52 protein-coding genes and 2 tRNA genes (2 of these 54 cut by a window edge) are annotated in these 55295 nt (G+C 69.6%); 32 read left to right on the plus strand and 22 right to left on the minus strand.

The window, feature by feature from the left end:
• The 3 genes from ACQEVG_RS27425 to ACQEVG_RS27435 all read left to right on the plus strand — a co-directional run.
• Positions 1-797, plus strand: partial view of a calcium-binding protein gene (locus tag ACQEVG_RS27425; protein ID WP_432988575.1) — the 3' portion only. The gene continues 301 nt to the left of window position 1, outside the view; the window shows 797 of its 1098 coding nt (coding positions 302-1098); the start codon falls outside the window, past its left edge; the stop codon is at positions 795-797.
• A gap of 46 nt (positions 798-843) precedes the next feature.
• On the plus strand, positions 844-1005 hold the full coding sequence (locus ACQEVG_RS27430; RefSeq protein ID WP_432988577.1) for a hypothetical protein: 162 nt from the start codon (positions 844-846) through the stop codon (positions 1003-1005).
• A gap of 258 nt (positions 1006-1263) precedes the next feature.
• Positions 1264-1392 (plus strand): hypothetical protein, encoded by a 129-nt coding sequence (locus tag ACQEVG_RS27435; RefSeq protein WP_326652808.1) that lies wholly within the window; start codon positions 1264-1266, stop codon positions 1390-1392.
• A gap of 22 nt (positions 1393-1414) precedes the next feature.
• Here ACQEVG_RS27435 and ACQEVG_RS27440 read toward each other — a convergent pair whose 3' ends face one another.
• Positions 1415-3001 (minus strand): purple acid phosphatase family protein, encoded by a 1587-nt coding sequence (locus ACQEVG_RS27440; RefSeq protein ID WP_432988580.1) that lies wholly within the window; start codon positions 2999-3001, stop codon positions 1415-1417.
• Between the two features lie 322 nt (positions 3002-3323).
• On the opposite strand from ACQEVG_RS27440, the gene ACQEVG_RS27445 reads away from it, so the two are divergent.
• From ACQEVG_RS27445 to ACQEVG_RS27495, 11 genes are all read left to right on the plus strand, one after another.
• Entirely contained in the window at positions 3324-4367 is a 1044-nt protein-coding gene (locus ACQEVG_RS27445; RefSeq protein ID WP_432988582.1) for a 3-isopropylmalate dehydrogenase, read from the plus strand.
• A 231-nt stretch (positions 4368-4598) separates the two neighbouring features.
• Entirely contained in the window at positions 4599-5687 is a 1089-nt protein-coding gene (locus ACQEVG_RS27450; RefSeq protein ID WP_432988584.1) for a branched-chain amino acid aminotransferase, read from the plus strand.
• 308 nt (positions 5688-5995) lie between these two features.
• Positions 5996-6682, plus strand: coding sequence for an urease subunit gamma (ureA, locus tag ACQEVG_RS27455; RefSeq protein WP_432988586.1), 687 nt, complete (start codon positions 5996-5998; stop codon positions 6680-6682).
• Positions 6679-7089: a hypothetical protein gene (locus ACQEVG_RS27460; protein ID WP_432988588.1), complete on the plus strand. Its 411-nt coding sequence runs from the start codon at positions 6679-6681 to the stop codon at positions 7087-7089. Before ureA ends, ACQEVG_RS27460 begins: the two co-directional genes overlap by 4 nt.
• Positions 7086-8777: an urease subunit alpha gene (locus tag ACQEVG_RS27465; protein WP_432988590.1), complete on the plus strand. Its 1692-nt coding sequence runs from the start codon at positions 7086-7088 to the stop codon at positions 8775-8777. The genes ACQEVG_RS27460 and ACQEVG_RS27465 overlap by 4 nt, the downstream gene beginning before the upstream one ends.
• A 10-nt stretch (positions 8778-8787) precedes the next feature.
• The gene (locus ACQEVG_RS27470) at positions 8788-9807 is read left to right on the plus strand and encodes an agmatine deiminase family protein (protein ID WP_432988592.1); all 1020 of its coding nucleotides are present in this window, start codon (positions 8788-8790) and stop codon (positions 9805-9807) included.
• Positions 9808-9905: 98 nt separating this feature from the next.
• Positions 9906-10508 (plus strand): TetR/AcrR family transcriptional regulator, encoded by a 603-nt coding sequence (locus tag ACQEVG_RS27475; RefSeq protein ID WP_432988594.1) that lies wholly within the window; start codon positions 9906-9908, stop codon positions 10506-10508.
• An 80-nt stretch (positions 10509-10588) separates the two neighbouring features.
• Complete coding sequence (locus ACQEVG_RS27480) at positions 10589-11911, plus strand: MFS transporter (protein ID WP_432988596.1); 1323 nt, start codon at positions 10589-10591, stop codon at positions 11909-11911.
• Positions 11912-12406: 495 nt separating this feature from the next.
• Positions 12407-14005 (plus strand): citramalate synthase, encoded by a 1599-nt coding sequence (gene cimA / locus ACQEVG_RS27485; RefSeq protein ID WP_432988598.1) that lies wholly within the window; start codon positions 12407-12409, stop codon positions 14003-14005.
• 224 nt (positions 14006-14229) lie between these two features.
• Positions 14230-15558 (plus strand): hypothetical protein, encoded by a 1329-nt coding sequence (locus tag ACQEVG_RS27490; RefSeq protein WP_432988600.1) that lies wholly within the window; start codon positions 14230-14232, stop codon positions 15556-15558.
• A gap of 69 nt (positions 15559-15627) precedes the next feature.
• Positions 15628-16548 carry an oxidoreductase gene (locus ACQEVG_RS27495; protein WP_432988602.1) on the plus strand — a complete coding sequence of 307 codons (921 nt, stop codon included), beginning with the start codon at positions 15628-15630 and terminating at the stop codon, positions 16546-16548.
• A 7-nt stretch (positions 16549-16555) separates the two neighbouring features.
• Here ACQEVG_RS27495 and ACQEVG_RS27500 read toward each other — a convergent pair whose 3' ends face one another.
• From ACQEVG_RS27500 to ACQEVG_RS27510, 3 genes are all read right to left on the minus strand, one after another.
• The gene (locus tag ACQEVG_RS27500) at positions 16556-16777 is read right to left on the minus strand and encodes a DUF397 domain-containing protein (protein WP_432988604.1); all 222 of its coding nucleotides are present in this window, start codon (positions 16775-16777) and stop codon (positions 16556-16558) included.
• Positions 16774-17595, minus strand: a complete 822-nt coding sequence (locus ACQEVG_RS27505) for a helix-turn-helix domain-containing protein (RefSeq protein WP_432988606.1) — start codon at positions 17593-17595, stop codon at positions 16774-16776. The genes ACQEVG_RS27500 and ACQEVG_RS27505 overlap by 4 nt, the downstream gene beginning before the upstream one ends.
• A 144-nt stretch (positions 17596-17739) precedes the next feature.
• Positions 17740-18363: a YceI family protein gene (locus tag ACQEVG_RS27510; RefSeq protein WP_432988608.1), complete on the minus strand. Its 624-nt coding sequence runs from the start codon at positions 18361-18363 to the stop codon at positions 17740-17742.
• Positions 18364-18591: 228 nt separating this feature from the next.
• Here ACQEVG_RS27510 and ACQEVG_RS27515 point away from each other — a divergent pair, with 228 nt between their 5' ends.
• Complete coding sequence (locus tag ACQEVG_RS27515) at positions 18592-19104, plus strand: hypothetical protein (RefSeq protein WP_432988610.1); 513 nt, start codon at positions 18592-18594, stop codon at positions 19102-19104.
• A 90-nt stretch (positions 19105-19194) separates the two neighbouring features.
• Here the strand turns inward: ACQEVG_RS27515 and ACQEVG_RS27520 are convergent, their stop codons facing one another.
• On the minus strand, positions 19195-20406 hold the full coding sequence (locus tag ACQEVG_RS27520) for a glycoside hydrolase family 64 protein (protein WP_432992938.1): 1212 nt from the start codon (positions 20404-20406) through the stop codon (positions 19195-19197).
• Between the two features lie 310 nt (positions 20407-20716).
• On the opposite strand from ACQEVG_RS27520, the gene ACQEVG_RS27525 reads away from it, so the two are divergent.
• The 3 genes from ACQEVG_RS27525 to ACQEVG_RS27535 all read left to right on the plus strand — a co-directional run bounded on the left by ACQEVG_RS27525 (position 20717) and on the right by ACQEVG_RS27535 (position 24995).
• Positions 20717-22996, plus strand: a complete 2280-nt coding sequence (locus ACQEVG_RS27525; protein WP_432992941.1) for a polysaccharide lyase 8 family protein — start codon at positions 20717-20719, stop codon at positions 22994-22996.
• Between the two features lie 154 nt (positions 22997-23150).
• The gene (locus ACQEVG_RS27530) at positions 23151-24758 is read left to right on the plus strand and encodes an acyl-CoA carboxylase subunit beta (protein ID WP_432988612.1); all 1608 of its coding nucleotides are present in this window, start codon (positions 23151-23153) and stop codon (positions 24756-24758) included.
• A 27-nt stretch (positions 24759-24785) separates the two neighbouring features.
• Complete coding sequence (locus tag ACQEVG_RS27535) at positions 24786-24995, plus strand: acyl-CoA carboxylase subunit epsilon (RefSeq protein WP_432988614.1); 210 nt, start codon at positions 24786-24788, stop codon at positions 24993-24995.
• Between the two features lie 120 nt (positions 24996-25115).
• On the opposite strand, the gene ACQEVG_RS27540 is transcribed toward ACQEVG_RS27535, so the two are convergent.
• Positions 25116-25757: a ScbR family autoregulator-binding transcription factor gene (locus ACQEVG_RS27540; protein ID WP_432988616.1), complete on the minus strand. Its 642-nt coding sequence runs from the start codon at positions 25755-25757 to the stop codon at positions 25116-25118.
• An 8-nt stretch (positions 25758-25765) separates the two neighbouring features.
• Positions 25766-26569, minus strand: coding sequence for an AfsR/SARP family transcriptional regulator (locus ACQEVG_RS27545; RefSeq protein ID WP_432988618.1), 804 nt, complete (start codon positions 26567-26569; stop codon positions 25766-25768).
• 212 nt (positions 26570-26781) lie between these two features.
• On the opposite strand from ACQEVG_RS27545, the gene ACQEVG_RS27550 reads away from it, so the two are divergent.
• From ACQEVG_RS27550 to ACQEVG_RS27575, 6 genes are all read left to right on the plus strand, one after another.
• A complete protein-coding gene (locus ACQEVG_RS27550; protein WP_432988620.1) occupies positions 26782-27648 on the plus strand; it encodes an alpha/beta fold hydrolase in 867 nt (288 codons plus the stop codon).
• Entirely contained in the window at positions 27645-28925 is a 1281-nt protein-coding gene (locus tag ACQEVG_RS27555; protein ID WP_432988622.1) for an NAD(P)/FAD-dependent oxidoreductase, read from the plus strand. The genes ACQEVG_RS27550 and ACQEVG_RS27555 overlap by 4 nt, the downstream gene beginning before the upstream one ends.
• A gap of 52 nt (positions 28926-28977) precedes the next feature.
• The gene (locus ACQEVG_RS27560; RefSeq protein ID WP_432988624.1) at positions 28978-29259 is read left to right on the plus strand and encodes an acyl carrier protein; all 282 of its coding nucleotides are present in this window, start codon (positions 28978-28980) and stop codon (positions 29257-29259) included.
• Positions 29252-30475, plus strand: a complete 1224-nt coding sequence (locus tag ACQEVG_RS27565; RefSeq protein ID WP_432988626.1) for a beta-ketoacyl-[acyl-carrier-protein] synthase family protein — start codon at positions 29252-29254, stop codon at positions 30473-30475. The genes ACQEVG_RS27560 and ACQEVG_RS27565 overlap by 8 nt, the downstream gene beginning before the upstream one ends.
• Positions 30472-31635 carry a beta-ketoacyl synthase N-terminal-like domain-containing protein gene (locus ACQEVG_RS27570; RefSeq protein WP_432988628.1) on the plus strand — a complete coding sequence of 388 codons (1164 nt, stop codon included), beginning with the start codon at positions 30472-30474 and terminating at the stop codon, positions 31633-31635. Before ACQEVG_RS27565 ends, ACQEVG_RS27570 begins: the two co-directional genes overlap by 4 nt.
• Positions 31636-31715: 80 nt before the next feature.
• Positions 31716-32309, plus strand: a complete 594-nt coding sequence (locus ACQEVG_RS27575; protein ID WP_432988630.1) for an RNA polymerase sigma factor — start codon at positions 31716-31718, stop codon at positions 32307-32309.
• A gap of 108 nt (positions 32310-32417) precedes the next feature.
• Here ACQEVG_RS27575 and fabG read toward each other — a convergent pair whose 3' ends face one another.
• The 6 genes from fabG to ACQEVG_RS27605 form a co-directional block, all read right to left on the minus strand.
• Positions 32418-33164, minus strand: a complete 747-nt coding sequence (gene fabG / locus ACQEVG_RS27580) for a 3-oxoacyl-ACP reductase FabG (RefSeq protein WP_432988632.1) — start codon at positions 33162-33164, stop codon at positions 32418-32420.
• 23 nt (positions 33165-33187) lie between these two features.
• Entirely contained in the window at positions 33188-33634 is a 447-nt protein-coding gene (locus tag ACQEVG_RS27585; protein ID WP_432988634.1) for an ester cyclase, read from the minus strand.
• Positions 33631-35100, minus strand: coding sequence for a UbiD family decarboxylase (locus ACQEVG_RS27590; protein ID WP_432988636.1), 1470 nt, complete (start codon positions 35098-35100; stop codon positions 33631-33633). The genes ACQEVG_RS27585 and ACQEVG_RS27590 overlap by 4 nt, the downstream gene beginning before the upstream one ends.
• A complete protein-coding gene (locus ACQEVG_RS27595) occupies positions 35097-35762 on the minus strand; it encodes a UbiX family flavin prenyltransferase (protein WP_432988638.1) in 666 nt (221 codons plus the stop codon). The genes ACQEVG_RS27590 and ACQEVG_RS27595 overlap by 4 nt, the downstream gene beginning before the upstream one ends.
• 28 nt (positions 35763-35790) lie before the next feature.
• Entirely contained in the window at positions 35791-36828 is a 1038-nt protein-coding gene (locus tag ACQEVG_RS27600; protein ID WP_432988640.1) for a ketoacyl-ACP synthase III family protein, read from the minus strand.
• Between the two features lie 149 nt (positions 36829-36977).
• On the minus strand, positions 36978-38420 hold the full coding sequence (locus ACQEVG_RS27605) for an MFS transporter (RefSeq protein ID WP_432988642.1): 1443 nt from the start codon (positions 38418-38420) through the stop codon (positions 36978-36980).
• A 128-nt stretch (positions 38421-38548) separates the two neighbouring features.
• Here ACQEVG_RS27605 and ACQEVG_RS27610 point away from each other — a divergent pair, with 128 nt between their 5' ends.
• Entirely contained in the window at positions 38549-39097 is a 549-nt protein-coding gene (locus ACQEVG_RS27610; RefSeq protein WP_432988644.1) for a TetR/AcrR family transcriptional regulator, read from the plus strand.
• 54 nt (positions 39098-39151) lie between these two features.
• Here ACQEVG_RS27610 and ACQEVG_RS27615 read toward each other — a convergent pair whose 3' ends face one another.
• Positions 39152-39577: a nuclear transport factor 2 family protein gene (locus ACQEVG_RS27615; RefSeq protein WP_432988646.1), complete on the minus strand. Its 426-nt coding sequence runs from the start codon at positions 39575-39577 to the stop codon at positions 39152-39154.
• A gap of 189 nt (positions 39578-39766) precedes the next feature.
• On the opposite strand from ACQEVG_RS27615, the gene ACQEVG_RS27620 reads away from it, so the two are divergent.
• Positions 39767-40798, plus strand: a complete 1032-nt coding sequence (locus ACQEVG_RS27620; protein ID WP_432988648.1) for a ketoacyl-ACP synthase III family protein — start codon at positions 39767-39769, stop codon at positions 40796-40798.
• A 113-nt stretch (positions 40799-40911) separates the two neighbouring features.
• Here ACQEVG_RS27620 and ACQEVG_RS27625 read toward each other — a convergent pair whose 3' ends face one another.
• The 8 genes from ACQEVG_RS27625 to ACQEVG_RS27660 form a co-directional block, all read right to left on the minus strand.
• Positions 40912-41493: a GTP-binding protein gene (locus ACQEVG_RS27625; RefSeq protein WP_050791473.1), complete on the minus strand. Its 582-nt coding sequence runs from the start codon at positions 41491-41493 to the stop codon at positions 40912-40914.
• A complete protein-coding gene (locus ACQEVG_RS27630) occupies positions 41474-42034 on the minus strand; it encodes a DUF742 domain-containing protein (protein WP_432988650.1) in 561 nt (186 codons plus the stop codon). Before ACQEVG_RS27630 ends, ACQEVG_RS27625 begins: the two co-directional genes overlap by 20 nt.
• A 96-nt stretch (positions 42035-42130) precedes the next feature.
• Positions 42131-42544 carry a roadblock/LC7 domain-containing protein gene (locus ACQEVG_RS27635; RefSeq protein WP_005311461.1) on the minus strand — a complete coding sequence of 138 codons (414 nt, stop codon included), beginning with the start codon at positions 42542-42544 and terminating at the stop codon, positions 42131-42133.
• Positions 42545-42554: 10 nt separating this feature from the next.
• Complete coding sequence (locus ACQEVG_RS27640; protein WP_432988652.1) at positions 42555-45812, minus strand: nitrate- and nitrite sensing domain-containing protein; 3258 nt, start codon at positions 45810-45812, stop codon at positions 42555-42557.
• A 336-nt stretch (positions 45813-46148) separates the two neighbouring features.
• Positions 46149-46730 carry a GTP-binding protein gene (locus ACQEVG_RS27645; RefSeq protein WP_404723857.1) on the minus strand — a complete coding sequence of 194 codons (582 nt, stop codon included), beginning with the start codon at positions 46728-46730 and terminating at the stop codon, positions 46149-46151.
• The gene (locus ACQEVG_RS27650) at positions 46711-47118 is read right to left on the minus strand and encodes a DUF742 domain-containing protein (protein ID WP_360877586.1); all 408 of its coding nucleotides are present in this window, start codon (positions 47116-47118) and stop codon (positions 46711-46713) included. The genes ACQEVG_RS27645 and ACQEVG_RS27650 overlap by 20 nt, the downstream gene beginning before the upstream one ends.
• 124 nt (positions 47119-47242) lie before the next feature.
• Positions 47243-47656: a roadblock/LC7 domain-containing protein gene (locus ACQEVG_RS27655; protein WP_142214992.1), complete on the minus strand. Its 414-nt coding sequence runs from the start codon at positions 47654-47656 to the stop codon at positions 47243-47245.
• Positions 47657-47665: 9 nt separating this feature from the next.
• Positions 47666-51160, minus strand: a complete 3495-nt coding sequence (locus ACQEVG_RS27660; RefSeq protein WP_432988655.1) for a nitrate- and nitrite sensing domain-containing protein — start codon at positions 51158-51160, stop codon at positions 47666-47668.
• Positions 51161-51739: 579 nt separating this feature from the next.
• Between ACQEVG_RS27660 and ACQEVG_RS27665 the strand changes: the two genes are divergently transcribed.
• The 6 genes from ACQEVG_RS27665 to ACQEVG_RS27690 form a co-directional block, all read left to right on the plus strand.
• Positions 51740-51925, plus strand: coding sequence for a hypothetical protein (locus ACQEVG_RS27665; protein ID WP_432988657.1), 186 nt, complete (start codon positions 51740-51742; stop codon positions 51923-51925).
• A gap of 89 nt (positions 51926-52014) precedes the next feature.
• Entirely contained in the window at positions 52015-52791 is a 777-nt protein-coding gene (locus tag ACQEVG_RS27670; RefSeq protein ID WP_432988659.1) for a fumarylacetoacetate hydrolase family protein, read from the plus strand.
• On the plus strand, positions 52784-54259 hold the full coding sequence (gltX, locus tag ACQEVG_RS27675; protein WP_432988661.1) for a glutamate--tRNA ligase: 1476 nt from the start codon (positions 52784-52786) through the stop codon (positions 54257-54259). The genes ACQEVG_RS27670 and gltX overlap by 8 nt, the downstream gene beginning before the upstream one ends.
• Positions 54260-54354: 95 nt before the next feature.
• A complete protein-coding gene (locus ACQEVG_RS27680; RefSeq protein ID WP_432988663.1) occupies positions 54355-55074 on the plus strand; it encodes an HAD family hydrolase in 720 nt (239 codons plus the stop codon).
• 87 nt (positions 55075-55161) lie between these two features.
• A tRNA-Gln gene (locus tag ACQEVG_RS27685) sits at positions 55162-55233 on the plus strand.
• A gap of 24 nt (positions 55234-55257) precedes the next feature.
• A tRNA-Glu gene (locus tag ACQEVG_RS27690) sits at positions 55258-55295 on the plus strand (it continues 35 nt past the right edge of the window).

Below are 55295 nucleotides of genomic sequence, written 5' to 3' on the forward strand. Positions count from 1 at the left end.
GCGACGACGGGGTGATCGGCGACGGCTACAGCTACACCGGAGACGCGACCGGAGCCACGGGGAAGGACCGTCTCATCGGCGGAGCCGGCAGCGACAGTCTGGTGGGCGACAACTACGCCGTGCAGGGCACGGCCGACGGGGCGGCCGCCGACGCGCTGTACGGCGGGCCCGGGGACGACGGCCTGGTCGGCGACAGCAGAGGCGACTACGCCTCCGGCGGTGCGGGGGACCGTCTCGAAGGCGGCGACGGAAACGACGGTCTCTACGGAGACGCGCTCGGCTTCTACGACGCCTCGGGAGCCGGCGACGACGTACTGCTGGAAGGCCCCGGGGAACTCGGCGATGCGACGGGGGACAGCACCGCCATCGTCGGCAATGCGAGCGGGAGCGGCGGTGACGACGTCATCGACCTCGGCCAGGACGGCGGAACGGTCGCGGTCGGCGACCACAACGCCTCCGGGGGCACGGCGATCGGCTCCGGCAACGACCGGATCGTGGGGGGCAGCGGGGGCGAGTTCCTCATCGTCGGCGACAGCGCGCTGGGAAATGCCACCGGAGCGACCGCCGGGAACGACCTGATCTTCGGGCGCGGCGGGAACGACATCCTGTTCGGTGACAACGTCGACCAGAACTCGCAGACCGTCGGCGCCGCGGGCGGGACCGACGCGATCGACGGCGGAACCGGCGACGACATCCTCAGGGGCGGCCCCATGGGAGATTTCCTCAACGGCAATGCCGATACGGACGACTGTGACGGCGAAGCGGGCGCGGACCTGGAGATCAACTGCGAGGTCTGACCGCCCGAGCCGGCCCGCCATTGCGACGCCTGTCAAGATCGGGTGAATGCCGATCAGGAAGAGCTGCTTGCGCCGGGCCGCGGGCAGCTCTTCCGGGCTGCGCATCGCGGCGTTCCGCAGCGCCACCCTCCATCTGCTGCCACCCGCGCCGGACCGCCCCACGCGCTCCGTCGGCCATGTCACCACCCTGAGCCGGCCCGCACCGTAGCCGTCCGGGCACTGATCCGCGAGCTCAGAGCCCCCTCCCGGAGACATTGAGGTGATCGCTGTCTCAGATAGTAGGAAGTCCGAGTAACTGTGGAGACAGAAGCGCGTACCTGTCCTAGCTTTGTAGAAGCCGAACGTCTCGCTCGATCCAGCGAATGGCGGCCGTGAGCCAGTGCACCATCGCAGGCAACCCCTGCGGCACCGCTCCCCGCCCCTCCGGCGCCTTCGAAATCTCTGTGATCTCAAGGAGTCGATCACCATGCCCGCTGAGACCGCCCGCCGCGTCCGCCACTCCTCCCGTACGAGCGAGTCCGACCGCAAGAACGCCGCCGCCGCCCTGCAGCGAGCCCTCGACCGCAGGGACAACGGCGGCTCGACCGGCCACTAGACCTTCAGGACCTACGGGATCTTCAGGACCGCTTCACCTCGAAGTAGTCGATGCGCTGCCCGCTTTCGGCGAGCGCGGAGACCTTCAGTTTCGGCGCCGTACCGGACTCCGCCTCCACCGCGAGGAAGGAGAAGCCGGGGTAACGCACCCGTGACCACTCCACGGCGTCCGGGTCGGGCAGCCGCAGCTTGGTCCAGTGGAAGGTCACGATGGTGTCGTGGTCATGGACATTGCCCTCGTAGCTGTCCTTGACCCCCGGCCCGAAGCTGTAGAGATCCTTGCCCGCGCCGCCGGCCGTGACATACACGATGCCGTCCCGCGTCGGGTCGGTGGACGCCCCGATCGGCACCGGCTTGCCGACCTCGCCGCCCTTGATCGCGTCCGTCCGCTCGTAGACGTGGTTGTGGCCGTTGATCACCAGATCGACCTGGTGCTTGGTGAACAGCGGCAGCCAGGCGTCGCGCACCCCGCCGTCCGAGGCGTGGGTCGCCGTCGAGTACATGCAGTGGTGGAAGAAGACCACCACGAAGTCGATGCCGGGCTGCGCCCGCAGCTCGCCGAGCCGCTTGTCCAGCCAGGCGGTCTGCTTTCCGTCCGTGTAGCCCTTGTTGGCGGGGATCTCGTACGAGACGTCATTGGCGTCCAGCGCCACCACGCCGACATTGCCGTACGTGAACGAGTAGACGCCCGGGGCGTTCTTGGCGTCCGGTCCGTTCTCGGGCAGCGACCAGCGGGCCGACTGGCCGCCGTAGCCGTTCGGCGAGTACCACGCCTCCATGTCGTGATTGCCCGTGGTCACCATCCACGGCACCCGCGACGCCACGCTCTCCGTCTGCGCCAGGAACTGGTCCCACACCCGCGCGTCGTAGGTGTCCGAGTCCTTGCCCTGCCCGCTGCTGTCCGCGTAGCAGATGTCGCCCGCGTGCAGATGGAAGGCCGGGTTCTGACCCAGGATCAACTGATCGTTGGCGAGGGCGTGATAGCTCACGCCCTGGTCTCCGAATGCGGTAAAGACAAAGGTCTCGGGCTTGGCGGGAGCCGTACGGAACGAGCCGACCGTGCACATCCGCTCCGGCGACGCCGGGTCGAAGCCGTCGTGGCCGACCCCGTAGTAGTACGTCGTCCCCGGCTTCAGCCCGTCCAGACCCACATGCAGGTAGTACTGGTCGACCGCGGGCTTCCTGGCCAGCGAGGGCGTGTGCAGATCGCGCACCTCGGCGTCGATCTTCCGGCTCAGCTCCCAGGGTTTCACTCCCACACGCAGATACGGCTTCTTCACCGCGAAGGGCACCTGCCAGGAGATCCGCATCTGCGTCTTCGGGTCGGCTCCGAAGGCGAGATGCCGCCCGAACGGCGCGACCAGCGAGCCGTCGACGACCGCGGTTGCCGGGGCGGTGGCGAGCTCGGTGGAGGCCGCACTCGCGGCGGACGCGCGCCCGACCAACAGCCCACCGCCACCCGCGACTCCGGCCGCGAGCCCACCGGCCAGCGCGCCGCGCCGGGACAGTTTGGGGCGGGCGTGCTTGGCGCGCAGATATTCGTGCTGCTCGGGCATGCTCATGCGGCGGGCGAGTTGTTCGGGGATGCCGAGGTGGGGGGTTTCAGCCATGAGGGTGAACTTGCCAGTAACTTCCAACTGCCCGCAGGATTTTGGGTGAACGAAGTTCAAACTTCCCCCGCGCGGGGATTACTTGCTCACCCTGGCGACCGGTCGCCGCCCCTGGGGTTCCGCCTCGGACCCTCCCCCTACGCCCTGCGGGCGTGGGGGACCCCCACGCCTCAATCGCCGGCGAGGCCGGTTTGCGGGGGCTCCGCCCCCGTACCCCCGCTCCTCAATCGCCGGAGGGGCTTGATTCGGGGGAAACACCCGAGCCTCGTCCAGATGATGGACGCGGCGTGTCATGGGGTGGGACGCGGCGTAGAGTGCCGACATGTCTCGCAGCATCAATCTCGCAGTGATCCCCGGTGACGGCATCGGCCAGGAGGTCGTGGCCCAGGGCCTCAAAGTCCTCTCCGCCGTCCTCCCTCAGGACGTGAAGCTGGAGACCAAGGAGTACGACCTCGGCGCCCAGCGCTGGCACCGCACCGGAGAGACCCTTCCCGACGCGGAGCTCGGCTCCCTCAAGAACCACGACGCCATCCTGCTCGGCGCGATCGGCGACCCGTCCGTGCCGTCCGGCGTGCTGGAGCGCGGGCTGCTGCTCAAGCTCCGCTTCGCCTTCGACCACTACGTCAACCTGCGTCCGTCGAAGCTGTTCGCCAACACCGCGACCCCGCTGGCCGGCCGCCCCGACATCGACTTCGTCGTCGTCCGCGAGGGCACCGAGGGCCCGTACACCGGCAATGGCGGCTCGCTCCGTACGGGTACGGAGCACGAGATCGCCACCGAGGTCAGTGTCAACACCGCGTACGGCGTCGAACGGGTTGTCCGCGACGCGTACGAGCGGGCCAACTCCCGCCCGCGCAAGAAGCTGACGCTGGTCCACAAGAACAACGTCCTCGTCTACGCCGGTCATATGTGGAAGAACATCTTCGACCGCGTCGGCCAGGAGTACCCCGAGGTCACCACCGACTATCTGCACGTCGACGCCGCGACGATCTTCTTCGTCACCCAGCCCGAGCGCTTCGACGTCATCGTCACCGACAACCTTTTCGGTGACATCCTCACCGACCTCGCCGCTGCCGTGACCGGCGGCATCGGCCTGGCCGCGTCCGGAAACATCAATCCTTCGGGCGCGTTCCCGTCGATGTTCGAGCCCGTCCACGGCTCGGCGCCCGACATTGCGGGCACCGGCAAGGCGGACCCGACGGCCACGATCCTCTCCGTCGCCCTCCTGCTGCGCCACCTCGGCTACGAGGCCGAGGCCGCGCGCATCGAGGAGGCCGTCTCCGCCGATCTCGCGGACCGCGACAGTTCCACGGTCCGTACGACGGACGAAATCGGCGACGCGCTCGCGGTACGAGTAGCCGGCTGACCCGTCGGATGTGACACAGCCGCCGGGTCGCATCCGCACCCGGCGGCTTCTCTTGTGCGGCCTTCGGGTGCCACCATCATCCCTGGACCGCATTCACCCCGTTTCTAGCACGGTGCCACGCGAGCGATAATCGGACGTGGGCCGCGGCATGCGGGAAAGCTCGGACGTCCTAGCACCAGTAGCGGCGTGAGCGCGGTCCGTCACAAACAACCGGTGAAGGACATTGCACTCATGACGACGCCCACGATCGAGCTCAAGCCCTCCTCACACCCGCTGTCCGACGCGGAGCGTGAGGCGATCCTGGCCAACCCCGGATTCGGCCGCCACTTCACCGATCACATGGTGACGATCAAGTGGACGGAGGGGCGTGGCTGGCACGACGCACAGCTCGTCCCGTACGCGCCGTTGTCGATCGACCCGGCCAATATGACCCTGCACTACGCGCAGGAGATCTTCGAGGGCCTGAAGGCCTACCGTCGCCCCGACGGCTCGATCACCTCCTTCCGCCCCGAGGCCAACGCCGAGCGCTTCCAGCGGTCCGCCCGCCGGCTCGCCATGCCGGAGCTGCCGGTCGAGACGTTCATCGCGGCCTGTGACGCGCTGGTCCAGCAGGACAACGCGTGGGTGCCTCCGCACGGCGGCGAGGAGTCGCTCTACCTGCGCCCGTTCATGATCGCGACCGAGGTCGGTCTGGGCGTACGGCCCGCCAACGAGTACCTCTTCATCGTCATCGCCTCGCCCGCGGGCGCCTACTTCCCCGGTGGCGTCAAGCCGGTCTCGATCTGGCTGTCCGAGGACCGGGTGCGCGCCGTCCCCGGCGGCATGGGCGACGCCAAGACCGGCGGCAACTACGCCGCGTCCCTGCTCGCCCAGGCCGAGGCCGCCGCGCGGGGCTGCGACCAGGTCGCCTACCTCGACGCCGTGGAGCACAAGTGGGTCGAGGAACTGGGCGGGATGAACCTGTACTTCGTGTACGAGGACAAGATCGTCACGCCCGTGCTCACCGGCTCGCTGCTCGCCGGCATCACCCGTGACTCGCTCCTCAAGCTCGCCAGGGACCTCGGCTACAAGGCCGAAGAGGCCCGGATCTCCATCGACCAGTGGCGGGACGACACCGAGAACGGCACGCTCAAAGAGGTCTTCGCCTGCGGTACGGCCGCGGTCATCACCCCGGTCGGCCTGGTCAAGTCCGCGGGCGGCGACTGGAAGCAGTCCGGTGGTGAGCCGGGCGAGGTCACGATGAAGCTGCGCAAGGCGCTGCTGGACATCCAGACGGGCAAGGCGGAGGACATCCACGGCTGGACCCACCAGCTGGGCTGACCTGCCGACAGTAAACGGGCCCGCCCCCTGCACGGCAGGGGGCGGGCCCGGCTGTTGGCGGAGCGGTCAGGAAACGGCCACTTCGGCCCCGGGCTCGCGCTCCGGCACCCGGGCAGGCCCCAGCCCCAGCAGCAGACAGCTCGCGCCGCCCACCAGGCCCGACCGTACGGAACCTATCGGCATTGGCCGCCCTGACGCCCGACTGTTTGAGTGCCGCTCAATGCGATTCAAGCCGTGCTCAGCTGTCAATGCTTCCGTGAAGCGAAACTCGTGGTTAGAGTGTCGTTCGAAACGGGAGGTGTGGTGACGTGCGACTGACCCCGACCGAGCGCGACCGGCTGCTGCTCTTCGGCGCGGCCGAACTGGCGCGGGCGCGCCGGGCCCGCGGGCTGCGGCTCAATGTCCCGGAGGCGACCGCGCTCATCGCGGACACCGTCTGCGAGGCGGCCCGCGACGGGCGCCGGCTCGCCGAGGCGATCGAGGCGGCGCGGAGTGTGCTCGGCCCCGACGACGTCCTGCCCGGCGTGGCGGACGTGGTCACCGAGGTGCATGTGGAGGCCGTCTTCGACGACGGCTCACGGCTCGCTGTCGTCTCCGACCCGATCGGGGGCGGCCTGGCGGATCGGGCGCCCGGCGCGGTCGTGCCCGGGCCCGCGCACCCGGAGCCGGAGCCGGAGCCCGCAGTGCGGCTGACGGTACGCAACACCGCGACCGTGCCGGTCGGCGTCACCTCGCACTTCCACTTCTTCGAGGCGAACCCGCGCCTCGACTTCGACAGGTCCGCGGCGTACGGCATGCGTCTGTGCGTCCCGGCGGGCTCCTCGGTCCGCTTCGACCCCGGCGGCGAGTCGGAGGTGGGCCTGCTGCCCATGGGCGGCGACCGGATCGCGATCGGCTTCGCGGGCCTGGTCGACGGCCCGCTGGACGCGCCGGGAGCGAAGGAGGAGGCCCTGCGCCGCGCGGCGGCCTGCGGCTATCTGGGAGCGGCCCGGTGAGCGCCGCCCCCCTCGGCCCGGTCAGCGTGGAGGCCGCGGCGTCCCGCCCGGTGACCGCTGGGCCGCGTGGCCCGATGACCGGCGCTTCCGGCATGACCCCGGCGCCCGGCGCCCCCGGCGTGCCCCCGATGACCGGCGCCCCCGGCGTGACCCCTGCGACCGGCGCCCCCGGCATGACCTCGGCGGCCGGCGTTCGCGGTCTGACGGCCGCCGTGCCCGGAGGCGGCTCCGCCCTCGGCCCGGTGAGCACCGCTCCCGGCGTGACAGCAGCCGTGCCCGCAGGCGGCTTCGCACTGGGTCCGGTGAGCACCGCTCCCGGAGTGCTGGCCGCCGCCCGCGACCACACCACCGCCGCAGCAGGGCGACCCGCGCCCGACTCGCACTACCGACTGGAGGTCCGCCGATGACCGGCATCGATCCGTACGAGTACGCATCCGTGCACGGCCCGCGCGCGGGCGACCGCGTCGTCCTCGGCGACAGTGGGCTCGTCGTCCGCGTCGAGTCCGACTCCCAGAAGCCCGGCGACGAATTCCTCGCCGGCTTCGGAAAGACCGCCCGCGACGGACTCCACCTCAAGGCATCGGCCGTCCGTGAGACGTGCGACGTCGTCATCAGCAACGTCCTCGTCATCGACGCCGTTCAGGGCATTCGCAAGGTGTCCATCGGTATTCGCGAGGGCCGGATCTCCGGCATCGGCCGAGCGGGGAACCCGGACACCCTCGACGGCGTGGACGTCGTCGTCGGCACCGGCACGTCCATCGTCTCCGGCGAGGGCCTCGTCGCCACCGCCGGTGCCGTCGACACCCATGTGCATCTGCTGTCGCCGCGGATCATGGAAGCCTCCCTCGCGTCCGGCGTCACCACCATCATCGGTCAGGAGTTCGGCCCCGTCTGGGGCGTCGGCGTCAACTCGCCATGGGCCCTCAGGCGCGCCTTCAACGCCTTCGACGCGTGGCCCGTCAACATCGGCTTCCTCGCCCGCGGTTCGTCCTCCCACGACGCGCCGCTGGTCGAGGCGCTCGCCGAGGGCGGGGCCTCGGGCTTCAAGGTCCATGAGGACATGGGCGCGCACACCCGCGCCCTCGACACCGCGCTGCGGGTCGCCGAGGAGCACGACGTGCAGGTCGCGCTGCACAGCGACGGCCTCAACGAATGTCTCTCGGTCGAGGACACCCTCAGGGTCCTGGACGGCAGGACCATCCACGCCTTCCACATCGAGGGCTGCGGCGGCGGACACGTACCGAACGTGCTGAAGATGGCGGGCGTGCCGAACGTCATCGGCTCCTCCACCAACCCGACCCTGCCCTTCGGCCGGGACGCGGTCGCCGAGCACTACGGAATGATCGTTTCCGTACACGACCTCAAGACCGACCTGCCCGGCGACGCCGCGATGGCGCGCGACCGGATCAGGGCCGGGACGATGGGCGCGGAGGACGTACTGCACGACCTCGGCGCGATCGGTATCACCTCGTCGGACGCGCAGGGCATGGGGCGCGCGGGCGAGACCGTACGCCGCACCTTCGCCATGGCGGGAAAGATGAAGGCCGAGCTGGGCCCGATGGAGGGTGACGGCGCGCACGACGACAATGCGCGCGTGCTGCGCTACACGGCGAAGCTGACCATCAACCCGGCGATCGCGCACGGTCTCGCGCACGAGATCGGCTCGATCGAGGTGGGCAAGCTCGCGGACATCGTGCTGTGGCAGCCGCAGTACTTCGGGGCGAAGCCGCAGCTCGTCCTCAAGTCGGGCTTCCCCGCCTACGGTGTCGTGGGCGACCCGAACGCCGCGACCGACACCTGTGAACCGCTCGTCCTCGGGCCGCAGTTCGGTGCCTACGGCGCCACGCCGGCGGACATCTCGGTCGCCTTCGTGGCCAGGGCCGCCACCGATCTCGGCTCGGACCTGATGCCGACGCGCCGCAGAAGGGTCGCCGTGCGCGGCACCCGTGGTATCGGACCGGCCGATCTGCGCCTCAACTCCCGGATCGGCGACGTCGGTGTCGACGGCCGTACCGGCCTGGTCACCCTCGACGGCGATCCGCTGCGCTCGGAGCCCGCCGATTCGATCTCCCTCAACCGCCTCTACTTCCTGTAAAGGATCTCCGATGACCTTCCGCATGCCGCCCGAGTGGGCCCCGCACGAGCGCACCTGGATGGCCTGGCCGAGCCCCAACATCACCTTCGCCGGCGACGACCTCGCCGAGTCCCGGCGGGCATGGGCGTCGGTCGCCCAGGCCGTACGCCGCTTCGAGCCGGTCACCATGGTCGTCGGCCGGGGTCAGGCGGAGGACGCCCGCGCCCTGCTCGGCCCGGACATCGACGTCGTCGAGCGCGAGCTGAACGACGCCTGGATGCGCGACATCGGCCCGACGTTCGTCACCCACGGAGAGCAACTTGCGGCGGTGGACTGGGTGTTCAACGGCTGGGGCGCGCAGGAGTGGGCCAGCTGGGAGCACGACGCGAAGATCGCCCGCCATGTGTCCGAGCTGGCCGGAGTGAAGGTCCACTCCTCACCCCTGGTGAACGAGGGCGGCGGCATCCATGTCGACGGCGAGGGCACGGTGCTGCTCACCGAGACGGTGCAGCTGGGCCCGGAGCGCAACCCGGGCTGGTCGAAGGAGGAGGTCGAGGCCGAGATTCACGCCCGGCTCGGCACCACCAGGGCGATCTGGCTGAAGCGCGGTCTGACCGCGGACTATCCGCCGCACGGCTTCGGCACCCTGGGCCATGTCGACATCGTGGCCGCCTTCGCGGGCCCGGGCGTCATAGTCGCCCACACCCAGCCGGACCCGGCCCACCCCGACCACGAGCTCTGCCAGGAGAACGTGGAGTTCCTCAGGGCCCAGAAGGACGCGAAGGGCCGCCGCATCGAGGTCGTCGAGGTCGCCGCGCCCACGGTGGTGCGGGAGGAGGACGGCGGCTGGGTCGACTACTCGTACATCAACCACTACGTCTGCAACGGCGGCGTGGTCCTGTGCGCCTTCGACGACCCGCGCGACGAGATCGCGGCGGGCATCTTCCGCCGCCTGTACCCGGGCCGGACGGTGACGCTGGTCGACGCGAGGACGATCTTCGCCGCCGGTGGCGGCATCCACTGCATCACACAACAGCAGCCGAAGGTTTGAGACTCAGGGGCGGCCCAGTGGTCAGGGCCGATCAGGTAGAACAGACAGGTGCACGAAGTGTCCCCCGATCAGGCGGTCGTCGCCGAGGAGATCGCCGCATGACCCCCGCCCAGCGCCGTCGCAATGTCGCGCCGCCCCGTGAGTCCGTCCTCGCCGCCGCCATGGCCACCATCGCCGAACGGGGCCTCGACGGACTCACCATGGCCGGGCTCGGGCGCGAGGTCGGGATGAGCAGTGGTCATCTCCTCTACTACTTCCGCACCAAGGACGAGCTCCTGCTCCAGACCCTGGAGTGGAGCGAGGGGCGCCTCGGCGCGGAGCGTAGTGCGCTGCTCTCCCAGCAGGCCCCGGCACGCGAACGGCTCGACGCCTACGTCGATCTGTACATCCCCGACGGACCACGCGATCCCCACTGGGCCCTCTGGCTCGAGGTCTGGAACCGCTCGCAGAACGCCGACGACGAGGCCCGCGCCCGCCAGGCCGCCATCGAGCGGGCCTGGCACCGGGACCTCGTGGCCCTCATCGCGGAGGGCATCTCCCGCGGGGAGTTCCGTTCCGTCGACGCGGACCGCTTCGCCGCCCGGCTGCGCGCCCTGCTCGACGGGTTCAGCGTGCACGTCGCGGTCGGACTCCCCGGCACCGGACGGCCCCAAGTCCTCGCCCACGTGCGGGAATTCATTGCGGAAGCCCTGCTTCCCTGAACGCAACGCACGCAAGTACTCCCGATCGTTGTCTTCTGCGCCCTTGCCCGTCCAAGATCATTCCGGCACGGTCTCGGATCATGGGACGAGAGCACTGGAAGAAGATCTGGGTCGGCTCGGCCGGCAACATGGTGGAGTGGTTCGACTGGTTCGTGTACGCCAGTTTCGCCACGTACTTCGCAGGCGCGTTCTTCCCCGACGGGGACGACACCGCCAAGCTCATGAACACCGCCGGCATCTTCGCCGTCGGCTTCTTCATGCGCCCGGTCGGCGGCTGGCTGCTCGGCCGGGTCGGTGACCGCAAGGGCCGCAAAGCCGCGCTGACCCTCACCGTCAGTCTGATGTCCGCCTCCGCCGTCCTCATCGCGATCGCGCCGACCTACGGGGTCGCCGGCTACGGCGGAGCCGCCGTCCTGCTGATCGCCCGGCTGCTCCAGGGCCTGTCGGTCGGCGGCGAGTACGCGGCCAGCGCGACGTACCTCACCGAGGCCTCCGCGCCCGAGCGCCGGGGCTTCGCCTCCAGCTTCCAGTACGTCTCGATGACCGCGGGCCAGATCGTCGGCCTCGGCCTCCAGATCATCCTGCAGCGCACGATGTCCGCGGACGCGCTGCACAGCTGGGGCTGGCGCATCCCGTTCCTCATCGGCGCGCTCGGCGCTGCGGTCGTCTTCTATCTGCGCCGGAACATGCTTGAGACGGAGGTGTACGAGGAGTCCGGCGAGGACACCCCGGCGGGGGAGAAGGGCACGATCAAGGCGCTGTGGGCGCACAAGCGTGAGGCGTTCCTGGTCATGGCGCTGACCATGGGCGGGACCGTCGCGTACTACACGTACACGACCTATCTGACGAAGTACCTGTCCAACTCCGCGGGTCTGCCGAAGCAGACCGCGACCCTGGTGTCCTTCTGCGCGCTGATCGTCTTCGCCTGTCTGCAGCCGCTCGCGGGCAAACTCTCCGACCGGATCGGCCGTCGCCCGCTGCTGATCACCTTCGCGGTCGGCTCGACCTTCCTGACCGTACCGATCATGACAATGCTCAAGCACGCGGGCTCCTTCTGGCCGGCGCTGGGTCTCTCGCTGCTCGCGCTCGTCGTGATCACCGGCTACACGTCGATCAACGCGTGTGTGAAGGCGGAGCTCTTCCCGACGGGGGTGCGTGCGCTGGGCGTTGCCCTGCCGTACGCCATCGCCAACGCGCTGTTCGGTGGGACGGCGGAGTATGTGGCGCTGTGGTTCAAGGACGCGGGGATGGAGTCGGGGTTCTACTGGTACGTGGCGGGGTGTGCGGCGGTGTCGCTGCTGGTGTACGTGACGATGCGGGAGACGCGTGACATCGACCTGAACCGGGTGTCGGCGACGGCGCCAGGGGTGACCCCGTCCCCGGCGGCGTCCCGGGTCCCCTGACCCCCGAACGCCCTTCGGGCGTGTCCTCAATCGCCGGACGGGCTTGATTTTCAAGCCCCGCCGGCGATTGAGGGGTGGGGGTCCCCCCACGCCCGCAGGGCGTAGGGGGAGGGTCCGGGGCGGAGCCCCGGTTACGGGAAGGGGCGGGGTGGGGGCAACGCCCGCCGCAGGCGCAGCCCGGTCGCCGCACCCCGCGGCCCCACCGCCCGCATTGTGAGACCCCGGTCCACCCCACCCCCCGGCTGTGGCAAACTGCCACCGTGCTTACGTTCGCCATGATTATGGGCAGCAAGCGCGCCGGTCCTCAGTGACCGCCTCGTACCACCACATACGACGGCGTACACCGTGCCCCAGACCCGCGCGCAGACCTCTCGCACCCGCGAGAGGTTTTTTCGTTTTACGGCCTCACCCTGGCCGGGGACGCGCCGCGCGAAGATGGGGGCAAGTGGATCCAGAATTTCAGGAGCCACGAATCCGACAGGAGTCCATTCAGTCATGACCACGGATACCGACGACAGCTTTCATGTCTTCGACACCACGCTGCGCGACGGCGCGCAGCGCGAGGGCATCAACCTCACCGTCGCGGACAAGCTGACCATCGCCCGGCACCTGGACGACTTCGGCGTGGGGTTCATCGAGGGTGGCTGGCCCGGCGCCAACCCGCGCGACACGGAGTTCTTCTCCCGTGCCCAGCAGGAGATCACCTTCCAGCACGCCCAGCTCGTCGCCTTCGGCGCCACCCGCCGCCCGGGCGCCAAGGCCGCCGCGGACCCGCAGGTCAGTGCGCTCCTCGAGTCCGGCGCGCCGGTGATCACGCTGGTGGCCAAGTCGCACGACCGGCATGTGGAGCTGGCCCTGCGGACCACGCTCGAAGAGAACCTGGAGATGGTCCGCGACACCGTCTCCTACCTGCGCGAACAGGGCCGCCGGGTGTTCGTGGACTGTGAGCACTTCTTCGACGGCTACCGCGCCAACCCGGAGTACGCCAAGTCCGTCGTCCGCACCGCCTCCGAAGCGGGCGCCGACGTCGTCGTGCTCTGCGACACCAACGGCGGGATGCTCCCGGCCCAGATCCAGGCCGTCGTCTCCACCGTGATCGCCGACACCGGCGCGCGCCTCGGCATCCACGCCCAGGACGACACCGGCTGCGCCGTCGCCAACACCCTGGCCGCGGTGGACGCGGGCGCGACCCACGTCCAGTGCACCGCCAACGGCTACGGCGAGCGGGTCGGCAACGCCAACCTCTTCCCGGTCGTCGCCGCCCTGGAGCTCAAGTACGCCAAGAAGGTCCTCCCCGAGGGCGCCCTGGCCGACATGACCCGGGTCTCGCACGCCATCGCCGAGGTCGTCAACCTCACACCCTCCACCCACCAGCCCTACGTCGGCGTCTCGGCCTTCGCCCACAAGGCCGGACTGCACGCCTCCGCCATCAAGGTCGACCCCGATCTGTACCAGCACATCGACCCCGAGCTGGTCGGCAACACCATGCGGATGCTCGTCTCCGACATGGCCGGACGCGCCTCGATCGAGCTCAAGGGCAAAGAGCTCGGCATCGAGCTCGGCGGTGACCGTGAGCTTGTCGGCCGGGTCGTCGAGCGGGTCAAGGAGCGCGAGCTCAAGGGCTACACCTACGAGGCCGCGGACGCGTCCTTCGAGCTGCTGCTGCGCGAGGAGGCGGAGGGCCGGGCCCGCCGTTACTTCCGTACGGAGTCCTGGCGGGCCATCGTCGAGGACCGCCCCGACGGCACCCATGCCAACGAGGCCACCGTGAAGCTGTGGGCCAAGGGCGAGCGCATCGTCGCCACCGCCGAGGGCAACGGCCCGGTCAACGCACTCGACCGGGCGCTGCGCGTCGGCCTGGAGAAGATCTATCCGCAGCTCGCCAAGCTGGAGCTGATCGACTACAAGGTCCGCATCCTCGAAGGCCGCCACGGCACCGAGTCCACCACCCGAGTACTGATCACGACGGGCGACGGAACCGGAGAATGGGCCACGGTCGGCGTCGCCGAGAACGTCATCGCCGCCTCCTGGCAGGCCCTGGAGGACGCGTACACCTACGGTCTGCTGCGCGCCGGCGTCGAACCGGCCGAGTAGCCCGCGCAGGGCAGGCATGGCCCGGGCAGGTCAGGACTGGAGCCGCCACTTCTGGTTGGCGGCTCCGGTGCATGACGGTGACGCTCTGCGGCCGACGAGGAATCGTTGTACGCCAGCGCCTTCGAGCCGTCGGAGTTGCGCCAGGCCACGTTTCGGCACGGCCGGTCCGCGCAGCGATCGGTACAATCGCCGCTTTTGCCCGGCTTCAGGTAGCGTTCAGAGATATGAGGACGAGGCCGTTTTCCCTGCTGTCGGCCCTCGCGGCGCTGACACTGTTCCTATTGGTGCTCCTGGCTCCCGGAGCGAGCGCCGCGGGGGTGCCGGACGCGGCCCAGGCGCTGAAGCAGAGTCCCGTCTATGTCGACCCCGGCGCGGCCGGCCAGCTCTCCAAGGCCGACGCCGACGCCCTCGCGAAGAAGATCAAGGACGCGGACAAGCCCCTCTTCGTGGCCGTGCTGCCCACGGGGTCCCAGTTCCCGCCGGATACGGTCCTGCGGAATCTCCGTACCGAGACCGGCATCACCGGCCTGTACGCCATCCGCCTCGGCAACGGCTTCAACGCGGGCGCCGACCGCAGCGTCATGTCCAACCAGGCCGTACGGAACCTGGTCACCGCGGTCAAGACGCCCCCGGGCGCCGACGCCGCGACCCAGCTGAACAACTTCGTCGACCAGGCACTGCCGCAGCTGCGCGGCAGCGCCCCCTCCTCCTGGGGCACGGGCTCCGACAACGGCACGAGCACCGGATCCCTGATCACGCTCGGCGCGGTCCTGGCCGCCGGCGGCGCGGGCGCGTACATCGTCATCCACCGCAAGCGCCAGAAGAAGGCCGAGGAGGAGCGGGCCGCACTCGACAAGCTCCGGGTCGTCGTCGACGAGGACATCACGGCCTTCGGCGAGGAGCTCGACCGGCTCGACTTCCACCCATCGGAGAAGGGCGCGGACGACGCGATGCGCGCCGACTACGAGCGCGCACTCGACTCGTACGACAGGGCGAAGTCCCTGATGGGATCGGCCCAACACCCCAGTGACGTACGCGGGGTCACGCAGGCCCTGGAGGACGGCCGGTTCTCGCTGGCGGTCCTGGACGCGCGCCGCGCGGGCCGGCCGGTGCCGGACCGCCGGGCACCTTGCTTCTTCGACCCGCGCCACGGTCCTTCGGTCGCCGACGTCCCCTGGTCCCCGGCGGCCGGCTCCGCGCGCGAGGTGCCGGTCTGCGCCGCGGACGCGGCCCGTATCGAGGACGGCCAGGACCCGATGGCCCGCACGGTCGAGACGGAATCCGGCCGCCGCCCGTACTGGGAGGCGGGACCGGCGTACGGACCCTGGGCGGGCGGCTACTTCGGCGGTGGCCTGCTGCCGGGCCTGCTGGTGGGCACACTGCTGGGCACCATGCTCTCGACCCCTGCGTACGCGGCGGACTACGGCGGCGGTGACTTCAGCGGCGGCGACTACTCCGGCGCGGACTTCAACTCGTCCGACTTCAGCGGCGGCGACTGGGGCGGCGGAGGCTTCGACGGCGGCGGGGGCTTCGACGGGGGCGGCGGGTTCTAGTAAGTACGCCGGTCTGGCAGCTTGATGCCAGCTCGAAGCGCTCCGAGGGCCGGCTGACAGACTCCGATCATGACCTCAGAGACGATCACCGCGGCGGCCGCGGGCACCTGGCAACTCGGCGACCTGACAGTCAACCGGATCGGCTTGGGCGCGATGCGCCTGACGCAGAACGGCGAGGTGTTCGGGAACGGCACCCCGAGCGATCGTGACCGGGCGACAACTGTGCTGCGCCACGCGGTCGAGCTCGGCGTGAACCACATCGACACCGCAGCGTTCTACTTCTCGCCGCTGCGCTCAGCCAACGAGCTGATCAACCGCGCACTGGCCCCGTACCCGGACGACCTGGTCATCATCACCAAGGTCGGGCCGGGCCGGGATCCGTCGGGTGAGTGGCTGTGGGCGAGGCCGGATCAATTGCGCGGCCAGGTCGAGGAGAACCTGCGCCAGCTCGGCCGTGACCACCTCGACGTGGTGAACCTGCGCATCGCACGAAGCCTGGCAACCGGCTCGATCGCCGAGCATTTCGGTGCGCTGGCCGACCTGCGTGACACCGGGCTGATCCGCCACCTGGGCATCTCCAACGTCACGCCCGAACAGCTCGCCGAGGCCCAGAACATCGCGCCGGTGGTCTGTGTGCAGAACTCCTACGGCGTCGGCGCACGGCCCGAGGACCGGGAGTTCCTGCGCAGATGCGGGGAGCAGGGCATCGCGTTCGTACCGTTCTACGCAATCGCCGGCGCCGGGCGCGAGGCGGGCGCGAGCGCCACCGACAGCCAAGAGATACTGGCCGTCGCACACGCGCACGGCGCGACGCCCGCGCAGGTCCGACTGGCGTGGACGCTGCAGCAAGGACCCCACGTGCTGGCCATCCCGGGCACCGGCAATCCGGACCACCTCGTCGAAAACGTGGCCGCGAGTGCGCTGCGGCTTTCCGCGGACGAACTGGCCAGCCTCGATTCGCTCCACGGATCGACGGGCGGCGGGTTCTAGGCCTCGGTCAGCGCTCGGCGACGAAGGCGGCCCACGCGTCCGGGGCGACGGTGAGGACGGGGCCGGAGGGGTTCTTGGAGTCGCGGATGTGGACGGCGAGGGGGTGGGCGGCGATCTCTACGCAGTCGCCACCCTCGTCGCCGCTGTAGCTCGACTTCCGCCAGTCGTAGGCGACTTCGAGGCAGTCGCCGCCCTGGTCGCTGCTGTAACTGGACTTGAACCAGTTCATGAGTCTCCTAGCAGATCGTCCAGCAGACCCACGCTCTCCGCGGGGGAGAGGGCCTGAGAACGCAGCATCCCATATTTCTGCGCGAGGACACTCACCTTGTCTGGATCATCGTGGAGGAAGCTGACGAGCTGCCCCTCGATATAAGCCAGTTGGTCATGGTCGGGGGTTTCCAGCAGCACGAGCGGGCCCGCCAGTCCGGCGTGCGATTCCCGCGACGTGGGCATGATCTGTAAGCCCAGAGACGGGAGCTCGGCGCACCACCGCAGGTGGTGGATTTGGTTGCGCAGTGCCTGACGGCCGCCGATGGGGCGATGCAGGATGACCTCTTCCAGTAGGAAGTTGGCCATTAGTCGAGGCTTGCGCTCAAGGACTTTCTGTCGCTCCAGGCGGGCTGATACCCACTCCTCCAGCACCTCCTCTTCGAGGGGCGGATACATGCAGCCGAAGACCGCACGGGCGTACTCCTCGGTCTGGAGCAGACCCGGCACAACATGGTTCTGGTACGACAGCAGGGTCAGCGCCTCCTGCTCGTGTTCCACCAAGTCCTGCGCGAACAACGGGAACCTCTCCCGCTGCGGCACCTTCTCCACCGCGGTCTGCAACGCCTTCTTCGTGTCGAGCAGTTCGTCGATTCTCACCGCGAGGTCCAGCTTCAGCGCTCTGCGTCCCTGCTCGATCGAGGCGATCGTCTCCTCGACTACACCCAGCCGCCTCGCGAGCTCCCCCTGAGTCATACAGGCCGCTCTGCGGAAGACGCCGAGCTGCGCGCCGATCAGATGCCATGAGGTGACCCGCTTGGGCCGCTTTGCCGAGTGCATGAGGTCCCCCCTTCCCGCCACGCACCGCACTTGACCCGTCACGACCCGTACAAAACCTCTGTACGGGTGCGTACGGCAGAGCGCCCGCCCCGGCCGCGGGGGACGGCAGGGCGGGCGCGCTCGGGGGATCTGGAGCAGACAGCCTCAGACGGCCTGCTTGATCGCGGAGATGTCGAAGTTCAGCTTGACCTTGTCGCTGACCATCACGCCGCCGGCCTCCAGCGCCGCGTTCCAGGTCAGGCCCCATTCGGAGCGCAGGATCTCGGCGCTGCCCTCGAAGCCGACGCGCTCGTTGCCATACACGTCGGTGGCGGAGCCGTTGAACTCCAGGTCGATGGCGAGCGGGCGCGTGACGTCCTTGATCGTCAGGTCGCCGGTGATGCGGTACGAGTCGCCGCCGAGCTGCTCGGCGTGGGTCGAGCGGAACGTCATCAGCGGGTACTGCTCGACCTCGAAGAAGTCGCCGCTGCGCAGGTGGCCGTCGCGGTCGGCGATGCCGGTGTCGATGCTGGAGATCTTGACGTCGATCTCGGCGGTGGAGTGGTGGGGGTCGGTGCCGTTCAGGTGCAGGCTGCCGGAGAAGTCGCCGAAGGAGCCGCGGACGTTGGTGACCATGGCGTGACGGACGGTGAAGCCGATGGTGCTGTGGGCCGGGTCGATGCTGTAGTCGCCGGTCAGGACGGCCAGCGCGGGGTCAACGGCGACCGCGGTGGCGGTGGTGGCTGCCGTGGTGGTGTCGGTGTCGGACTTGCGGTTGAAGAGACCCATGACGCGCTCCTTCGGGGACGGATTGTCGTGTTGTTTAAGCTTCAACGACATCGACAGTAAATCCATTCCCTTCAAAGTTCAACATCTTCTCGAAGGGTTCACCCGGAGGACGCAGCCGCACTCTTTCGGACGCGCGTAGAACTCGGGCACCATCTCCCTGCTCCACCTGCACGGCCGTCCCACAGGAATCCACCGGTCCTCAAGGGTCATCAGCAGGAGGGATCCCCCATGAAAATCCGCTCCGTATCAACCGCGCTCGCGCTCGTCACCGGCGCGCTCTTCTCGCCCGGATTCGGCGTCATCAGCGGCGCGACCGAGGCGCACGCGGTCACCAAGATCAGCCATGCCACGGCGACCTCGATGTTCCGCTCCTCCGGGATCACCTGGTCCTCGTCGGGCGGCTGCTCCGACCGGAACAACCCGTCGTGTACGTCCTTCGAGCAGCTGAACCTCGCCACCGCGAAGGGGGCGCAGACCCTCAAGAGCGCGAGCGGCTGCGCGCTCAACATCACCGGCGGCACGGAGGCGGGGCACGCGGGTGGCACGTACTCGCACTGGAACGGCTACAAGCTCGACTTCAGCAAGTACACCTGCGTCGGCAACTACATCAAGAACACGTTCACCTATGTCGGGGCGCGGCCCGGCGACGGCGCCCCGCAGTGGAAGTCCGGCTCCGGGAACGTCTACGCGGACGAGGGCAGCCACTGGGACGTGACGTACTACAACTGCGGCGGCTGCTGAGCCCCACCCCGCCTGACGGCACCATGCTGAGCGTGCCCATGGATGCGGGTGCCCGGCCGCCCCCTGGTACGGCCGGGCACCCGCACGCCGTCAGCTCCCGACGGTCAGCGTGAAGCGCCGCGGGTTGCCGTCGTACGCCGCGCCCGAGACGTCCGGCTGGCCGTCCGGGCGGACGTCGTCGTACGGGAAGGCGTAGCCGATCGGGGTGTTGGCGTGGACGACGCGCGACCAGTGGTTGGTGGCCGGGTCGCGGTAGTAGTCGGCTGCTGTCGCGCTGTTCGGCTGGTCGGGATGGGTCAGCAGGGTCGTCCGGTTGAACCCGGCGGCGAGCCTGGCCAGTAGGCCCTTCTTGTCGTCGGAGTCGCCGGGGTTGTTGGTGAACGGCCCGTGGTTGCAGGTGAAGATGTCCTTCGAGGTCGGCTTGGCGAAGGTGTGGCCGCCGGTGAAGGTCAGTACGTCACCGTTGACGCGCCCGGTGCGTATGCCGCGGCCGCCCTGGAGATCGATCCGCAGATCCGTGCTGCGGTACTTCTGCCAGACTTGGTTGATGTAGCCGTCGAAGACGTTCCGGAAAGGCATCTCGGCGGGCCGGTCGAAATAGGGGGCCATCAGGTTCTGCGGTGAGATCACCCGCAGAACCTGGCCGCCGGAGCCGCGGACGACGAGCTTGTCCCAGGGCTGTCCGTCGCGCCCGGCCTGGGCGACGAGACCGTCGGCGATCTTCTGGAGCGCGCCGCCGGGCAGCGGCGCGACCCGGTGCGTGGCGTCGCCGGTCAGCGTGAGGCCGATGGGGAGGGCGGTCACCAGGTCGACATAACTGATGTTGGCGTACAGCTGCGACGGGTTGAAGGTGAACTCCGCGAAGGACCAGGTGCGGCCGTAGTTGGCGTCGGCCGGGGTCGCGAAGGCCGGCTCGACCAGGGCGGGGCCGGGGTTGACGAAGAAGTCGAGCTTGTTGTCGCGCACGAAGTAGACGCGGGCACCGAACATCTGAGGCAGCGTCAGTACGACAGGTCCGGCGCCGGCCGCGCGGAGCGGGATGGCGCAGTCGACAGGGAGCGGGGTCTGGGGTGCGGCCGGGGACTCGGGGTAGTAGACGCCGCCGCCCGGGCGGAGCAATACCCAGCGGTCGGTGCCCTGCTCATGGCCGGTGACGTACGCGTTGACCTGGCCGGGCAACGACTTGTTCTCCAGGGCCAGTTCGCAGGTGGGGGCCGCGGCCTTGGCGCGCGGGCTGAGAGCGCTTCCCCAGAGGGGGTAGCTGAGCGCGGTGGCGGCCGCGGCGGTGCCGGACAGGAACATTCTGCGGGATATCACGGGTGAACTCCTGTGCTCGTGGGGGGTGTAGGCCACTCTCACGACGACGGCAGCGGGCGTCAATAGTTGTGACTGAGAGCGCTCTCAGAATTTTTCCCGCTTCATAAGTTGACGGCCCGGCGGGCGACTTGGACTATCGCGCGAGAGTCGTCATCTGTCATGCCCATTGAAAGCCTCCTGAAGGGCGTGTTAGACCAACAGGCAAGCGGTATGAACCACTTCCGTTCCGGAGGCTCTCGTGCCGATGTCGTCCGCGTGGTCCCGCCGCACCTTTCTCGCCATCCTCGGAGCAGACATGGGAGCGAGCGCTTTCACCCTCGGTTCTCCCGGTCCGGCGATGGCCGACGACGAGTACGACAGCCTGCGGCTGCGCTGGCTGGAGATCAGCCTCGGCACCGGCTACGACCCGGCCGCCGAGCCGTATGCCGCACGCCTCGCCGAGACCGGCAGGCTGGCCGACCGGTTCCGCGCCTCCATGGCCCCCACCGACACCTCGCTATGGCCCGGCTACGCCTTCAATCCGCCCTCCGGGATCACCCAGAGCTACAGCCGCCTGTGGACCATGACGCAGGCGTACGCGCAGGAGGGCACCGGCCTCACGGGCGACGCCGGGCTGCTCGCCGACATCCTCCGCGGCCTCGACCACCTCGCAGTCAGGATCTACAACCCCTCCACCACCCGCTACGGCAACTGGTGGGAGTGGCAGATAGGCAGCCCTCGTCTCCTCATGGACACCGTCGCGGTCCTCCACGGCAAGCTCACCGCGGACCGGCGCGAGGCCGCCTTCGCCGCCGTCGACCACTTCATCCCCGACGCGATGCTCGGCGACTACAGCGGCACCTCCACCGGCGCCAACCGGGTCGACCTCTGCCGCTCCGTCGCCCTGCGCGGCGTCCTCGGCAGGGCCCCCGAGAGGATCGCACTCGCCCGGGACGCCCTCTCGCCCGTCTTCCCGTACGTCACCAAAGGCGACGGCCTCTACGCAGACGGCTCGTTCATCCAGCACACCTGGGTCGCCTACTCCGGTACCTACGGACAGGTCATGCTCGACGGGCTCGGCCGACTCTTCGCGCTGCTCGCCGGCTCGGCCTGGGCCGTGACCGACCCCAAACGGCAGATCATCCTGGACAGTGTCGACCACGCCTACGCGCCCCTGATCTACAACGGGCTGATGATGGACAGCGTCAACGGCCGTGCCATCAGCCGCGGTTACCTGAGGAACGACGAGCGCAAGGTCATGCGCAGCGACCACTTCCACGGGCAGGGTCTCATCGCCGCGATCGTGCTGCTCGCGGGCGGAGCGTCCACCGCGGAACGTGAGCGCTGGCAGGCCCGGATCAAGGGCTGGATCGAGCGGGACACCGTCACCCCGATCCTCAGCGGCAGGCAGTTCGGCGTCGCCGATCTGTCCCGGCTGCACGCGGTCGCCGCCGCACCCGTCCCCGCCGCGCCGGAGCCCGTCGGCCATCAGCTCTTCTCCTCGATGGACCGGGCCGTGCACCGCCGGCCCGGCTGGGCGGCCAACATCTCCATGGCGTCGGAGCGGATCGCGTACTACGAGTGCGGCAACGGCGAGAATCCGCGCGGCTGGCACACCGGCGCCGGGATGCTCTACTGGTGGGCCCCGGACAACGGCGCCCAGTACACCGACTGGTTCTGGCCCACCGTCGACCTCTACCGGCTGCCCGGAACGACCGTGTCGACCAAGCGACTTGCCGACCGGGCGGGCGGCGAATGGGGCGAGCCCAAGCCCGCCGCGAAGTGGGTGGGCGGCGCGAGCGACGGCGAGTACGCGGCCGTCGGCCAGCAGCTGCTCGGCCTCGGCTCGACCCTCACGGCCCGTAAGTCGTGGTTCTGCGTCGCGGACACGGTCATCTGCCTCGGCGCGGGCATAGCGAGCACCGACGGAGTGCCTGTCGAGACGGTCGTCGACAACCGCAACCTCGGCGAGGGCGGTACGAACGCGCTCACCGTCGGCCACGGCTGGGCGCACCTCGAGGGCCACGGCGGCTGGGTCTTCCCGGGCGGCACACAGGAGCTGCGCACCCTGCGCGAGGACCGCACCGGCGCATGGAGCGACATCAACACCACCAGCTCCACGGAGCGGGTCACCCGTCGCTATCAGACCCTCTGGCTGGACCACGGCACGGATCCGGCGGGCGCGTCGTACACGTATCTGCTGATGCCGGGGGCCTCGCGCCGCACCCTCGCGGCGCGAGCGTGCGACCACCGCTGGCTGGACATCCTCGACAACAGCGCCGCCTGTCAGGCCGTCGCCGTTCGCTCCCTGGGACTGACCGCGGCGAACTTCTGGCAGCCCGGTACGGTGGGCCCGTTCACTGCAACGGCCCCCCTGAGTGCCCTCGTACGGAGCAATCGCCGCACGGCCCGTCTCCACATCAGTGACCCCACCCGCACTGGAGCGGCGCTGGAGCTCACCTGGAGCCACCCTGTACGCAGGGTGACCAGCAAGGACGCTTCGATCGACGTGCTCGCCACCGGACGGTCGTTACAGCTGCGGATCACCGGCGGCACTCTTGGAGGCACCCACCACTGTGAGGTGGCTCTCGGGTGAACACCTTGTGGAACCTCCACAAAACTTCGGGGTCCTGAGCTGGCGGTTGGGCTGCAGTGCGAAATGGTTCTGTTCGATGGCAACAGGAGAACGGTCCGGAGACTGTACAGAGTCGACGGCAGGGTTTTCTTGGTCGGATCCGTAGCCTCGATGCATGACCGTTTTGGACGAGACCACCAGCGAGGCCGACAGCGAGGCCACCAGTGGGCCGACGGATGCGCGCGGACGTGTGGCCGAGCTGCACGCCCTGCGCGAGGAGGCTCGCCGCGGCCCAAGTGACCGGGCGACCGACGCGCAGCACGCCAAGGGCAAGCTGACCGCTCGCGAGCGCATCGAGCTGCTGCTGGACGAGGGTTCGTTCAAGGAGGTCGAGCAGCTGCGCAGGCACCGGGCCACCGGCTTCGGCCTGGAGACCAAGAAGCCGTACACGGACGGTGTCATCACCGGCTGGGGCACGGTCGAGGGCCGCACGGTCTTTGTGTACGCGCACGACTTCCGGATCTTCGGCGGTGCGCTGGGCGAGGCCCACGCCACCAAGATCCACAAGATCATGGACATGGCCATCTCGGCCGGTGCGCCGCTGGTCTCGCTGAACGACGGCGCGGGCGCGCGTATCCAGGAGGGCGTCTCGGCGCTCGCCGGGTACGGCGGCATCTTCCAGCGCAACACCCGCGCCTCCGGTGTCATCCCGCAGATCTCGGTGATGCTCGGCCCGTGCGCGGGCGGTGCGGCGTACTCGCCCGCGCTGACCGACTTCGTCTTCATGGTCCGCGAGACCTCGCAGATGTTCATCACCGGACCGGACGTCGTCAAGGCGGTCACCGGCGAGGAGATCACGCAGAACGGGCTCGGCGGCGCGGACGTCCACGCGGAGACCTCGGGTGTCGCGCACTTCGCGTACGACGACGAGGAGACCTGCATCGCCGAGGTGCGCTACCTCCTGTCGATGCTGCCGTCCAACAACCGTGAGAACCCGCCGACCGTCACGGCCGAGGACCCCGCGAACCGGCGCTCCGACATGCTCCTCGACCTGGTTCCGGCGGACGGGAACCGCCCGTACGACATGCACAAGGTCATCGAGGAGCTCGTCGACGAGGGCGACTACCTCGAGATCCACGAGCGCTGGGCCCGCAACATCATCTGTGCGCTCGCCCGGCTCGACGGCCAGGTGGTGGGCATCGTCGCCAACCAACCGCAGTCCCTGGCCGGTGTTCTGGACATCGAAGCCTCCGAGAAGGCGGCGCGCTTCGTTCAGATGTGCGACGCTTTCAACATCCCCATCATCACTCTTCTGGACGTACCCGGCTTCCTGCCCGGCGTGGACCAGGAGCATGGTGGGATCATCCGGCACGGCGCGAAGCTGCTGTACGCGTACTGCAACGCGACAGTGCCGAGGATCTCGCTGATCCTGCGCAAGGCATACGGCGGTGCGTACATCGTCATGGACTCCCAGTCCATCGGTGCGGACCTGACGTACGCCTGGCCGACCAACGAGATCGCGGTGATGGGCGCCGAAGGTGCCGCCAATGTCATCTTCCGTAGGCAGATCGCGGAGGCCGAGGACCCCGAGGCGATGCGCGTGCGCATGGTCAAGGAGTACAAGGCCGAGCTGATGCACCCCTACTACGCCGCGGAGCGCGGCCTGGTCGACGACGTCATCGACCCTGCCGAGACGCGCGAGGTGCTGATCGCATCCCTCGCCATGCTCCGTACCAAGCACGCCGACCTGCCGTCGCGCAAGCACGGCAACCCCCCGCAGTAACCCTGCGAAGACTGGAGCCTTTGAGCCATGAGCACTCCCGCCGAGTTCTCCTCCGTGCTGCGCGTCGAGAAGGGTCACGCCGACCCCGAGGAGCTGGCCGCGATCACCGCGGTACTGCTCGCCCGCGCCGCGTCCCAGACCGACCCGTCCGCTGCGCACCTCGGCCGCTCCACGGCCGGCTGGCGCCGCCTGGAGCGCCAGCGCGGCTTCCGTACGGCCCACAGCTGGCAGGGCTGACCCGGCCCCGCGCCCGGCCCCGCGCCCGACGAAAGGCCCCCGTACTCATCGCGCGTACGGGGGCCTTCGGGTTCTTCGTGCCGGTAACCCGAATTCGGCGTCGCATTTCGAGTGCGCTCATCACTCCCAAAAGGGAACCGGGCTTTTCTCAATAATGGGCAAAGCCTGCCAGGGGTCCGTGGACAGTGTGGGCAGCAGGACATTCCAGGCAGCGTCCGAAAAGTCCGCAAGCCGTTCGTACGACCCATCGGAATGAGCCAATCGTTCAAGGCCGAACAATAATCCGGTGACCAGTACGGCGCAGCCGTGGAGTGGCAGTCCCTCCCTCAGTTCCTTGCGGTCGTCGGCCAGTTGAAGCAGCCGCCACGCCGTGGCCCGGAGCTCGTCGCAGAAGTCCGGCACCGTCCGGGCCCTGGCTTGTTCCTGCTGTTCGTGCACCAGCCGGACCGCCGCCCGCACGGTCACGTCCTCGGCCAGCCAGGTTCCGGCCAGCCTGGACAGCTGGACCAGTGCATGGACCGGCGGCACGCCCTGGTCGAGCAGTTCGCTCGCGGCACTGGCCAAGCGGCGGCCCGAGGCTGCGCGGACGGCGTCCGCCAGATGTTCCTTCGAGGCGAAGTGGAAGTACAGCGCGCCCTTCGAGACGCCGGCGAGCCGGCTGATCTCCTGGACGCTCGCCGCCGCCAGACCCTGCTCGTCGAAGATCCTGGCGGCGGCACGGACCAGACGTTCCCTCGTCCGGACGGCCCTCTCCTGTTGCATCGATGTTCCTAACTCGCCCTCGCCACTGTGGCCAGGCCCGCTGTGCTGACGTGCAGAGGCTTGTCGGCGGCCAGAATCGCCCGGTGGAGGGCCTGGATGCGCGGCGACGGCTCGAGGCCGAGCCTCACCGCCATCTCTCTGCGCAGCTCGCGGTAGACCTCGAGCGCCTGGACGCGCCGGCCCGCACGGTAGAGCGCCACCATGAGCTGGGCGTGCAGCTGCTCGTGGGTGCGGTTCTCGGCGACGTACGCGACCAGTTCGCCCAGCAGCTCGTAGTGCCGGCCCAGCTTCAGCTCGGCGTCGATGCAGCGGTCGAGCACCGAACGGCGGCGTTCCTCGAGTTCCAGCCGGCGGATCTCCAGCAGCGGACCCGCGCCCAGGTCGGCGAGAGCGGGGCCGCGCCAGAGGGCGAGAGCCTCCCGGAAGCGGTCGGAGGCGATCGCCTCCTTGCCGGACTCGTGTGCGCGGTACCCCTGTTGGGCCAGCAGCTCGAACCGTTCGGAGTCCACCGCCCCCGTCTCCAGGTCGAGCATGTAGCCGCCCGGCCGGGTCAGCAGGAGCTTCTTCGGGTCGGTGTGAGGTGCGGACCTGGCGATCACGTCGCGCAGCTTGCGGACGTAGGTGTGGACGGTGGCGCCGGCGCTGCGCGGAGCGTTCCCGGCCCAGAGCTCCGTGATCACCTCGTCGTTGGAGACGGTCTTGCCGCGATGAAGGGCCAGCAGCGCGAAGAGTTTGGCTTGTTTGACGGCGGTCGGTGTGATGTCCCCCGCCGGTATTCGGACCTCGAAAGAGCCCAGTACAGAGATCTTCATCGACTTCCCCCAGTTAGTCGTTAGTCACTCCTCACTGACCATAAAAATCCGGCGGTCGGTTTGTCAACGCGGTTCAGTGCCAGGGGCTTTGGCTTGAGCATAACTGGACCGGATCTGGAGGCCGCCTTTACAAACCTCACGGCCTGGCCCTGTCACTCCCTACTGTCCCGGTCAAGAAGCAGAAACCAGACAGTGAAGGAGGGATGGCTGTGATGTTGCAGAGCCGGGAAACCAGGCCACCCGCAGGCTGGTCGCTGACCGCCGACGACTCGTCGGCCGGGGCGACGCTCCGCCTGTGGGAACGGCCCGGACCCCACCCCGGCGCCCCGCGCATCGCCCTCGTCCACGGCTTCGAGGAGAACTGGGACAGCTGGCTGCCGCTCGCGGCACACCTGTGGTCCGGACTCCATCTCTACGCGCTCGAACTGCCCTGGAGGGCCGGTTCCGCGCACACCTGGGGCCACCACGGCTCCCCGGCAGCCTGGCTGGAACGCGCCCTCACCGGACTGCCCGTGCCGCCCGACGCCGTGGTGGCCCATTCCTTCGGCGCCACCACGCTGCTCGAGTCACTGGCGCTCCGGTCCGCGGCGGCCTCGGTGCCTGCCGTCCTGGTGGCTCCCGTCTACCGCCCACACGACGATCCGGCCGACCCCGCCTTCTACGCCGAGGCGCTCGCGCGCTTCCGACGCGTCCTGGCGGACGGCATGCGGGTACAGATCGGCCCGCGCGCGGCGACGCTCCCCGAGGACCTGCTCGACATCATGGCCAGGAAGATCCGCGAGCGGGTGGAACCCCAGGGATTCCTGCAGTTCTACGCCCAGTTGGTGCGCACCGCCGCCCTCGACCCGGGCCGGGTGGACGTCCCCGTGCTCTTCATCGGCGGCACCGGGGACCAGGCCGCGCCGCCGGCCGCGGTCGACGAACTGCGGGCCCGGATGACGGATCTGCGGGTGCACCAGTCACCGGACCTCACTCACTTCTGCCAGACGGAGCAATCGCAGGAGGTGGCCGCCCGCATCGACGGCTTCCTCGCCGGTCTCGGTCAGGCCCCCACCGAATTGGAGGCGATCGGCGCATGACCGGGACCACCGACCTGGACTACGACGTCATCATCAGCGGCGCGAGCGTCGCGGGCTGCACGGCGGCGGTGCTCCTCGCCCGCCGCGGCGTGCGGGTCGCCCTGCTCGAACGCCGCACCGACCCCGCGGCCCACAAGGTGCTCTGCACCCACTATCTGCAGCCCTGCGCCTACCCGGTGCTCGACGATCTCGGCCTGATCCCGGAGCTCGAAAAGGCCGGGGCGGTACGCAACGAGGCACGCTGGTTCACGCGTTGGGGCTGGATCGAGCCGCGCGCCGAGCACGCGGGCGAGGTGCTGCCGTACGCGTACAACATCCGCCGCAGCGTCCTGGACCCGATGCTGCGCTCGCACGCGCAGCGCACCCCGGGCGTCGAACTGCTCCTCGGGCACAGCGTGGTGGGCCTGCTCAAGGACGGCAACCGCACGGTGGGCGTCCAGGCCAAGACGGCCGACGGCGAGCGTGAACTGCGCGCCCGGCTGGTGATCGGCGCCGACGGCAAGGACTCCCCGGTGGCCAAGCAGGCCGGGGTGCGCGAGAAGACGCACGAGAACGCCAGGTTCAGCTACTTCGCACACTTCCGCGACATGCCCCTGCGGGACGGCATCAGCCACTGCTGGTTCCTGGAGCCCGATGTCGCGTACGCCATGCCGAACGACGACGGCGTCACCGTCGTCGCGGTCATTCCCGACAAGAAGCGGCTCCCGGCCTTCCGCGAAGACCTCGAAGGCAGCTACTACGACTTCGTACGGAACCTGCCCGGCGGCCCCGACATCGACTCCGCCGACCGCATCACCAAGATCACCGGAACGGTCAACTACCCGCTGCACTCCCGCACTCCCATCGCCCCGGGTGTCGCCCTGATCGGCGACGCCGCCCTGACCAGCGACCCGCTGTGGGGCGTGGGCTGCGGCTGGGCGCTCCAGTCCGCCCAGTGGCTGGCCCAGGAGGCCGCGGGAGCGGCGGCCGGCCGCGGCGACCTCGACCAGGCGCTCGCCCAGTACGCCAAGCGGCACAAGCGCGGACTCGGCGGGCACCAGCACCTCGCCGCCGACTACGCGTCGGCCCGGCCGTTCAACCCCTTCGAGCGGCTGATGTTCTCGGCCGCGGCCCGGGACGAGGCGGTCGCCCGGCACATGCACCTGTTCGCCTCCCGGCTGATCGGCCCGCTGCGGTTCCTCAACCCGCTCGCGCTGGCCAAGGCGTCCGTGGTCAACCTCCGCCACCGCGGCGGCCCGGCCCCCGCCCCGGTGCATCTGCCCCGCGTCCGTGCCTGATCACCCCTTCCTCTCCTTCCTTCCCCACACTCAACGACCGAAGGACAGCAGCATGACCACCACCGAGACCACCGTCGCCATCACCGAAGAGCAGGCGCTCACGCTCCGCGCGATCGTTCTCGAGGTCCTGGAACTCGAGGACGAGGAGCTCACCGACACCAGCCGCTTCATCGAGGACCACGAAGCGGACTCGCTGCTCGCCATCGAGATCCTCGCGCGCATCGAGAGCGACCTCGGCGTCGTCATTCCGCAGGACCAGCTCATCGAGATGACCCACCTCGCGGCCGTCCGCACGGTCGTGGCCCGCAACGCCGGTGGTGCCCTCCATGACTGAGCCGACCGGACGACGCGTCGTCGTCACCGGACTGGGTGCGGTGAGCAGCGCGGGCATCGGTGTCGCCGAGTTCACCGCGGCGATACGGGAGGGCCGGCGCACCACCTCCGAGATCCGCAGCTTCGACACCACCGGCTTCCCGCATGTGCACGCGGGCGAAGTGCACGATTTCGACCCCAAGCGGTGGCTGCGCCGGCTGGACCCCGAACACTGGGGGCGCAGCAGCCAGTTCGCCGCCGCGGCCGCCCGGCTGGCCGTCGAGGACGCGGGCCTGGAGGCGGAGATCATCGCGGCCGCCGGGGCCGGATCGGTGATGGGCACCACGAGCGGTGAGTCGGCCGTCATCGAGCAGCTCGTCGGCGAATGGGCCGCGGACTCGCTCAAGGCGCTCTCCCCGGAGCTGGTCGGGTCTGTGCCCGCCAGCCGTATCGGGGCCGCCGTCAACCGTGAACTCGGTCTGAACGGCGAGGCTTTGACGCTCGCCACCGCCTGCTCCGCCAGCAACTACGCCCTCGGATACGCCTACGACATGGTGGCGGCCGGCGAAGCCGAGTACATGCTCGCCGGCGGGGCCGACTCGATCAACCGCTGGGCCCACGCCGGCTTCTACCGGCTGGGCGCCCTCGCCGAGGACGTCTGCCGGCCCTTCGACGCGGACCGCTCCGGGATCCTGACCGCCGAAGGCGGGGTCGCGCTGCTCCTCGAACCGTACGACCGTGCCGTCGCACGCGGCGCGCGGATGTACGCCGAGGTGCTCGGCTACAGCGTCAACTGCGACGCCGAGCACATGGTCCACCCCGACCCGAACTCCATCGCAGACTGCATCCGCGCCGCGCATCGCAGCGCCGGGGTCACCCCCGAGCAGATCGGGTACATCTGCGCCCACGGCACCGGCACCCGGACCAACGACGCCACCGAAGTCGCCGCCGCCCGCGAGGTGTTCGGCGACAACCTGCCGCCGATCAGCTCCGTCAAGTCGATGATCGGGCACACCATGGGCGCCGCCAGCGGATTCGGCGCGCTGGTCTGCTGCCAGGCGCTGTACGAGGGCTTCCTGCCGCCCACCGCCAACCTGTCGAACGTCGACCCCGAGCTCGGTCCCGGCGTCGATCCGGTACCCGGCCGGGCCAGGCCCGCCCCCCTGGAAGTGGTGCAGAACCACGGCTTCGCGTTCGGGGGCAACAACGCCATCACCATCCTGGGGAGGGTCGCATGACCGCCGCCGTCACCGAGCGGGCCGCTGCGGGCGCACCCGTACCCGTCGCCCCGCTCGCCGTGACCGGTGCCGCCGCAGTGACCCCGGCCGGTATCGGACTCGGGCCGCTGGGCCGGGCCGTACAGTCCGGCACGCCGGGCCTCACCGCCGACTCCGGAGCCGGGGCCGGCTCCGGGACCGGAGAGGAGGGACTCCCGCCGCGTCCCGTGCGGACCGCACCCGAGCTGCCGGTCGCCGAGCTCATCGGCCGCAAGGGCACCCGCAACCTCGACCGCACGACGACCCTCTCCCTGATCGCCTGCCGGCTGGCACTCGACTCCTTCGGGGGCCCGGCAGGAGAGCGCGCGGGCGTGGTGCTCGGCACCAGTACGGGAAGTATCAGCAGCTCCAGCGGGTATTCCCTGGAGACCCTGCGCAAGGACCCGCCGTACCTCGTCAACCCGAGCCTGTTCCCGCACACGGTGATGAACTGCGCCGCCGGGCAGATCGCCATCCGCAACGGTCTGCACGGAGTCAACGCCACACTGGCGGGCGGTCAGCTCTCCGGCGTTCAGGCGATCCGCTACGCCCGCAACGCCCTGCGCCAGGGCCATGCCGACCGGCTGCTGGTCGGCGGCGTGGAGGAGTTCTGTCCCCAGAGCGCCTGGGCCTGGCACCGCTCCGGAGCGCTGGACACGGACGCGGCCGTGGGCGAGGGAGCCGCGGTGCTCATGGTCGAACCGGAGGCGGCAGCGGCCGCCTCGGGGCGGCCCGTGCTCGCCCGGGTGCTCGCCGCTCAGGTCGGCTTCGCCGGCGGCGGCAGCCTCGCGGGCGCGCTCGCCGAGGTGATCGGCGCGGCCCTGCGCCGCAGCGGCACCGACGCATCCGCCGTCGGCGCGGTCTCCCTCGGATCCACGGGGCAGCGCGCCGTGGAGCGCATCGAGGAGCGCGGGGTCGGCTTCGCGCTCGACGGCCGCGTCCCGGCCCGGACGGTACGGGTCAAGGAGGTCGTCGGGGAGTGCTTCAGCGCTTCGGGCGCGCTCCAGATGGCCGCACTCCTCGGTGTGTGGCAGGCCGAGGGCGTACCGGCCGGCGAGATCGCACTGGTGACCGCGGTGGGCCAGGACGGCGCCGTCGGCTGTGTGGTCCTGGAGTCCGGGGCCGCCGGCGCGACCGGCTGACGCGACCGAGGCAGTGAGGGGCCGGCCGGGGCTGGGATGTCCGCCCCGGCCGGTCGCCGTTCTTACCGAAGGGATGGGGCATGTCCCCGCTGATGACGACACCGGCCGCCCCGGCGGCCGTACCTTCCGAACCCGGTCCCGGCGCCCTGGTCACCGCGTGTCTGGCGGGAGAGCCGGACGCGTGGGACGCACTGGTCGAGCGGTACTCGCCGCGGGTGTGGCTGATCGCCCGCTCGCACCGGCTGAGCGCCCAGGACTGCGAAGAGGTCTACCAGCTCACCTGGCTGAGGACCTGCCAGAACCTCCACAAGCTGTACGCGCGCGACCGCTTCCCCGCCTGGCTCACCACCTGCGCCCGGCGCGAGAGCCTCAAGCAGCTGGCACGCAGCGGACGTTACGTACCCGTGGGTGACGGGGGCGTACTCGACCGTCCGACCGCGGTGGAGGGGGGACCCGAGGACGCCGTACTCACCCATGAGCGGCGCACCGAAGTGGTCCGCGCGCTGCGCGAACTCCCCTCCAGGGACCGTGAGCTGCTCACCCTGCTCAGCGCCGACCCGGCGCCGAGCTACGACGAGGTCAGCCGGCGGCTCGGGATCGCCCGCGGTTCGGTCGGCCCGCTGCGCGGCCGTGCGCTGCGCAGGCTGGAGGAGCAGCTTCTGCAGGCGGGATAGGCCTGTTGTGGAAAGTCCCGGGCCCGACGGCCGGACAGGCCCGCTCGCCGCTTCGTATGCCCCTGCCTCTTCGGACGAGGCAGGGGCATACGCATGCCGCACGGCGGCCTACAGCGCGATGCCGCCGTCCACCTGGAAGACCTGCCCGGTGATGTAGCCGGCCTTGTCCGACAGCAGGAAGGAGGCCAGGTCCGCGACCTCCTGTGCGGTGCCGAACCGGCGCAGCGGGACGGAGGCGAGCGCCTCCTTGCGGGCCTTCTCGCCGAGCCCGTCGGTCATGTCGGTCTCGATGAAGCCGGGGGCGACCGCGTTGACTCGGATGCCGTGCCGGGCCAGCTCCTTGGCGAGCGTACGGCTCAGGCTGTTCACCCCGCCCTTGGACGCCGCGTAGTTGGCCTGGGTGGCGTGGCCGTAGACGCCCGCCACCGAGGACATGTTGACGATGACACCGGTCTTCCGCTTCAGCATGGAGAAGCCGACGGTGCGACAGAAGTTGAACGTGCCGGTGAGATTGGTGTCGATGACGGTGGCCCAGTCCGCCGGCGCCATCATCACCAGATGACTGTCCCGGACGATCCCCGCGGAGTTGACGAGGCCGTACACCGGCCCGAGCGCCTCCTCGGCGCCCTTGACGAACGCCTCGACCGACTGGTGGTCGGCCACGTCGCACGGCTGGTGGAAGCACGCGGCTCCGAGCTCTTCGACCATCGCGGCGGTCTCCTCGGACGCGGCCGATTCGGTGCGGCCGCAGAACGCGATGTCGTAGCCCTCGGAGGCGAGCTGGACGGCGGTCGCGCGGCCTATGCCGCGCGAGCCTCCGGTGACGATGACGGCACGGCGGATGCGCTCCGACATGGTGGTGGTCTCCTCTCGGGGTGTCAGGGGGTGGGCAGCGGGGCGCCGAGCTGGACGTACAGATCGAGCAGATCGTCGGAGAGCCAGTACTCGGCGATCCGCCCCTCCGCGTCGAGCCGCAGGATGTCCGCGCCGCGCAGGGTGACCGGCGTTCCCGCGGGCGCGGTCACACCCGCCGGGCGCCCGGACTGCCAGTCGCCCCGGAAGATCCAGCGGCAGATCACATGGTCGCCGTCGGTGAACGGGCCGAGATCGGTCTGGATGTGTCCGTCGAGGTACGAGGAGCGGAACGCCGCGATCCAGGCGACGAGCTGCTCCCGGGTACGGATGCTCGCGGCGGGCGGCATCCCGTACTGAGGCAGGTGCAGGGTGATCTCGTCGGCCACGATCGCCTCGGCCCGGGACCAGTCGCCGTTCCACAGCTCCATCCACTGGTCCCAGACGGTGCGGGTGCTGAGGTTCTCGGTCATCGGTTCTCCCAGAGGGTGAGTGCGCGCTGCTGGATTTCGGCGGAGAAGTTGTCCTTGAAGGCGGTGGAACGGGCCCGCTTGTTCTCGTCGGGGTCGAGCAGGCAGTCGTACGCGACCTTGGGCCCGCCCTCGGTCATCTCCTCGCGGGAGTAGAAGACATGGAGCGGGGTGACCTTCTGGTCCTCGAAGAAGAGCTGGCCGCGGGTCGGGTGGCTGCGGGTGTGGAACGCCCACATCAGGTCCCGCAGGTCCGTCGGGTCGATGTCGTCGTCCAGCACCATCACCCGGGTGATCCAGAAGCCGACCTTGGGGCGCAGTGCCTGCTGGGCGATGGCGCGGGTCAGCATCCGGGTGCTGGTGAACATGCCCCGCTCGCGCCAGTCCCGCGGCACGGTGACGGCGAGCAGATTGATCGCGGTCTCGGGGACGATCCACGCCGCGGTCACCGGGAGCCCCGCGGTCCGCAGCTGGTACAGGGCCTCCGCGGAGTAGGTGAGACCCACCGCGGTGTGGTCCTCCTCCACCGGCTTTCCGGCCGACACGACCGGCAGGATCGGGTCGGTCCGATGCGTGATGGCGCTGATGTGGAAGACCGGCCAGGGCTGCGGTGTACCGGTCAGATAGCCCGCGTACTCGCCCATCGGGCCCTCGGGGGCGGTCTCGTCGAGCGAGACATGTCCCTCGATCACGATCTCGGCGGTGGCGGGCACCTCCAGGTCGACGGTCTCGCAGCGGACCAGCTCGAGGGGCTCGCCGAAGTGGGCGCCGAGGAAGCCGGCTTCGTCGGTTCCGGAGGCGAGGCCCATCCCGGAGACGAACGGCACGGCCGGCTCGGCTCCCTGGACCAGGGCGAACGGCATCGGCTCGCCCCGCTCCCGCCACATCCGGAAGATCTTGCCGACGTCCTGCAGCGGCCTGACCATGCCGGCCATGCGGCGGCCGTCGAGCATCATCACGCGGGCGATGGACCAGTTGGTCCACGAGCCGTCCGGGCTGCGGACGACGATCGTGCCCCAGGTGTTGATGTACCGGCCGCCGTCGCCGTCGTGGATCAGCGGTACGGGGAAGGCGTCCAGCGTGGCGTCCTCGCCGAGCAGCACATGCTCCCGGCAGGGGCCGTCGTCGATGGTGACGGGAGGGATGGGGCGGGCGTGCCGGGCGGCGGCCAGCTCCTCCACGATCTCCAGCGGATGGGCGGCGGAGTCCAGGCCCAGGGAGAGCGCGGGGCGCGCCCAGCGCCGGCCGGAGACCGAGCTGAGGGCGGCCGGGGCGCCGAGCACCCGGAAGCCCGGAGCGTGGCCTCGGATGTTGGTGAACAGCGGGGCGGGGTCGCGGTTCTCGGCGCTGCGCCGGATGACCGCGCCGATCTCCAGATGGGTGTCCGCCTCGCCGCGGATCTCCCGTACGTCCCCCAACTCGCCCAGCGCGTCCAGGTATTCGCGCAGGCTCTTCAGGTGCTTCTTCACGATCGGGTTCCGCTTCCTTCGAGTTCGGGGAGGGCAGGCGGCCACTCGGCGGGTGCAACGGGGGTGGGGGAGGGGCGCTGGAAGTCGCCCCAGCGCGGGAAGGCGCCGGTGTCGATGTCGAACAGATCGAGCACCCGGCCGACGGACTGGTCGACCAGGGCCTCGATCCCGTCGGGGCGTGTGTAGAAGGCGGGCACGGGGGGCGCGATCACACCGCCGTTCTCGGTGACGGTCGCCATGTTCCGCAGATGGGTCAGGGTCAGCGGGGTCTCCCGCACCATGAGGACCAGCCGCCGCCGCTCCTTGAGGGTCACGTCCGCGGCCCGCGCGAGCAGGGTGTCGCAGGTGCCCACGGCGATCTGGGCCAGGGTCTTGACCGAGCAGGGCGCCACGACCATGCCGCGGGTGCGGAAGGAACCGCTGGCGACCGCGGCGCCGACGTCGTCGGGGGAGTAGTGCACATCGGCCAGCGCCTGCACCTCGCGAACGCTCAGATCGCACTCGTACGAGAGGGTCAGCCGCGCCGAGCGGGAGAGCACCAGATGGCTCTCGATGCCCGCGGCGCGCAGCACTTCGAGCATCCGGATCCCGTAGACGACGCCGGTGGCCCCGCTGATGCCCACGACCATCCGGTCGTTCCCGGGGCGTGGCTGCTGGGTCATTTCTCTGCCTTTCCTCACGGTTGTGTGATCACTTCTCCGGGGCCTGGACGACCGCGGTGGACCAGGTGAAGCCGCCGCCCCCGCCGCACACCACCGCGAACTCGCCCGGCTCCAGCAGCTGTTGGCTGACGATGTCGGCCATGTTGGCGAGCAGGTCGCCGGCGCCCAGATGTCCGGTACGGCCGCCCAAAAGTACGGTCTCGGCCTTGAGCAGGCCGAGGACGGAGCCGTACATCACCTCCACGAGGCGAGGCCCCATGCGCGGCATGGTGAAGAGCCGGATGCGCGAATCCTCGGGCTCCAGCCCCGCCTCGGCCAGCGCCTGCAGGAGCGAGGCCCGCACATGCACGCTCGCGGCCTGCGGGAAGCAGTCCTTGCCCTGCGCCTCGTAGAAGTCCCTGCGTACGTCATTGGTCATCCAGGTCTCGCGGTCCTGCATGGGGACCTGGGTGAAGGGGGCGTTGCCCCGCTCCATGCCCTCGAGCACGGCGGCCGTGGAGTGGGTGAACGACAGCAGGCGCAGGTCGTCGCGGCTGCCGTCGGGCCGGTGCAGCAGCGCGGCCGTGGCGCCGTCGCCGTATCCGATGTCGCCGTGCATGGTCCAGCGGTCCCAGACGGGGGCGAAGTACCGCTCCGCCGTGGTGACCAGTGCGGCCTGCATGGAGGTGTCGGCCTGCAGATGGGCCGCCGCGAGATAGATGCCGGTCGCACCGCCGGTGCACAGGGCCTCTATCCCGAAGGGCAGGGCGGAGGCGGGAACGCCCAGTTCATTGGCGATGTAGTGGGCGTACGACCATTTCTCGTGACCCTGGTGGAACACCCGGGCGTGGGCCACCAGGCCGATGCGCTCCGGGCCCCAGCCGGCGTGCTCCAGTGCCCGGCGCCCGGCCAGGACGGCCATCTGCGGGGCCGCGAGGCTGTCGGTCACGGGGAGCTCGGTCACGCCCAGGCGCTGAGCCCGCTCCTCGTCGAGCCGGCCGGCCAGGACCTGATCTGCTGTCGTCTCCACGGTCCGGGGCAGCCAGGTGGTGACCGCCTTGATACCGAGTCCTCCGTCGAACCTCATCCCTGGAACTCCTTGTTGCCCGTCGTGGTCGTGCTGTCGACCTACAGAGCGGGCTGCAGGAGTGCCGGATACACCTGGGACGCGATGGAGGGGAGCCGCCTGGAACCCGACGGGGGATTCGGATTCCAGGCGGCGGTCTTGGGCTGGCCTCAGGCGGGCCCGGTCTCGCCGCGCCTGCTGTGCAGCAGCAGACCGACGAGCATCGCGGCGCCGCCGATGGCGGCCGTGATGATCCATGCGTTCTGGAAGGCGTCCTTGGCCGCGGCGGGCGAACCCGGCGTGCCGAGTGCGGCGATGAAGACCGAGATGCCGATCACCAGACCGACTTGACGGACCATCATGTTCACCGCGGAGCCGGTGGCGAACGAGGCCGGCGGCAGGTCCTTGGTGACCAGGCCGACCAGGGCGGTGGTGCCCAGGATGGTGCCGACCGGGGTCAGCAGGGCGCCCGGCAGCAGCATCCACACGTAGTTCGGCTGGAGCTGCGCTGCGACGGCCCACCACACGACGCCGGCGGCGAGCAGCAGGCAGCCGGTCACCACGACGGTGGCCGAGCCGAACCGTTTGGCGAGCGGACCGGTGGCCATGGCCATCACCGGCATCAGGAAGGTGCCGGGGGCCAGGGCGAGTCCGGTCTCCAGCGCCGAGTACCCCCAGATGTTCTGGCACCAGAGCATGAAGGAGAAGAGCATCGCCCCGAAGCAGGTGTTGAACACCAGGGCCGTGAGGTTCGCCAGGCTGAAGGACCGGATGCGCAGCAGGGACAGCGACACCACGGGGCTGGGGTGGCGGGCGGACCTGCGGAAGAACTCGGCGAAGGACAGGACGGTCACCGCGAGGCAGCCGAGGACCCGGCCCGACGCCCAGCCCCACTCGGGGGCCTTGATGAGCCCGAGCGAGAGCGCGCCCACCCCGGCGATCAGCAGGATCGAGCCGAACAGGTCGGGCAGCGGCCCGCGTTCGGTCTCCTTGGTGTCCGGCAGCACCCGGCTTCCGACCAGCAGGGCGGCGATACCGAAGGGCAGATTGATGAGGAAGATCCACCGCCAGTCGAGGTTCACCAGCGCACCGCCCACGATCGGGGCGAGCGCGGCGGCCACGCCGCCGATGGCGGTCCAGGCGCGGACCGCCCCGCCCCTGCGCTCGGCAGGGTAGGCGGCGAGCAGCAGCCCCAGCGAGGTGGGCACCATCGCCGCGGCTCCGGCGGCCTGGAGTACCCGCGCCGCGACCAGCATGGCGACGCCCTGGGAGGCGGCGCACAGGGCCGAGGCGAGGGTGAACAGTCCGAGGCCGAGGAGGAATCCTTGCTTCCGACTGGAGCGGTCCGAGAGCCGGCCGGCCGGTACGAGCAGCGCGGCGAAGACGATCGAGTAGGCGTTGAGCGTCCAGGCGAGGCTCGCCGGCGTGCTGCCCGCGAAGTCCTGCTCAAGGGCCGGAAACGCGACGTTCACGATCATCATGTCGAGGCTCGACATGACGAATCCGGCGCATACCACCAGGAACACAAGCTTGCGGCGGCGTACGGCGACCGGAGACTCCGGGCTCGCACTCGCTCCGGAGGCGGCGGTCGTACCCCCTACCGTCTGAGACATCTTCTTCAAATCCCTTCGGTGTGATGGGTCACGAGTAAGAAGGTAGTAGTTACTAACTACTAAGTCAACGCGTCCTCGGCATCCCGGCCCCGATGGTCTTGGTGGCCGTCCGTGGTTACATGAGCCCCATGGATCGGATGACAGGCGACGAGCGCCGAGCGCAGATACTGGACATCGCTTCCGACGAGTTCTCGCGTGCCGGGCTGTACGGGACTTCGGCGGAGACGATCGCTCGCAGGGCGGGAATCAGTCAGCCCTATGTCTTCCGCCTCTTCGGCACGAAGAAGGGCCTGTTCATCGCGGTCGTCGAAGGCTCGTTCGACAAGATCGTCGAGGCTTTCGAGGAGGCCGGCGCGGGCCTGACCGGCGTCGATGCCCTGGTCTCGATAGGCGAGCGGTACCGCAAGCTCGTACGCGACCGCACATTCCTCCTCATCCAACTGCACGGCTTCGCGGCCTGCGAGGACGACGAAGTCCGCTCGACCGTGCAGCGTGGTTTCGGCCGGATGTGGAACACCGTCCAGCAGCTCTCCGGCGCGGACGACGTCACCGTAAAACGCTTCCTCTCGCTCGGCATGATGCTGAACGACATGGCCGCGATGGACCTGTGGAATCTGGAAGAGCCCTGGGCGAAGGCCTGTGTGGCCTCGCTGCCCGTGGAGAGCTGGTCCAGCTGATCCGCCGGCCGTGGGGGAAGTCCCGTGCGGGATTCCCCCACGGCCGCTGCCCTGTCAGGCGGCCGACGGCTTCACATCGGTCTCGGCCCCCTGGGTCCAGGCCTCGATGATGCGACCCTGAGAAATACGCAGAATGTCCACGCCCACCCAGGTGATCTGCTTACCGGGAACGTCCGAGGGCCATCCCGTACGTCCCAGGCATGTGGCCGTGCCGTACCAGCGGCACACAGCCAGATCGCCGTCCACGATCGGGCCGAGATCCGTCCGGTAGCGGAGGTTCTCGAACTTGCCGGTGAAGGCGCGTACCCAGTCGGCCATCGCGGCCGCGTCCCTGATCGTCGACGGGTCGATCGTCGCGCCGGTCGTCGGCAGATGCACCCGGTACGTATCACCGATGATCTTGTGTGCCGCCTCCGGGTCCACATTCCACATCTCCAGCCAGCCGTCCCACAGTTGAGCGGCGGTTTCGGTCTGCGACATCGCTGACGCCCTTTCCTCGGGTGGTGTCCTGAAGCCCGTCCGGGCCCCTGCGAACAGATCCGGCACGGGCTCCCGCACGTACAGCGGCGGCGGACTGTATTTCCCCGGCCCCTCGCGGGTCTGTCGGGTACGGCGGCCGGGGAGCGGCCGGTGTCAGCTACGGGGCCGCGCCCCGGACAGGAGCCTGGGATGAGGTTCGGCGAGGGCTTGACCATCGAAGCGGCCGTGACATGGCTGCCGGAGGAGACGGAGAGCGCGTACGCACTGGTCGCGGAGGGAGTCCTCGACGCCGACGCACCGGCCGCCGCCGGGGTGGTCGAGGTGCCGGTGTCCACGTCGCTCGCGCCCCCGGAGATGGCGGTGCGCGCGGGCCGGGCGGCCCTGGCCCGCTCCGGCACCGACCCGGCGGACATCGCCGTGCTGCTGCACGCCTGGATCTACCACCAGGGGCATGACTTCTGGTCCCCCGCGCACTATGTAGCCGACGGGGTGGGCGCCTGGGCGGCCGAACCCTTCGGGATTCAGCAGATGTGCCATGCGGGCGCCATGGCGCTGCACACCGCCGCCGTACGGCTCACCGCGGACCGGGCGGCGCGCGCGGCGCTGGTCACCACGGCGGACCGGTTCACCGGCGGCGGATTCGACCGCTGGCACGGCGACTACCACGTCGCGTACGGGGACGGCGCGACGGCCGCCGTGCTGGGCCGGTCCGGCCGGGGGCTGCGGCTGATCGCGCAATCGGTGTACGCCGCCCCCGACATGGAGTCCATGTACCGCGGCGACGACCCGTTCAGTACGGCCCCGCTCGCCCACAGCAGGCCCATCGACATCCGCAGGACCAAGAAGGCGTTCCTGGCGGCGGGCGGCATGGACCGGTTCGCGAAGACGGGCCCCGAGGCGGTACGTGCCGTCCTGCTGAGCGCACTCGACGACGCCGGACTGGACCCCCGCGATGCCCGCATCCGCTGCGTCGCGCTCCCTCGACTGGGGCCGAAAACCGTCGAGTTGATGTATCTCCCGGTGGTCGGCGAGCTGTTGAGCGCCGAGCCACTCCGGCTCGGCGCCCGGACCGGCCACCTCGGCTGCGGCGACGTACTGGCGAACCTCGCGGACATCACCGAGCAAGAGATCCTGGCCCCCGGCGAGTTCGCCCTGCTGCTGACGGGCGGCGGCGGCTTCACCTGGTCCTGCCTGGTCGTGCAACGCCCCGAAAGCCGCTGAGCTGAACAGAGCCCCCGCACTCCGCTGAGCGCGGGGCAAACGAGGAAGCCCCTCGCACTCCGTCAGGAGTGCGAGGGGCTTCCTCGCAGAGACAGGGACGAGGGCGGTACCGGCTACCGCAGGCGTGCCATCAGGGCGTGCTCGACCAGCGTGATCAGCGCACTCTTCGCGTCCGCACGGTGACGCGCGTCCGTCGTGATGATCGGGGTGTCCGGGCCGATCTGCAGCGCCTCGCGCACTTCCTCGGGGTTGTAGGGCTGGTGTCCGTCGAAGCCGTTGAGGGCGATGACGAACGGCAGACCGCTGTTCTCGAAGTAGTCGACCGCCGGGAAGCAGTCGGCGAGGCGCCGGGTGTCGACGAGGACGACCGCGCCGATGGCGCCGCGGACCAGGTCGTCCCACATGAACCAGAACCGGTCCTGTCCGGGCGTACCGAACAGGTAAAGGATCAGGTCCTGGTCCAGCGTGATACGGCCGAAGTCCATGGCCACCGTCGTGGTGGTCTTGTCGCCGGTGTGGGTCAGGTCGTCGATGCCCGCGGACGCAGACGTCATGACGGCCTCGGTACGCAGCGGGTTGATCTCCGAGACGGCGCCCACGAACGTGGTCTTGCCCACGCCGAAGCCGCCCGCCACCACGATCTTCGCGCTGGTGGTTGAGCGGGCTGCACCGCCGCTAGAGCTTGCGAAGTCCACTGAGCACCCTTTCGAGCAGTGTCACGGCTGGCTGGCCGCCGGCGGACTCTTCGCCGCCGGGCTGGTGAATGGCGACAAGTCCGGCCTCCGCCAGGTCGGCGACGAGGATCCGGGCAACGCCGAGGGGAATGGAGAGAAGTGCCGAGATCTCCGCGACCGACTTGATCTCGATGCACAACCGGCAGATCCGCTGGTGCTCGGGCAACTGCCCTTGCAGCCTGGACGGATCGGCCGTGGTGGAAACCAGCGCCTCGATGGCGAGCTGGTAGCGCGGCCGGGTCCGGCCGCCGGTCATGGCGTACGGGCGCACCAAGGGGTTGTGCGCCGCGGGTGCGGCCTCCGGCGCCCGACGCGGCTGCACCGGCTGAATGCGCGGCTGCGGCTGGTCGTACCCGGGGCCGTAGGGCGACTGCGGCGGCTGGTAGGGCTGCTGAGCGCCCTGTCTGCTCGGCGTGGAGGGAAAGTTGAAGCGGTTCTGAGAGGGATCACCCGGCGTTTGGTGACCACTGTCATAAGGGCGTCCGCCCGGGGGTGTTGCCACGTTTCCTCCTCCGACTGCCGGTCGCCGGTCCATGTCCCTGTGGAGCCGCGCCACCGCACCTTACGGTGCGGTGGCGTGAAACGCACTGTCTGCCTGTCAGTTGAGAAGACTGCCCTGGAGCTCTGCACGGAGGTCCGGGGTCAGGACGCTGCCTGCCCGGTCCACCAGCAGAGCCATCTCGTAACCCACCAGGCCGATGTCGGCCTCCGGGTGTGCGAGAACGGCCAGTGAGGAGCCGTCAGAGATGGACATGATGAAGAGGAAGCCGCGTTCCATCTCCACAACAGTCTGGTTGACCGCGCCGCCTTCGAAAATCCTGGACGCACCCGCGGTCAGCGAGGTCAGTCCGGAGGCAACCGCCGCCAGCTGATCGGCTCGGTCCCTCGGGAAACCCTCGGACATCGCCAGCAGGAGTCCGTCGGCGGAGACCACCACGGTGTGGGACACCCCGGGGGTGTTGTCCACGAAGTTGGTGATCAACCAGTTCAGATTCTGCGCCGCCTGGCTCATCGGGCTCACACTAACGCTCCTGGTTGTAGGTACTGCCCGGGCCGAAGCCCGATCCGTTCGTGTCCGTTCCCGCGCTGCGTCCCTGCTGGACGCCGCGACGCAGGTTGCTCAACCTGCCACGTACGTCCTCCGGGGCGCGGGAGACCTGGGGGCCGCCCTGCGGCGTCGACTCCGCCGTGCCTTCGACGAGATTGGCCTTGGGCACCCGCCGCGGAAGGCCCGAGGAGGTGACCCCGCCCGCCTTCGGCTCGCGGAGCTTCTCAGCACGCTGCCAGCGCTGGTCGTTGGTCGAGCGCCAGTCCTCGGAGCCGGCGCCATTGCCGGCTGCCTCGGCCTGAGCGCTCTGCGGAGCCTTCTGGGCCTGCTCGGCGGGTTGCTGCCACTGCTGCTGGGCCTGCTGCGGCTGCTGATTGCTGCCGCGCCGCGGCAGACCTGAATCGGTCAGCTCGTGGCTGCTGCTCGGAGCGGGGCCCGGACGGTCGAAGCCTACGCGCTCGGGGGCGTTCGTGGGAGCGCTGGGGGCAGATTCCGATTCCGCTCGGTAATCCGTCTCGAACGCACCTTGGTACGTACCTTGATCCGGCCACTCTGCCTGGTGGGACTGCGTGTCGTACTGGCCGTCGTACTGCGGCTCGGACCCCTGCGGCGCCTGGTAATTGGCTTCCGCATATGCACCGGTGTGGTGCTCCTGGGCCTCCTGCGGCTCCGGGTAACCAGCGGGCTGCCCGTAGCCGTCGAAGCCGTCGTACGCCTGCTGCTGGTCCTGCCCCGCGTACGTCTGGTCCTGCCCGGCGTACGTCTGGTCCTGTCCCGCGTACGTCTGGTCCTGTCCGGCGTACCCCTGGCCCTGGAACTCCTGGCCGTACTCAGAGGCGTACTGCTGGTCCTGGGCCGCGTACTCCGTCTCGTCCTGGTACAGCGGGCGCTCTCCGCCGTGTGCCTGCGCCTCCAGCGCCGCACGGCGCTCCTCGCGCATCAGCGAACGGCCCACCGGGTCGAGCTGCGGAGAGGCCTCCGAGGCGTCCTCGTAGCGCGAGTCGTCGAAGCCGAGCTCCGCGGCGGTGCGCATCGGCGGTGCCTGGACCGGGGCGGGCTCGAACGACTGCTGCTCCGGAATGATCTGGGAGACCGTGAAGTCGTCCTCGGGCAGCGCCTCGCCCCCGCCGCCGTGCGTGATGGCGTCGGGCAGCATGACCAGCGAGGTGGTGCCGGCCTGCTCGCCCGAGGGGCGCAGCTGGACGCGGATGCCGTGCCGGTCGGCGAGGCGGCCGACCACGAACAGGCCCATGCGCTGGGAGACGGCGGCGTCCACCGTCGGCGGGTTGGCCAGCTTGTGATTGATGTCGGCGAAGTCCTCGGCGGTCAGGCCGATGCCCTTGTCGTGGATCTCGATCATGACCCGGCCGTCGGGCAGCCTGGTGGCCGTCACCCGGACCTTCGTCTGCGGCGAGGAGAACGTCGTGGCGTTCTCCAGCAGCTCGGCGAGCAGGTGCACAAGGTCGGTGACGGCCTGGCCGTGGATGTCCGTCTCCGGGACGCCGGTCAGCTCGATGCGCTCGTACGACTCCACCTCGGAGGAGGCGGCACGGAGCACGTCGACCAGCGGCACCGGCTGGTTCCAGCGGCGGCCCGGCTCCTCGCCGGCGAGGACCAGGAGGTTCTCGCCGTTGCGGCGCATACGGGTCGCCAGGTGGTCCAGCTTGAAGAGGTTCTCCAGCTGGTCCGGGTCGGCCTCGTTGTTCTCCAGGTCGGTGATCAGGGTCAGCTGGCCCTCGATCAGCGACTGGTTGCGGCGCGAGAGGTTGGTGAAGATCGCGTTGACGTTGCCACGGAGCATGGCCTGCTCGGCGGCGAGCCGCACGGCCTCGCGGTGGACCTGGTCGAAGGCCCGCGCGACCTCGCCGATCTCGTCCTGGCTGTCGATCGGGATCGGCTGTACCCGGGTGTCGACGCGGCCCGGCTCCGTACGCGAGAGCTGGTCGACCAGCATCGGCAGGCGCTGCTCGGCGATGCCGAAGGCGGCGGTGCGCAGCTGGCGCATCGAGCGGCTCATCTGGCGGGCCATGAGGCCGGCCAGGATGAACGCGACGAGCAGGGCGACCACGACGATGGCGCCGTTGACGATGGCGTCGCGCTTGGCGTCGTCGGAGATCTGGGCGGCCTCGGTCACGGCCTTGTCGACGAGGTCGGTCTCGACCTGGGTGTAGCCGTCGAACTTGGCGGTGGAGGCGCCCATCCAGGTCTGGGGGGTGACGTCGAGCCGCTTCAGCTGCTTGGGGCTGAGGCCTTCACCGATCTTGGCGGCCATGCCGGTGAGGACCGAATTGTCCGGGCCCCGCGGCGGGGCGAGATTGGCGGCCTTCAGCCGCTTCTCGCCCTCGGCGGCCTTGGCCGTCATGATCTGCTTGAGGTTGTCCGTGTCCGCCTGGGTACCGCCGGAGACGTACTCGCCGATCGCGATCTGCTCGAGGTAGTTGTACGAGTTGAAGGCCACCCGCTGCCTGGCGAGGATCGCGTCGTTCTCGCTCGGGCGGATCAACAGGTGCATACCAATGGAGCGCTGAAGGGATTCGGCGGCCTTGGCGAGCTGGATGGCGTAAACCGTACGGCCGTAGCTCGTGATGTTGCCGGTGCCGAGGCCGAGCTCGTTGGAGAACTCCATCAGCGAGTGCTGGACCTTGACGTAGCTCTCTTCGGTGCCGACCGCCCCGTTGGGCTTGGACTCGATGCCCTTGGTGTACGCGATCTTGCGGAGCTCGGCGAGGGTGGGCTCCTCGGCGCGGAAGAGGCTCAGACGGCGCTCCAGGCCCTGCTTCTGGGGTATGTCCTGGACGGCCTGGTCGAACTTCCTCTTCGCGTCGTCCGTGGTGGCGTACGCCTTGGTGACGACGGGGTTCTCGCGGTCCGCGTCGCCGGTGGCGGTGAGCAGCGTGGCCGCGGTGAGGTCGCGCTCGTTGAGCAGCGCCTGACCGTACTCGGAGGCGGCACGCACGATCAGGGCGGTCTTCTCCGCGTCCTGTGCCTCGTCCCAGGTGTCGATGGAGGACTTCACCTGGAAGCCGCCCATGACCAGGCCGACGAGCACGGGTATGAGGAGGATCGCGTTCAGACGGGTGGGCACCCGCCAGTTGCGCGGGGACAGCCGGCTGGTGCTTCCGGCGGCCGGGGACGGACCGGGCGCATCCGCAGGCGACGCCGCTGTGCGCGGCGGCGGGGTGAAGTTGCCCCGCGCCTGCTGCCCTGCGGAGCTCGTGATGCTTCGCCTCACTCGACCAACAACCTCTCGGCGTCGGCACCTACGTTGTGCCGTGTTTCGTTCAGAGCTCTACTACTCGGGAGTTCGTCGAATTCCAGCATGTCGAGCGGCCCCCTTCCAAACAGTTGGAATCAGCCATTCCGAGTGCGAAGGCCACGGATAAAACGGGCATAAAGAGCAAGCCCCGTCAAATGGCGGGGCAAATATCAGCGCAGTGGCACCGGCCGTATGCACCGGGTGTTCGGGCCACGTTAATTCTCTGTCGAAACGTTATGAACACGCGAGCGGGCCGTGTCAAAGGACACGGCCCGCCCGCGCATAAGTACGACAACTGCGGTATGTCCGCGTCTACTTGAGCCGTGCCATCAGGGCGTGCTCGACCAGCGTGATCAGCGCACTCTTCGCGTCCGCACGGTGACGCGCGTCCGTCGTGATGATAGGAGCGTCCGGGCCGATCTGCAGTGCCTCGCGCACTTCCTCCGGGTTGTAGGGCTGGTGTCCGTCGAAGCCGTTGAGGGCGATGACGAACGGCAGACCGCTGTTCTCGAAGTAGTCGACCGCCGGGAAGCAGTCGGCGAGGCGCCGGGTGTCGACGAGGACGACCGCGCCGATGGCGCCGCGGACCAGGTCGTCCCACATGAACCAGAACCGGTCCTGTCCGGGCGTACCGAACAGGTAAAGGATCAGGTCCTGGTCCAGCGTGATACGGCCGAAGTCCATGGCCACCGTCGTGGTGGTCTTGTCGCCGGTGTGGGTCAGGTCGTCGATGCCCGCGGACGCAGACGTCATGACGGCCTCGGTACGCAGCGGGTTGATCTCCGAGACGGCGCCCACGAACGTGGTCTTGCCCACGCCGAAGCCGCCCGCCACCACGATCTTCGCGCTGGTGGTCGACCGGGCCCCGCTTCCGCTAGAGCTTGCGAAGTCCACTGAGCACCCTTTCGAGCAGTGTCACATCCGGCGTGCCGCCGGCCTCTCCGTTGCCCGGCTGATGGATCGCCACCATGCCCGCCTCCGCCAGGTCGGCCACCAGGATCCGGGCGACCCCGAGCGGCATCGACAGCAGCGCCGACACCTCGGCCACGGACTTGACCTCACGGCACAGGTGGCAGATCCGCTGGTGCTCGGGGAGCAGTGTCCCGAGGTGCGCCGGGTCGGCCGTGGTGCTGACCAGCGCCTCGATGGCGAGCTGGTAGCGCGGCCGGGTCCGTCCGCCGGTCATGGCGTACGGACGGACCAGCGGCTGGTCGCCCTCAAGTCCGTACGACGCGTCGACTGAGGCGCCGTACGGATCGTGAGAGGCGGGTGGCGGGGTCATGAATCCTCCGGGCGTGACAGCAAGTGGTCTGCGTGCCGTCTGAGTGGGCCGGTGGGGGGCCGTTCGGCCTGACGGTTACTGTGCGGTGGCGGGTAACTGGTGCGCCCCCGTGGGGAAGGCGGTATCAGTGCAGCAGGCTTCCCTGGAGTTCGGCGCGCAGGTCCGGCGTGAGGACACTGCCCGCGCGGTCCACCAGGAGAGCCATCTCGTAGCCCACCAGGCCGATGTCGCACTCGGGGTGCGCGAGCACGGCCAGCGATGAGCCGTCGGAGACGGACATCAGGAACAGAAAACCGCGCTCCATCTCGACCACGGTCTGGCTGACCGGACCGCCTTCGAAGATCCGGGAGGCCCCCGCTGTCAGCGAGGTCAGCCCGGACGCCACGGCGGCCAGCTGGTCGGCGCGGTCGCGGGGGAATCCTTCGGACATTGCCAGCAGAAGACCGTCGGCGGAGACCACCACTGTGTGGGACACCCCAGGGGTGTTGTCCACAAAGTTGGTGATCAACCAGTTCAGATTCTGCGCCGCCTGGCTCATCGGGCTCAACTAACGCTCCTGCTGGTGAGTGGGGCCGAGGTTGAAGCTGCCCGTCGTCGAACCGTTTTGCTGACGGCCCTGCTGAATGCCCCGACGGAGATTGGTCAGCCGGCCGCGCACGTCATCCGGCGCACGCGAGACCTGCGGACCTGACTGGTGGTTCTGCTCCTGCGCAGTGCCCGGCACAAGGTTGGCGCGCGGGACCCGGCGGGGCAGACCGGAGGTGGTGACGCCGCCGGCCGCGGGCTTCCTGACCCGCTCGGCCTGACGTACCAACTCGTCATTGGGCGAAGTGCGCCAAGCGGCACCGTTCGCGTTGGACGCATTGCCCGGGGTCGCCGGGGTCTGCGCGGGGGAGCGCTGCGGCATCGGCGGAACCGGACGGTCCGACGACTGCTGCGGGACTGCGGGCGGCTGGGCCGGCGGCTGCTGAGCCGGCTGGCCGTTCTGCCCACCGTGGAACCAGTTCGTCTCCAGCGTGTCATACAGCGGTGTACGGCCGTCGCCGGGTCCGGCCGGCGGCAGTGCCTCCGGCTGCGGCTGCGGCGGCAGCGCGTTCGCGGGACGGCGCGGGGCCGGCGGCTGCGGGGTGTTGAAGTCCGGCCGTGCGAACTGCGTCGTGGACGCCGGGTCCTGGGAGGGCGCTGCCGGGCGGGCGAACTGGCTGCCCGACGAGGACTCCGGGGAGCCGTACACATCGGGGCGTACGAACTGGCCGCCGGCACCCGGACGCGAACCGGAGCCCGCGCGGGGCTGCGGCGCGTTGTAGTCCGGCCGTGCGAACTCCGCCGTCGAACCGGGACCGCGCGTGGTGTCGCTGTCCTCGTGGCCGCGCGGAGCGTCCGTGGCCGGACGCTGCGGGGCGGCCGGCTGCTCATTGCCCCAGCTGGTGGTCTGCGGACGCTGGGGGCGCTGTGGCTCCTCGCGGCGCGGGTTGCCACCGGGCAGCTCGGCACGCGGGCCACCGGAGGGCGGCAGCTGGCGGCCGCGGTCACCCGGGGCGCTCTGCTGTGCGTCGTTGCGGGCAGGAGCGTTCTGCGCGCCACGGCCGCCACCCGAGCCGAAGGCACCGGCGAGACCGCCGCCCTGACCCTGGCCGGCGTGGCGCGGAGCCCCGTCGCGGCCCGGAAGCGCGGCACGCGGGGCCGAGCCCGCGCCGACCTGGCCGCGCGGCGCACCCGCGCCGAGCCGCCCGCCCGCGGGAGCACCGCCGAGACCGGGACGGCTGCCGCCGCCGGCTCCGCCGGGGCCGCTGTTCGGACGTCCGCCGCCGAGACCTGCGGGACCGCCCTGCCCCGGGGGCACGGCGCCCTGGCCGCCCGCACCGGGCATGCCGGCCGACGGCTTCTTGCCGCCGTGGGCGACGTCGACGGGGAGCATGACCAGCGCGGTCGTACCGCCGGAGTCGGAGGGGCGCAGCTGGATGCGGATGCCGTGTCGCAGGGACAGGCGGCCGACCACGAACAGACCCATGCGGCGCGAGACCGAGACGTCCACGGTGGGCGGCGACGCCAGCCGCTCGTTGATCGCGGCGAGGTCCTCGGGGGAGAGGCCGATGCCGGTGTCGTGGATCTCGACCAGGACGCGGCCGTCGGGCAGCGCGTGACCGGTGACGCGGACCTTGGTCTGCGGGGAGGAGAACGACGTCGCGTTCTCCAGCAGCTCTGCGAGGAGGTGCACAAGGTCGTTGACGACCCGGCCGGCGACCTCGGTCGTGGGGACCGCGGCCAGTTCGATGCGCTCGTACTGCTCCACCTCGGAGGCGGCGGCACGGAGCACGTCGACCAGCGGGACCGGGCGGGTCCACCGGCGGCCCGGCTCCTCGCCCGCGAGGACGAGAAGGTTCTCGCCGTTCCGGCGCATACGGGTCGCGAGGTGGTCCAGCTTGAAGAGGGAGGACAGCTGGTCCGGGTCGGCCTCGCGGGACTCCAGCTCGGAGATGAGCGAGAGCTGACGCTGGATGAGGCCCTGGCTGCGGCGCGAGAGGTTGGTGAACATCGCGTTGACGTTGCCTCGCAGCAGCGCCTGCTCGGCGGCGAGGCGGACCGCCTCGCGGTGCACGTCGTCGAAGGCCGCGGCCACCTGGCCGATCTCGTCCTTGGAGTGCACACCGACTGACTCGACGGAGGTGTCCACGTCCTGCGGGTCGGACTCGGAGAGCTGCTTGACCAGCTCGGGCAGGCGGTCCTGGGCGACCTTGGTCGCGGTGTCCTGCAGCCGACGCAGCGAGCGGATCATGGAGCGGGCCACGACGAAGGCGCCGACGAGCGAGACGCCGAGGACGACGAGGATCAGCGCACCGTTGATGATCGCGTCACGCTGCGACTGGTCGCGCAGTTCACGGGCCTTACCCTCCATCTGGCCGAGCAGCGTGGCCTCGATGGTCTTCATGGCGTTGATGCGGACCGAGTAGTCGTCGGTCCAGTCCAGGTGCGAACGCTCGGGCTGGGAGGCAAGACCGTTCTTGTTGTCCAGCGAGCGCTTGGCGTATTCCTCGGCCGCCGTGATGGTCGGGTTGCCGCTGTCGAGCGGGGCGGTCAGCTCGTCGGCCGAGCCGCCCGTGGACTCGTAGATCGACTTGAAGGCCGTGAGCTCGGTCTCGCCGTTGTCGCGGGCGGCCTTGCCGTAGAGCCGGTCGTTCTCGCTCAGGCCGGGGGCCGTCGCCTGGGCGCCGCCGGGCAGCGCGGCGGCGATGATCGCGCGCTGCATGGAGGCGTACTCCTTCGCGGAGGAGAACGCGGCCAGCGCACGCGTACGCTTGATCATTTCCGGGTTGCTGGTCGCCTGCGCCATGTCCTGCGAGAGGCTCAGCAGGGACTCGATCAGCCGGTGATAGCCCTCCACCGTCAGAGAGTTGACGTCCTGGGCGTATGCGTCCTTGCGGATGGTGCTGAGCCTGTTGACCTGGACGGCGATCTGGTTCGCGTTGGCGCGGATGGACTCCAGCGCGTCGTCGTTGTCCGAGTTGGGGATGTCCCGGGTGGCCTCGAGGAAGGCCTTCCTGGCCCGGTCGGTCGCCGCCCGGGGACCGCTGACCTTGAAGTCCGTCTTGTCATTGGGGTCGTTGGCCAGCGGACCGGCCGACAGGTCGCGCTCCGCCTGGAGGGCCTGCGCCAGCTCGGTCGCCTGCTTGGTCATCTTGGTGAGCAGCTGCATGTGATCCAGCTGCCGCATGTCGTTCATGGACTCGTTGATGCGGAGTCCGCCCAGTGTGGTCGCCGCGACGACCGGCAGGGTCAGCAGGGAGACCAGACGGGTGCTGATGCGCCAGTTGCGCAGCGCTATTCGCGACCCGGCGTCCTGGGACCCCTTCGGCTTCGGCGGGGCGCCGGGCCCGTCGCCACTGGGAGCCGCCGCGCCGGGGCGCGCGGCACGCTCGCCGCTGTCGCCGGGCGCTGTCGGCCCCTGGTTGTGGGTGTGCTGGGGCGAGGAGCCGCGGTCGGTCCCGCCGCGCGGCTCCTGTTCCGCCGCAGCGCTGCCATCCCTCTTGAAACGTCCCTGCACTAGCGTCGCAACCTCTGGACCAGGCGTCCCTCCGCTTGCACAGCGGGACGGTGTCGGCGTCGTGGGGCGAAGAACGCGCCCCAGTGGTGGTCGTGAGTGACCGGCGCTGCTCCCCCTTCCCCGCCGCCACCCGGCGCTGCGTTGCGCCCATTGCGCGCCGGACTGAAACCGCGGCGGTGCGTGGAATTCCAGCACAGTGCAGGATCTCCAACAAGAGCCGTGTACCGGGCTGTGACCTGGATGACACGGTGTGAGCGTGGCGTCACAAGACGTAGAAACGGTTCGCGGAGGAAACGGACTTTTCCTTACGAGTTACTTGGGTGCGAGGGGTGTCCCAGTCGCCATGATCAGGAGCGGAATATTGCCTTCCGTCGTGCAATGTCCGTTTCGGTAGAGATGGTTGGCTGTCGGAAATGACCGGATTGACCATCAACGCGTGAGGAAACTCACACGTAGATCGGTGTCTCTCTCAGGCTTCTCCGGGGAATTTGATGTTTAGCCTGTCGCTTTACAGTGATGGGAAATACGTCAACCGCGCTCGCCGCAGCGCCCGTAGTCCGACAAGGTCTGAAGCCACAGATGAAGACGATGATGTTCCGCAACATAGCCAACCCCCGGCGCACCACGCTCGCGCACCTCACGGACGCCGACGAGCTGCAGACGCCGGAGCAGCAGGAGCACACGGTCGATCTTCCCACCCACACGGCCAACCCCCGCCGCACGATCCTCGTGGACGCCCCCACCCTCGTGGATGCCCCCGCGTAGTAATGCGCGAGGCGGGTGCGCCCACCGCGTTAGCCTGGAGCGTCAGACTCCAGCCAGCGCAATCAGTAGCAGAGGGGCACCCGCATCCCGTGCGCATCGCCAGGTTCTCCATCGACGGCAATGTCGCCTTCGGCGCGGTCGAGGGCAACAGCCCCGACGAGCTCGTCCTCGACATCATCAAGGGCATCCCGTTCGCGGACTTCGAGCTCTCCGGTACGAAGGTACCGCTGAGCAAGGTCCGGCTGCTGCCGCCCGTGCTTCCCAACAAAGTCGTGGCCTTCGGCCGCAACTACGCGGAACACGCGGCGGAACTCGGCCACGAGGTCCCCGATGCGCCGTTCGCCTTCTTCAAGCCGTCCACCTCGGTGATCGGCCCCGGCGACCCCATCGCGTACCCCTCCTTCTCGAAGGAGCTGCACCACGAGGCCGAACTGGCCGTGGTCATCGTCCGGATGTGCCGCGAGGTCCCGCGCGAGCGGGTCAAGGACGTCATCCTCGGCTACACCTGCGCAAACGACGTCACCGCGCGGGATGTCCAACGGCGCGAGAAGCAGTGGGCCAGGGCCAAGGGCTTCGACAGCTCCTGCCCGCTCGGCCCCTGGGTGGAGACCGACCTCGACCCGAGCGACCTGACCATCCAGTGCACGGTCAACGGTGAACAACGCCAGCTCGGCCGCACGAGTCAGATGATCCACTCCATCGAGGACCTGATCGTCAACATCTCCGAGGCCATGACGCTGCTCCCGGGCGACGTCGTCCTGACCGGCACCCCGGCCGGGGTCGGCCCCCTCAACGTCGGCGACGAGGTCGCCGTCACCATTCAAGGCATCGGCACTCTCACCAACAAGGTGATCAAGCGTGACTAACGGATCCGTCCGCGTACGTTTCTGTCCCTCGCCGACCGGCAACCCGCATGTGGGTCTGGTCCGCACCGCCCTGTTCAACTGGGCCTTCGCCCGGCACAACGGCGGCACCATGGTCTTCCGCATCGAGGACACCGACGCGGCGCGCGACTCCGAGGAGTCGTACAACCAGCTGCTCGACTCGATGCGCTGGCTCGGCCTGGACTGGGACGAGGGCCCCGAGGCCGGCGGCCCGCACGCCCCCTACCGCCAGTCCCAGCGGATGGACATCTACAAGGACGTCGCCGAGAAGCTGATGGCCGGCGGTTACGCGTACGAGTGCTTCTGCACCGCCGTCGAGCTCGAGGCCCGCCGCGACGCCGCCCGCCTGGCCGGCAAGCCCTCGGGCTACGACGGTACGTGCCGCAACCTCTCCGCCGAGCGCATCACGCGCTACAAGGAGGAGGGCCGCCCGGCCATCGTGCGCTTCAAGATGCCCGACGAGCCGATCACCTTCAACGACCTGGTCCGCGGCGAGCTGACCTTCACCCCGGACAACGTCCCGGACTACGGCATCGTGCGCGCCAACGGCGCACCGCTGTACACACTGGTCAACCCGGTCGACGACGCGCTGATGGAGATCACGCACGTGCTGCGCGGAGAGGACCTGCTGTCCTCCACACCGCGCCAGATCGCGCTCTACAAGGCGCTGATCGAGCTGGGCGTCGCCAAGGAGATCCCGGAGTTCGGCCATCTGCCGTACGTCATGGGCGAGGGCAACAAGAAGCTTTCCAAGCGCGACCCGCAGGCATCCCTGAACCTGTACCGCGAGCGCGGCTTCCTCCCCGAGGGCCTGCTGAACTACCTGTCGCTGCTCGGCTGGTCCTTCTCCGCCGACCAGGACATCTTCTCGGTCGCCGAGCTGGTGGAGAAGTTCGACATCGCGGACGTCAACGCCAACCCGGCCCGCTTCGACCTCAAGAAGGCCGAGGCGATCAACGCCGACCACATCCGCCGGCTGGATGTGAAGGCCTTCACCGAGGCGTGCCGACCCTGGCTGCAGGCCCCGCACGCCAACTGGGCCCCGGAGCAGTTCGACGAGGCCGCCTGGCAGGCGATCGCCCCGTACGCCCAGACCCGGCTGACCGTCCTCTCGGACATCACCGCCAACGTCGACTTCCTCTTCCTGGACGCCCCGGTCGAGGACGAGGCGTCCTGGGCGAAGGCGATGAAGGAGGGCTCGGACGCGCTGCTGCGAACGGCCCGCGAGAAGCTGGAGTCGGCGGACTGGTCCAGCGCGGAGTCCTTGAAGAACGCGGTCCTGGCGGCGGGCGAGGAGCACGGCCTGAAGCTGGGCAAGGCGCAGGCTCCGGTCCGCGTGGCGGTCACGGGCCGCACGGTGGGGCTGCCGCTCTTCGAGTCGCTGGAGATCCTGGGCAAGGAGAAGACGCTGTCGCGTATCGACGCGGCACTGGCGAAGCTGGCGGCGTAGCCGTACGGCCGGCCACCGGGACGGTTCTCGGGGTGCGGTCGGAGACAACTCCCGAACCCCCGGCCGGGGGGTGGCGCCCGGGGTACCGTCGGATCATGGGCATCCGCGCGGTCCTGTGGGACGTCGACGACACGATCTTCGACTACGCCCGCGCCGACCGTGCCGGTATGCAGCAGCACCTCGCGTCCGAGGGCCTGGTCGACGGATACGCCTCCGTCGACCAGGCCCTCGGCCATTGGCGCAAGATCACCGATCAGCACTGGGCGCGCTTCTCCGCCGGCGAGACCGACTGGGAGGGGCAGCGCCGCGACCGCGTGCGGTCCTTCGTCGGGCGTCAGCTGAGCGACGCCGACGCCGACGCCTGGTTCGACCGGTACATCGTCCACTACGAGGCCGCCTGGTCGCTCTTCCCCGACGCCGTCCCCGCCCTGGACCTGCTCGCCGCCGACTACCGCCATGCGGTCCTCTCCAACTCCTCCCTCCACAACCAGGAGCGGAAGCTGCGCATCCTCGGCGTGCGCGACCGGTTCGAGGCCGTCGTGTGCGCCGCCGAGCTGGGTGTTTCCAAGCCCGAGGCCGCGGCCTTCCACGCCGCTTGCAAGGCACTCGGACTGCCGCCCGGGGAGGTGGTGTACGTGGGTGATCAGCCGGACATCGACGCCCGCGGAGCCGTGGACGCGGGTCTGGCCGGAATCTGGCTGGACCGCACCGGTCTCGGCGGGCGTCCCGAGCTCATTCGGATCACCGGTCTCGACCAGCTCCCTGGCCTGTTGCGCGGCGATACCCGTTTTGGAGCGCCGGACACCTTCGGGTAATGTTCTTCCTGCGCCGCCCGAGAGGGCCGAGAGGTCCGGCCGGGGAGCGCAAGCCAAACAAACCCCCTCCCGGGGGTTGAGTTTTGGTGGGCTATGGTGTAATTGGCAGCACGACTGATTCTGGTTCAGTTAGTCTAGGTTCGAGTCCTGGTAGCCCAGCTCGCAGAATTGATCTTCTGCAAAGCCCCCGTTGTGTAGCGGCCTAGCACGCTGCCCTCTCA

The organism is Streptomyces sp. CA-135486, from assembly GCF_050936555.1.
Lineage (GTDB): Bacteria > Actinomycetota > Actinomycetes > Streptomycetales > Streptomycetaceae > Streptomyces.

Excerpts from the sequence above, each read along its gene's own strand:
- ACQEVG_RS27525 (WP_432992941.1), top strand. The coding sequence starts at position 20,717 with ATGGGAGCGAGCGCTTTCACCCTCGGTTCTCCCGGTCCGGCGATGGCC.
- ACQEVG_RS27440 (WP_432988580.1), bottom strand. The coding sequence starts at position 3,001 with ATGGCTGAAACCCCCCACCTCGGCATCCCCGAACAACTCGCCCGCCGC.
- ACQEVG_RS27480 (WP_432988596.1), top strand. The coding sequence starts at position 10,589 with ATGGGACGAGAGCACTGGAAGAAGATCTGGGTCGGCTCGGCCGGCAAC.
- ACQEVG_RS27475 (WP_432988594.1), top strand. The coding sequence starts at position 9,906 with ATGACCCCCGCCCAGCGCCGTCGCAATGTCGCGCCGCCCCGTGAGTCC.
- ACQEVG_RS27555 (WP_432988622.1), top strand. The coding sequence starts at position 27,645 with ATGACCGGGACCACCGACCTGGACTACGACGTCATCATCAGCGGCGCG.
- ACQEVG_RS27575 (WP_432988630.1), top strand. The coding sequence starts at position 31,716 with ATGTCCCCGCTGATGACGACACCGGCCGCCCCGGCGGCCGTACCTTCC.
- ACQEVG_RS27510 (WP_432988608.1), bottom strand. The coding sequence starts at position 18,363 with ATGGGTCTCTTCAACCGCAAGTCCGACACCGACACCACCACGGCAGCC.
- ACQEVG_RS27445 (WP_432988582.1), top strand. The coding sequence starts at position 3,324 with ATGTCTCGCAGCATCAATCTCGCAGTGATCCCCGGTGACGGCATCGGC.
- ACQEVG_RS27550 (WP_432988620.1), top strand. The coding sequence starts at position 26,782 with ATGTTGCAGAGCCGGGAAACCAGGCCACCCGCAGGCTGGTCGCTGACC.
- ACQEVG_RS27615 (WP_432988646.1), bottom strand. The coding sequence starts at position 39,577 with ATGTCGCAGACCGAAACCGCCGCTCAACTGTGGGACGGCTGGCTGGAG.
- ACQEVG_RS27620 (WP_432988648.1), top strand. The coding sequence starts at position 39,767 with ATGAGGTTCGGCGAGGGCTTGACCATCGAAGCGGCCGTGACATGGCTG.
- ACQEVG_RS27435 (WP_326652808.1), top strand. The coding sequence starts at position 1,264 with ATGCCCGCTGAGACCGCCCGCCGCGTCCGCCACTCCTCCCGTACGAGC.
- ACQEVG_RS27595 (WP_432988638.1), bottom strand. The coding sequence starts at position 35,762 with ATGACCCAGCAGCCACGCCCCGGGAACGACCGGATGGTCGTGGGCATC.
- fabG (WP_432988632.1), bottom strand. The coding sequence starts at position 33,164 with ATGTCGGAGCGCATCCGCCGTGCCGTCATCGTCACCGGAGGCTCGCGC.
- ACQEVG_RS27565 (WP_432988626.1), top strand. The coding sequence starts at position 29,252 with ATGACTGAGCCGACCGGACGACGCGTCGTCGTCACCGGACTGGGTGCG.
- ACQEVG_RS27665 (WP_432988657.1), top strand. The coding sequence starts at position 51,740 with ATGAAGACGATGATGTTCCGCAACATAGCCAACCCCCGGCGCACCACG.
- ACQEVG_RS27495 (WP_432988602.1), top strand. The coding sequence starts at position 15,628 with ATGACCTCAGAGACGATCACCGCGGCGGCCGCGGGCACCTGGCAACTC.
- ACQEVG_RS27505 (WP_432988606.1), bottom strand. The coding sequence starts at position 17,595 with ATGCACTCGGCAAAGCGGCCCAAGCGGGTCACCTCATGGCATCTGATC.
- ACQEVG_RS27560 (WP_432988624.1), top strand. The coding sequence starts at position 28,978 with ATGACCACCACCGAGACCACCGTCGCCATCACCGAAGAGCAGGCGCTC.
- ACQEVG_RS27600 (WP_432988640.1), bottom strand. The coding sequence starts at position 36,828 with ATGAGGTTCGACGGAGGACTCGGTATCAAGGCGGTCACCACCTGGCTG.
- ACQEVG_RS27540 (WP_432988616.1), bottom strand. The coding sequence starts at position 25,757 with ATGCAACAGGAGAGGGCCGTCCGGACGAGGGAACGTCTGGTCCGTGCC.
- ACQEVG_RS27585 (WP_432988634.1), bottom strand. The coding sequence starts at position 33,634 with ATGACCGAGAACCTCAGCACCCGCACCGTCTGGGACCAGTGGATGGAG.
- ACQEVG_RS27545 (WP_432988618.1), bottom strand. The coding sequence starts at position 26,569 with ATGAAGATCTCTGTACTGGGCTCTTTCGAGGTCCGAATACCGGCGGGG.
- ACQEVG_RS27530 (WP_432988612.1), top strand. The coding sequence starts at position 23,151 with ATGACCGTTTTGGACGAGACCACCAGCGAGGCCGACAGCGAGGCCACC.
- ACQEVG_RS27490 (WP_432988600.1), top strand. The coding sequence starts at position 14,230 with ATGAGGACGAGGCCGTTTTCCCTGCTGTCGGCCCTCGCGGCGCTGACA.
- ACQEVG_RS27470 (WP_432988592.1), top strand. The coding sequence starts at position 8,788 with ATGACCTTCCGCATGCCGCCCGAGTGGGCCCCGCACGAGCGCACCTGG.
- ACQEVG_RS27610 (WP_432988644.1), top strand. The coding sequence starts at position 38,549 with ATGGATCGGATGACAGGCGACGAGCGCCGAGCGCAGATACTGGACATC.
- ACQEVG_RS27655 (WP_142214992.1), bottom strand. The coding sequence starts at position 47,656 with ATGAGCCAGGCGGCGCAGAATCTGAACTGGTTGATCACCAACTTTGTG.
- ACQEVG_RS27465 (WP_432988590.1), top strand. The coding sequence starts at position 7,086 with ATGACCGGCATCGATCCGTACGAGTACGCATCCGTGCACGGCCCGCGC.
- ACQEVG_RS27430 (WP_432988577.1), top strand. The coding sequence starts at position 844 with ATGCCGATCAGGAAGAGCTGCTTGCGCCGGGCCGCGGGCAGCTCTTCC.
- ACQEVG_RS27450 (WP_432988584.1), top strand. The coding sequence starts at position 4,599 with ATGACGACGCCCACGATCGAGCTCAAGCCCTCCTCACACCCGCTGTCC.
- ACQEVG_RS27520 (WP_432992938.1), bottom strand. The coding sequence starts at position 20,406 with ATGTTCCTGTCCGGCACCGCCGCGGCCGCCACCGCGCTCAGCTACCCC.
- ACQEVG_RS27515 (WP_432988610.1), top strand. The coding sequence starts at position 18,592 with ATGAAAATCCGCTCCGTATCAACCGCGCTCGCGCTCGTCACCGGCGCG.
- ACQEVG_RS27570 (WP_432988628.1), top strand. The coding sequence starts at position 30,472 with ATGACCGCCGCCGTCACCGAGCGGGCCGCTGCGGGCGCACCCGTACCC.
- ACQEVG_RS27500 (WP_432988604.1), bottom strand. The coding sequence starts at position 16,777 with ATGAACTGGTTCAAGTCCAGTTACAGCAGCGACCAGGGCGGCGACTGC.
- cimA (WP_432988598.1), top strand. The coding sequence starts at position 12,407 with ATGACCACGGATACCGACGACAGCTTTCATGTCTTCGACACCACGCTG.
- ACQEVG_RS27535 (WP_432988614.1), top strand. The coding sequence starts at position 24,786 with ATGAGCACTCCCGCCGAGTTCTCCTCCGTGCTGCGCGTCGAGAAGGGT.
- ACQEVG_RS27650 (WP_360877586.1), bottom strand. The coding sequence starts at position 47,118 with ATGACCCCGCCACCCGCCTCTCACGATCCGTACGGCGCCTCAGTCGAC.
- ACQEVG_RS27635 (WP_005311461.1), bottom strand. The coding sequence starts at position 42,544 with ATGAGCCAGGCGGCGCAGAATCTGAACTGGTTGATCACCAACTTCGTG.
- ACQEVG_RS27605 (WP_432988642.1), bottom strand. The coding sequence starts at position 38,420 with ATGTCTCAGACGGTAGGGGGTACGACCGCCGCCTCCGGAGCGAGTGCG.
- ACQEVG_RS27680 (WP_432988663.1), top strand. The coding sequence starts at position 54,355 with ATGGGCATCCGCGCGGTCCTGTGGGACGTCGACGACACGATCTTCGAC.